The 57,203-nt window shown below is 69.5% G+C and carries 51 protein-coding genes and 1 pseudogene (2 of these 52 running past the window's edge); 20 read left to right on the top strand and 32 right to left on the bottom strand.

Translation table 11 applies throughout. The features are described 5' to 3' along the window. Positions 1-1,706, top strand: the 3' portion of a protein-coding gene (locus ACWDOP_RS20280) for a penicillin-binding transpeptidase domain-containing protein (protein WP_456346321.1). 31 nt of this gene lie to the left of the window's left edge; the window shows 1,706 of its 1,737 coding nt (coding positions 32-1,737); the start codon falls outside the window, past its left edge; its stop codon occupies positions 1,704-1,706. Positions 1,707-1,718: 12 nt separating this feature from the next. On the opposite strand, the gene ACWDOP_RS20275 is transcribed toward ACWDOP_RS20280, so the two are convergent. The 8 genes and pseudogenes from ACWDOP_RS20275 to rpsF form a co-directional block, all read right to left on the bottom strand. Further along, positions 1,719-2,828, bottom strand: coding sequence for a serine hydrolase domain-containing protein (locus ACWDOP_RS20275; protein WP_456346320.1), 1,110 nt, complete (start codon positions 2,826-2,828; stop codon positions 1,719-1,721). A 94-nt stretch (positions 2,829-2,922) separates the two neighbouring features. After that, the gene (locus ACWDOP_RS20270; RefSeq protein ID WP_456346319.1) at positions 2,923-4,311 is read right to left on the bottom strand and encodes an MFS transporter; all 1,389 of its coding nucleotides are present in this window, start codon (positions 4,309-4,311) and stop codon (positions 2,923-2,925) included. Positions 4,312-4,499: 188 nt separating this feature from the next. Next, positions 4,500-5,780 (bottom strand): annotated as a pseudogene (locus ACWDOP_RS20265) (LAGLIDADG family homing endonuclease); the annotation flags it as partial. Between the two features lie 87 nt (positions 5,781-5,867). Continuing rightward, positions 5,868-7,262 (bottom strand): replicative DNA helicase, encoded by a 1,395-nt coding sequence (gene dnaB, locus ACWDOP_RS20260; RefSeq protein WP_354984950.1) that lies wholly within the window; start codon positions 7,260-7,262, stop codon positions 5,868-5,870. A 463-nt stretch (positions 7,263-7,725) separates the two neighbouring features. Beyond that, positions 7,726-8,181: a 50S ribosomal protein L9 gene (gene rplI / locus ACWDOP_RS20255; RefSeq protein ID WP_454200924.1), complete on the bottom strand. Its 456-nt coding sequence runs from the start codon at positions 8,179-8,181 to the stop codon at positions 7,726-7,728. Positions 8,182-8,197: 16 nt separating this feature from the next. Further along, on the bottom strand, positions 8,198-8,449 hold the full coding sequence (gene rpsR / locus ACWDOP_RS20250) for a 30S ribosomal protein S18 (RefSeq protein WP_454200925.1): 252 nt from the start codon (positions 8,447-8,449) through the stop codon (positions 8,198-8,200). A gap of 61 nt (positions 8,450-8,510) precedes the next feature. After that, positions 8,511-9,074 carry a single-stranded DNA-binding protein gene (locus tag ACWDOP_RS20245; protein ID WP_456346318.1) on the bottom strand — a complete coding sequence of 188 codons (564 nt, stop codon included), beginning with the start codon at positions 9,072-9,074 and terminating at the stop codon, positions 8,511-8,513. 104 nt (positions 9,075-9,178) lie between these two features. Beyond that, positions 9,179-9,469: a 30S ribosomal protein S6 gene (rpsF, locus tag ACWDOP_RS20240; RefSeq protein ID WP_454200927.1), complete on the bottom strand. Its 291-nt coding sequence runs from the start codon at positions 9,467-9,469 to the stop codon at positions 9,179-9,181. Between the two features lie 171 nt (positions 9,470-9,640). Here rpsF and ACWDOP_RS20235 point away from each other — a divergent pair, with 171 nt between their 5' ends. Then, positions 9,641-11,044 carry a hypothetical protein gene (locus ACWDOP_RS20235; protein WP_456346317.1) on the top strand — a complete coding sequence of 468 codons (1,404 nt, stop codon included), beginning with the start codon at positions 9,641-9,643 and terminating at the stop codon, positions 11,042-11,044. Positions 11,045-11,106: 62 nt separating this feature from the next. Next, positions 11,107-12,069 (top strand): DUF389 domain-containing protein, encoded by a 963-nt coding sequence (locus ACWDOP_RS20230; RefSeq protein WP_456346316.1) that lies wholly within the window; start codon positions 11,107-11,109, stop codon positions 12,067-12,069. An 82-nt stretch (positions 12,070-12,151) separates the two neighbouring features. Here ACWDOP_RS20230 and ACWDOP_RS20225 read toward each other — a convergent pair whose 3' ends face one another. Together ACWDOP_RS20225 and ACWDOP_RS20220 are read right to left on the bottom strand one after the other, a co-directional pair. Then, positions 12,152-13,261, bottom strand: coding sequence for a DUF475 domain-containing protein (locus tag ACWDOP_RS20225; RefSeq protein ID WP_456346315.1), 1,110 nt, complete (start codon positions 13,259-13,261; stop codon positions 12,152-12,154). A 138-nt stretch (positions 13,262-13,399) separates the two neighbouring features. Continuing rightward, positions 13,400-13,975, bottom strand: coding sequence for a TerD family protein (locus ACWDOP_RS20220; RefSeq protein ID WP_354984943.1), 576 nt, complete (start codon positions 13,973-13,975; stop codon positions 13,400-13,402). Positions 13,976-14,186: 211 nt separating this feature from the next. Here ACWDOP_RS20220 and ACWDOP_RS20215 point away from each other — a divergent pair, with 211 nt between their 5' ends. From ACWDOP_RS20215 to ACWDOP_RS20195, 5 genes are all read left to right on the top strand, one after another. Further along, positions 14,187-15,395 carry a hypothetical protein gene (locus ACWDOP_RS20215; RefSeq protein WP_456346314.1) on the top strand — a complete coding sequence of 403 codons (1,209 nt, stop codon included), beginning with the start codon at positions 14,187-14,189 and terminating at the stop codon, positions 15,393-15,395. Positions 15,396-15,489: 94 nt separating this feature from the next. Further along, positions 15,490-16,647, top strand: coding sequence for an HpcH/HpaI aldolase/citrate lyase family protein (locus ACWDOP_RS20210; RefSeq protein WP_456346356.1), 1,158 nt, complete (start codon positions 15,490-15,492; stop codon positions 16,645-16,647). After that, on the top strand, positions 16,644-18,164 hold the full coding sequence (locus ACWDOP_RS20205) for a phosphoribosyltransferase family protein (protein ID WP_456346313.1): 1,521 nt from the start codon (positions 16,644-16,646) through the stop codon (positions 18,162-18,164). Before ACWDOP_RS20210 ends, ACWDOP_RS20205 begins: the two co-directional genes overlap by 4 nt. A gap of 55 nt (positions 18,165-18,219) precedes the next feature. After that, a complete protein-coding gene (locus ACWDOP_RS20200) occupies positions 18,220-19,335 on the top strand; it encodes a cysteine protease StiP family protein (RefSeq protein WP_454201029.1) in 1,116 nt (371 codons plus the stop codon). A gap of 2 nt (positions 19,336-19,337) precedes the next feature. After that, complete coding sequence (locus tag ACWDOP_RS20195) at positions 19,338-20,186, top strand: HAD family hydrolase (RefSeq protein WP_456346312.1); 849 nt, start codon at positions 19,338-19,340, stop codon at positions 20,184-20,186. Between the two features lie 66 nt (positions 20,187-20,252). On the opposite strand, the gene ACWDOP_RS20190 is transcribed toward ACWDOP_RS20195, so the two are convergent. The 3 genes from ACWDOP_RS20190 to ACWDOP_RS20180 all read right to left on the bottom strand — a co-directional run bounded on the left by ACWDOP_RS20190 (position 20,253) and on the right by ACWDOP_RS20180 (position 23,388). Continuing rightward, complete coding sequence (locus ACWDOP_RS20190) at positions 20,253-21,440, bottom strand: NAD(P)/FAD-dependent oxidoreductase (RefSeq protein WP_456346311.1); 1,188 nt, start codon at positions 21,438-21,440, stop codon at positions 20,253-20,255. An 80-nt stretch (positions 21,441-21,520) separates the two neighbouring features. Then, positions 21,521-22,465 carry an RNA polymerase sigma factor SigJ gene (sigJ, locus tag ACWDOP_RS20185; protein ID WP_456346310.1) on the bottom strand — a complete coding sequence of 315 codons (945 nt, stop codon included), beginning with the start codon at positions 22,463-22,465 and terminating at the stop codon, positions 21,521-21,523. 170 nt (positions 22,466-22,635) lie between these two features. Continuing rightward, complete coding sequence (locus ACWDOP_RS20180) at positions 22,636-23,388, bottom strand: isocitrate lyase/PEP mutase family protein (protein ID WP_456346309.1); 753 nt, start codon at positions 23,386-23,388, stop codon at positions 22,636-22,638. 369 nt (positions 23,389-23,757) lie between these two features. Between ACWDOP_RS20180 and ACWDOP_RS20175 the strand changes: the two genes are divergently transcribed. Further along, positions 23,758-23,985: a hypothetical protein gene (locus tag ACWDOP_RS20175; RefSeq protein WP_456346308.1), complete on the top strand. Its 228-nt coding sequence runs from the start codon at positions 23,758-23,760 to the stop codon at positions 23,983-23,985. A gap of 158 nt (positions 23,986-24,143) precedes the next feature. Here ACWDOP_RS20175 and dhaM read toward each other — a convergent pair whose 3' ends face one another. The 7 genes from dhaM to ACWDOP_RS20140 all read right to left on the bottom strand — a co-directional run bounded on the left by dhaM (position 24,144) and on the right by ACWDOP_RS20140 (position 29,755). Beyond that, positions 24,144-24,875, bottom strand: a complete 732-nt coding sequence (dhaM, locus tag ACWDOP_RS20170) for a dihydroxyacetone kinase phosphoryl donor subunit DhaM (protein ID WP_456346307.1) — start codon at positions 24,873-24,875, stop codon at positions 24,144-24,146. Continuing rightward, positions 24,872-25,681 (bottom strand): DAK2 domain-containing protein, encoded by an 810-nt coding sequence (locus tag ACWDOP_RS20165; RefSeq protein WP_456346306.1) that lies wholly within the window; start codon positions 25,679-25,681, stop codon positions 24,872-24,874. Before ACWDOP_RS20165 ends, dhaM begins: the two co-directional genes overlap by 4 nt. Next, positions 25,681-26,682 (bottom strand): dihydroxyacetone kinase subunit DhaK, encoded by a 1,002-nt coding sequence (gene dhaK / locus ACWDOP_RS20160; RefSeq protein ID WP_454200939.1) that lies wholly within the window; start codon positions 26,680-26,682, stop codon positions 25,681-25,683. Before dhaK ends, ACWDOP_RS20165 begins: the two co-directional genes overlap by 1 nt. Positions 26,683-26,808: 126 nt before the next feature. Next, entirely contained in the window at positions 26,809-27,555 is a 747-nt protein-coding gene (locus ACWDOP_RS20155; RefSeq protein WP_456346305.1) for a hypothetical protein, read from the bottom strand. Between the two features lie 80 nt (positions 27,556-27,635). After that, positions 27,636-28,397: an AIM24 family protein gene (locus ACWDOP_RS20150; protein WP_456346304.1), complete on the bottom strand. Its 762-nt coding sequence runs from the start codon at positions 28,395-28,397 to the stop codon at positions 27,636-27,638. Positions 28,398-28,410: 13 nt separating this feature from the next. After that, positions 28,411-29,121, bottom strand: coding sequence for an AIM24 family protein (locus ACWDOP_RS20145; protein ID WP_456346303.1), 711 nt, complete (start codon positions 29,119-29,121; stop codon positions 28,411-28,413). A 10-nt stretch (positions 29,122-29,131) separates the two neighbouring features. Beyond that, positions 29,132-29,755 carry an AIM24 family protein gene (locus ACWDOP_RS20140; protein WP_354984930.1) on the bottom strand — a complete coding sequence of 208 codons (624 nt, stop codon included), beginning with the start codon at positions 29,753-29,755 and terminating at the stop codon, positions 29,132-29,134. Between the two features lie 111 nt (positions 29,756-29,866). On the opposite strand from ACWDOP_RS20140, the gene ACWDOP_RS20135 reads away from it, so the two are divergent. Further along, positions 29,867-31,210, top strand: coding sequence for a TerD family protein (locus ACWDOP_RS20135; RefSeq protein ID WP_456346302.1), 1,344 nt, complete (start codon positions 29,867-29,869; stop codon positions 31,208-31,210). A gap of 99 nt (positions 31,211-31,309) precedes the next feature. Here the strand turns inward: ACWDOP_RS20135 and ACWDOP_RS20130 are convergent, their stop codons facing one another. From ACWDOP_RS20130 to ACWDOP_RS20120, 3 genes are all read right to left on the bottom strand, one after another. Beyond that, a complete protein-coding gene (locus ACWDOP_RS20130) occupies positions 31,310-32,890 on the bottom strand; it encodes a glycosyltransferase family 87 protein (protein ID WP_456346355.1) in 1,581 nt (526 codons plus the stop codon). A 204-nt stretch (positions 32,891-33,094) separates the two neighbouring features. After that, positions 33,095-35,278 (bottom strand): transglycosylase domain-containing protein, encoded by a 2,184-nt coding sequence (locus ACWDOP_RS20125; RefSeq protein ID WP_456346354.1) that lies wholly within the window; start codon positions 35,276-35,278, stop codon positions 33,095-33,097. Between the two features lie 786 nt (positions 35,279-36,064). After that, positions 36,065-36,472: a DUF5318 domain-containing protein gene (locus ACWDOP_RS20120; protein ID WP_454200944.1), complete on the bottom strand. Its 408-nt coding sequence runs from the start codon at positions 36,470-36,472 to the stop codon at positions 36,065-36,067. A gap of 217 nt (positions 36,473-36,689) precedes the next feature. On the opposite strand from ACWDOP_RS20120, the gene ACWDOP_RS20115 reads away from it, so the two are divergent. Further along, complete coding sequence (locus tag ACWDOP_RS20115; RefSeq protein ID WP_454200945.1) at positions 36,690-37,247, top strand: PadR family transcriptional regulator; 558 nt, start codon at positions 36,690-36,692, stop codon at positions 37,245-37,247. Next, on the top strand, positions 37,240-38,337 hold the full coding sequence (locus ACWDOP_RS20110; RefSeq protein ID WP_454200946.1) for an inositol-3-phosphate synthase: 1,098 nt from the start codon (positions 37,240-37,242) through the stop codon (positions 38,335-38,337). Before ACWDOP_RS20115 ends, ACWDOP_RS20110 begins: the two co-directional genes overlap by 8 nt. Before the next feature lie 190 nt (positions 38,338-38,527). Here the strand turns inward: ACWDOP_RS20110 and ACWDOP_RS20105 are convergent, their stop codons facing one another. The 6 genes from ACWDOP_RS20105 to ACWDOP_RS20080 all read right to left on the bottom strand — a co-directional run bounded on the left by ACWDOP_RS20105 (position 38,528) and on the right by ACWDOP_RS20080 (position 45,313). Then, positions 38,528-38,953 (bottom strand): GyrI-like domain-containing protein, encoded by a 426-nt coding sequence (locus tag ACWDOP_RS20105; RefSeq protein ID WP_454200947.1) that lies wholly within the window; start codon positions 38,951-38,953, stop codon positions 38,528-38,530. Between the two features lie 5 nt (positions 38,954-38,958). Next, positions 38,959-39,414, bottom strand: a complete 456-nt coding sequence (locus ACWDOP_RS20100) for a GyrI-like domain-containing protein (RefSeq protein ID WP_454201032.1) — start codon at positions 39,412-39,414, stop codon at positions 38,959-38,961. A gap of 183 nt (positions 39,415-39,597) precedes the next feature. Continuing rightward, the gene (locus tag ACWDOP_RS20095) at positions 39,598-41,751 is read right to left on the bottom strand and encodes a transglycosylase domain-containing protein (RefSeq protein ID WP_456346301.1); all 2,154 of its coding nucleotides are present in this window, start codon (positions 41,749-41,751) and stop codon (positions 39,598-39,600) included. Between the two features lie 264 nt (positions 41,752-42,015). After that, a complete protein-coding gene (locus ACWDOP_RS20090; protein ID WP_456346300.1) occupies positions 42,016-42,924 on the bottom strand; it encodes a carbohydrate ABC transporter permease in 909 nt (302 codons plus the stop codon). Positions 42,925-42,935: 11 nt separating this feature from the next. Further along, positions 42,936-43,907, bottom strand: a complete 972-nt coding sequence (locus ACWDOP_RS20085) for a carbohydrate ABC transporter permease (RefSeq protein ID WP_456346353.1) — start codon at positions 43,905-43,907, stop codon at positions 42,936-42,938. A 104-nt stretch (positions 43,908-44,011) separates the two neighbouring features. Continuing rightward, positions 44,012-45,313, bottom strand: coding sequence for an ABC transporter substrate-binding protein (locus tag ACWDOP_RS20080; protein WP_456346299.1), 1,302 nt, complete (start codon positions 45,311-45,313; stop codon positions 44,012-44,014). A 147-nt stretch (positions 45,314-45,460) separates the two neighbouring features. Between ACWDOP_RS20080 and ACWDOP_RS20075 the strand changes: the two genes are divergently transcribed. Next, a complete protein-coding gene (locus tag ACWDOP_RS20075) occupies positions 45,461-46,315 on the top strand; it encodes a DUF2786 domain-containing protein (protein ID WP_456346298.1) in 855 nt (284 codons plus the stop codon). Positions 46,316-46,326: 11 nt separating this feature from the next. Further along, complete coding sequence (locus ACWDOP_RS20070; RefSeq protein WP_456346297.1) at positions 46,327-46,854, top strand: TIGR04338 family metallohydrolase; 528 nt, start codon at positions 46,327-46,329, stop codon at positions 46,852-46,854. Positions 46,855-46,882: 28 nt separating this feature from the next. Here ACWDOP_RS20070 and ACWDOP_RS20065 read toward each other — a convergent pair whose 3' ends face one another. After that, positions 46,883-47,872, bottom strand: a complete 990-nt coding sequence (locus ACWDOP_RS20065) for an o-succinylbenzoate synthase (RefSeq protein ID WP_456346296.1) — start codon at positions 47,870-47,872, stop codon at positions 46,883-46,885. Positions 47,873-49,175: 1,303 nt separating this feature from the next. Here ACWDOP_RS20065 and ACWDOP_RS20060 point away from each other — a divergent pair. Beyond that, positions 49,176-49,940 carry a hypothetical protein gene (locus ACWDOP_RS20060; protein ID WP_456346295.1) on the top strand — a complete coding sequence of 255 codons (765 nt, stop codon included), beginning with the start codon at positions 49,176-49,178 and terminating at the stop codon, positions 49,938-49,940. A gap of 355 nt (positions 49,941-50,295) precedes the next feature. Further along, complete coding sequence (locus ACWDOP_RS20055) at positions 50,296-50,631, top strand: hypothetical protein (RefSeq protein ID WP_454200956.1); 336 nt, start codon at positions 50,296-50,298, stop codon at positions 50,629-50,631. A 145-nt stretch (positions 50,632-50,776) separates the two neighbouring features. On the opposite strand, the gene ACWDOP_RS20050 is transcribed toward ACWDOP_RS20055, so the two are convergent. Next, positions 50,777-51,946 carry a thiolase family protein gene (locus tag ACWDOP_RS20050; protein WP_456346294.1) on the bottom strand — a complete coding sequence of 390 codons (1,170 nt, stop codon included), beginning with the start codon at positions 51,944-51,946 and terminating at the stop codon, positions 50,777-50,779. Between the two features lie 107 nt (positions 51,947-52,053). Between ACWDOP_RS20050 and ACWDOP_RS20045 the strand changes: the two genes are divergently transcribed. Next, on the top strand, positions 52,054-52,545 hold the full coding sequence (locus tag ACWDOP_RS20045; RefSeq protein ID WP_456346293.1) for a winged helix-turn-helix transcriptional regulator: 492 nt from the start codon (positions 52,054-52,056) through the stop codon (positions 52,543-52,545). A gap of 46 nt (positions 52,546-52,591) precedes the next feature. On the opposite strand, the gene ACWDOP_RS20040 is transcribed toward ACWDOP_RS20045, so the two are convergent. Continuing rightward, positions 52,592-53,671, bottom strand: a complete 1,080-nt coding sequence (locus ACWDOP_RS20040) for an ABC transporter ATP-binding protein (RefSeq protein WP_454200959.1) — start codon at positions 53,669-53,671, stop codon at positions 52,592-52,594. Between the two features lie 161 nt (positions 53,672-53,832). Between ACWDOP_RS20040 and ACWDOP_RS20035 the strand changes: the two genes are divergently transcribed. From ACWDOP_RS20035 to ACWDOP_RS20025, 3 genes are all read left to right on the top strand, one after another. Further along, positions 53,833-54,627: an LLM class F420-dependent oxidoreductase gene (locus ACWDOP_RS20035; protein ID WP_456346292.1), complete on the top strand. Its 795-nt coding sequence runs from the start codon at positions 53,833-53,835 to the stop codon at positions 54,625-54,627. Between the two features lie 118 nt (positions 54,628-54,745). Beyond that, positions 54,746-56,581, top strand: coding sequence for an ABC transporter substrate-binding protein/permease (locus ACWDOP_RS20030; protein ID WP_456346291.1), 1,836 nt, complete (start codon positions 54,746-54,748; stop codon positions 56,579-56,581). Next, on the top strand, positions 56,578-57,203 hold the 5' portion of the coding sequence (locus ACWDOP_RS20025; protein ID WP_456346290.1) for an amino acid ABC transporter ATP-binding protein. Its footprint extends 100 nt past the window's final position; only the first 626 of its 726 coding nucleotides appear in the window; its start codon is at positions 56,578-56,580; the stop codon falls past the right edge of the window. The genes ACWDOP_RS20030 and ACWDOP_RS20025 overlap by 4 nt, the downstream gene beginning before the upstream one ends.

Genomic DNA, 57,203 nt, shown 5'->3' with positions numbered 1-57,203 from the left:
TGTGCTCCTGCGGCGACTCCACCGCCGACCGCATGCGCGACGCGGCCGCCACCTTCACCGACGCACTCGACGCCGACGACCTCGGGGCCGCCGCCCGCGCCACCACCGACGAGAAACAGGCCACCGCCACCCTCGGCCAGCTCTACGACGCCCTCGGCAAGGACGTCGACTTCACCCTCGGCGACATCACCGACGACGGCGCCTTCACCCTCGACGCCACCTGGAAACTCGGCGACGGCGGCGAGAACCAGTGGACCTACCGCACCACCGGCGACCTCGACGACACCGACGACGGCTGGCGCGTGCGCTGGAACCCGGCCACCCTCGCACCCGGCCTCGACATCGGGCCACTGTCCTACAGCCGCGTCGACCCCAGCCCCGCACCCCGCGTACTCGACAGCGCCGGCGGCGATTTCTTGACCCAGCAGACCGTCACCCTGGTCAACCTCGCCCCCGGCGCGGACACCGCCGCCGTCGCCGCCCTGCTGCGCACCGCCGCCCCCACCATCACCGCCGCGTCCCTGGACGCCGAACTCGCGGGGGCACAGGGCAAACCGATCACCGCGGTCCTGCTGCGCGAATCCGACATCGCACCCATCCGCGACGCCCTCGCCGCCCTGCCGAACGTCACACTCGCACCGCAGAATCGGCTCCTGGTCACCGACCGCGCCCTGTCCTCCCCGATCTGGTCCGGCCTGGCCGAACAGTGGCAGAACGACGTGGACGCCGCCGCCGGCTGGGCCGTGCGCGCCCGCGGCGCCGACGGCACCCAGCGCGTCGGCGGACCGGACGCCAAGCCCGCCACCGACATTCGCACCACCCTCGACCCGGCGCTGCAGCGCGCCGCCGAAAACGCGCTGACCCCCATCGACCGGCCCGCGGTCATCGTCGCCATGCAACCCTCCACCGGGAACCTGCTCGCCATCGCACAGAACGCCGCCGCCGACGCCCAGGGCCCCATCGCGCTCACCGGCCTCTACCCGCCCGGCTCCACCTTCAAGACCGTCACCGTCTCCGCCGCCCTGCAGGCCGGAGCCGTCACCCCCGACACCGTCCTGCCCTGCCCCGGCACCGAGAACATCGAGGGACGGCAGATCCCCAACGACAACAACTTCGACCTCGGCAGCGTCCCGCTGCACACCGCCTTCGCGCGCTCCTGCAACACCACCATGGGACGACTCGCGGTCAACCTCCCACCGGACGCCCTCACCCACGCCGCCGCCCAGCTCGGCCTCGGCCTGGACTACCTCACCCCCGCCCTGACCACCGTCACCGGCAAGGTCCCCACCGCCGACACCCCCGCGCTGCGCGTCGAGGAAGGCATCGGCCAGGGCAAGGTCACCGCCACCCCCTTCGGCATGGCCCTCATGGCCGCCGCCCTCGCCCACGGCACACCCCCCGAACCCGTACTGGTGCAGGGCAAACCCGGCACCCCCGACCGCCCCGCCGAACCCCTGCCCGCCGGCATCGCCGACCAGATCCGCACCATGATGCGCGAAACCGTCACCGGTGGCACCGCCACCCAGCTCGCCGACATCCCCGGCCTCCTCGGCAAGACCGGCACCGCCGAGTTCATCGACGACACCCACGCCCACGGCTGGTTCGTCGGCATCGCCGGCGACCTCGCCTTCGCCGTCTTCATCGACGACGCCGGCAGCTCGGGACCCGCCGTCGACGCCGCCGGCCGCATGCTCCGCGGCCGCTGAACGGCGCCGGCCTCACCCGCACAGCGCGCGCGTCAGCACACCCGGAATATCGTTCGACGCCGCCGTACCGGTGAACGCGACCGTCACCGACCGGCCGGCCGCCGTCGTGCCCGAGAACGTGGTGAACCCCCGCACGCCACCGACATTGCCCACGAAGTCCGTTCCGCAGGGCAGGCGCAGGGTGGACACGCCCAGCCCGTAGCGAAAACCGCTGTCGCCACCCATATCCACCCCGTCGAGCATCTCCCGCAGCCGCGACTCCGGCACCACCCGGCCGGCCAGCAGCGCGGCGAAGAACCGATTCAGATCCGCGCCGGTGCTGACCATCGCCCCCGACGCCCACGGCAGCGACGGCTCGATCCGCGTCGTATCGGTCACCGTGCCATCGAGGGTCGTGTACCCCGTCGGATGCGGCGCCCGCAGACCGGTCTCACCCGTATCGGGCAGATACGTGCCGGACAAACCGAGGGGGACCAGGATCCGATCACGCAACTCCTCGGTGAAGCGACGGCCCGTCACCGCCTCGACCAGCATCCCGGCCACGAGATAGTTGATATTGGCGTACTCGAACCGTGCGCCCGGAGCCAGCCCCGTCGGCTCCCGGACCACCCACGCGACCGCCTGCCCGGGCGTGATCGTGCGGCCGGCGCGCGCCGCCTCGTACTCGTCCACCTCCGGCGACATCGCCGGATCCAGCAACCCGCTGCGATGACCCAGCAACTGACGCACCGTGATCTCGCCACCGGCCGCACCCGCCCCGGACAGCAACCCCGGCAGGTAAGCCTCGACCGGCCTGTCGAGATCCACCCGTCCCTCGGCGGCCAACCCCAGGATCAGCGCCGCCGTGAACGTCTTGGTGATACTCCCGATCCGCACATGCTGCGCCGGATCGACCGGAATCGGCGCTCCCACAGTTCGATCCGCGACGCCCGCGGTCAGCACGGTGGTCGTGTCGCCCGCCGTCACCGTGGCGATCGCGCCCACCGCCCCGTCCCGCACCAAACCCGCCAGATCCTCCCGGACCACCTCGGCCCCGGCCGGTGCCTCGCCGTCCCCGGCCGCACACCCCACCAGCAGCATCGACGTCACACAGATCGACATACCAACAGCCCGCAATCGCATGGCCCGACACTAGAAATCGTTCTCGCACAGACACATCGGACCGCGGTACCACCCCGCCTCACCCCGTGGTACCGGTCCGCCGGGCGGCGAATCGCTAGTGCACCCGGGCTTTCGGACGCTGCGGGCGGGAACCGCCGAAGCGGGGAAGCAGGGAATGGCCGCGGTAACTGAGCACCGACTGCAGCAGCGCGACCCCGATGATCACCGCCACGACGGTGAAACCGGTGCGGTAGACCGTGGGCAGCAGCACACCCAGCGCGCCACCGAGCACCCACGCCAACTGCAGGACGGTCTCGGTCCGGCCGAAACCCGACGCGATGGACTCCGGGGGCAGATCGTCCTGGATCGAGGCGTCCAGCGACACCTTCGCCAGCGCGGTGGACGCCGACGCGACCAGGGTCGCCAGCACCGCACCCACCAGGCCGTTCTGAATCGCCGCGACGATGGTGATCGCCAGGCAGGCGCCCGTGCAGGACAGGATGATCGCGGCCGGCCGGCCCAGCCGCAACCGCGCGCCGGTGAAGTTGCCGCCGAAGTTGCCGACGCCCGCCGCCGCACCGGCGGCCGCCAGCATGAGCGCCTGCCGCATCGCCGACTCGTCACTCGACTTGGCCACGAAGGCGATATAGAACGTCAGGAAACCGGTCAGGACACGGATCGCGCAGTTCGCCCACAGGGCCGCGATCACCGTGCGGCCCAAGGGTTGCCGGGCGCGCAGCGACAGGCGGGCGGGATCCCCCTGCTCCGGTGCGGTCCCCTGGTACCCCAGGGTCGCCGGCACCTCGCCCTCGGTGACCTCCACCCACGGTGGGATCCGCAGGCTCAGATACGCGCCCGTCGCCGCGAGCAGCGCCGCGACCACCAGCGCGCCCGTGGAATGGAAGACGAACGCGGCCGCCGCCGCGATCCCGCCCGCCACGATCGACCCGCCCACCAGACCGAACACCGTCAACCGCGAGTTGGTGCGCACCAGATCAATCCCCGGTGGCAGCACCCGCGGCGTCACCGCGCTCTTCAGCACCGAGAACGACTTGCTCAGCACCATCGACCCCAGCGCCAGCGGATACAGCGCCCAGCCGTTCAGACTGAAGATCAACCCGACCGCGATCAGCACCCGCAACGCGAACGTCGCCGCCAGCGCGATCCGCCTGCCGTGCTGCAGCCGGTCCAGCAGCGGCCCGATCACCGGCGCGATGACCGCGAACGGCGCGACCGTCATCAACAGATACAGCGCGACGTTGACCCGCGACTGCGTCGCCGGACTCGCGAAGAACAACGTATTGGCCAGCGCCACCGCGATAGCCGCGTCGGTGGCGAAGTTCGCGACCGTGGCCCGCATCAACGCTGTCAACCCGGACTCGTAGGCCCCGTCCGCCCGCGCGGCCCGCCGCACCATCTCGACCCCGCGCCGGGTCAGCCGCTCACCCCGCTCGACCGCCGCCCGCCCCGCCCCGCCGGGCGCGGCCCGATCACCCGCCGACATAGCGCTCCCCAATCGGATGAAACGACCGAACGGCACGAGCCCACACACCTGCTCCGGACTCTAACCAGGCCGGTCCCCGATCCACCGAACGTTCCCCATCCCGGGCGATTCGCCCTCCCGGGCCACCCGCGCCCCGGGTTTCAGACCGCTACGGGCTCCGGCCCCGCGCCGCGGACCCACCGAAACGGGTTGTGCACCGAGATCCCCTGCGCCACAAAGTTGTAGGTGTTCGGCACCAGGCCGCCGTACACGTCTTGTTCGCCCTGGCTCGTGATCTCGACGACCCGATCCCAGAAGATGTCGCTGGTCGCGAGCATCGCGAGGCCCGGGTCGTCCAGTATCTCGGCCACCCGGGCCAGCCGTCCCCGGCTCGGGGCGTGCTTCCACATCGTGGACCCGCAGAAGCGGGTGCCCATCGCGGCTTGGAAATCCCGGTGCGACATCCCTTTTGCCGTCAGCGACGCGCGGACCTTCGTCCACACTTCCGTGGGGACCGTGTCGACGTTGGTGTTCCGTGGCATCGATTCGAGGTGTGCCAGGGCTGCCGTCGCGGAAACGCCGCGCGCCCCGTGCACGCCGATCTGCTCGAGGAAGGTCGTCTGATCCTCGCCGCCGTTGATTATCAGATGCCAGCAGTCGCGGTAACCGGCCTTGGGCACCAGCCTGATCCGGCTGTGAATGCCGTGCCGCAGCAGTGCCTGGCCGACATCGTCTATGAGTCTGCGACTCGTCGACGTGTAGTAGATGCGCGCCTGATTGCCCTTCGAGTCCCAGCGCACCGATCCATCGGTCGCCCACAGGTGCCGCAGGAACAGTCCGAGCTTGTCGTTCGGTAACCCGAAAACCCGTTCCGGAATGAACTTCTCATAGCTGCGGAGGCCGAACAGGCCCAGACCGTCGAGCCACAGGGCGATGGGGTTCCGCTTGCCGCGAGCAAGTCGATACGGTGCGGGCAGCCGCAGCGTCGTCACCTTCGCTGCCGCGTATTCGTCGCGGATGGCGGTGATTCCGAAGTGTGTCGCGGCGGCGGTCACGACCGCGAGATTCTCCTCGTCGACACTCGCGTACCGGATGGGTTGCCGCCGGACGAACGATCCGTCCCCGATCAGGTGCGCCAGCATGATGATCTCGGCATCCGGCATGCTCCCCGTCCGCACGGGCGCGGGGATGCGGCGCGGGATGGCGATCCGGGAGTCGACCGTGAGGGATGCCAACGGGACCCAGCCGTCGAGCGTGAGAAATGGGTGGTTCGCGGTCGCGTCGACCTCACGTCCGGATGCCAGCCGCAGCCGGAACACCTCCCTGCTTCCGCTGTGAAAGACGTGCAACAGCGGGCTCGCGACCATCCGCATGTCGGCGTCCATCGACCACACGGGCGGTGGGTCGTCGTCCGCCAGCAACGCGGCGAACGAGATCTCGCCCCCGGTGTCGGCGCGTAGCAGCCGCGTGGACCCGGTAAAGCACCCCGACGCCGAAACGTCGATGGCGCCGGATATTTCGCAATTTCGACTTTCCGGCCGGTGCGAATTCATTCGGCAAGAATATCTCGCCGAGAATCAGCCGCGGGCCATATCGACGAACCGGCTCAGATGCAGCTGGTGAGCGACGGTAATAGTCGCCGTCGGACCATTACGGTGCTTGCCGACAATAAGGTCCGCTTCGCCGCCGCGAGGGTCGTCTCGCTCGAATGCATCGGGGCGATGCAAAAGGATGACCATGTCCGCATCCTGTTCTAGGCTGCCCGATTCACGAAGATCTGACACCATCGGTCGTTTGTCTGTTCGTTGTTCCGGACCACGGTTGAGCTGCGAAATCGCGATAACCGGAACCTCGAGCTCCTTGGCCATCAGCTTGAGACTACGAGAAAAGTCCGAAACTTCCTGCTGACGAGATTCGACCTTTTTGCCCGAACTCATAAGCTGCAGGTAGTCCACGACAATAAGCCGCAAGTCATGCCGCTGCTTGAGCCGCCGGGCTTTGGCCCGAATTTCCATCATGGTCAGGTTGGGCGAATCATCCACGAACAAAGGAGCTTCACTGATCTCACTCATCCGCCGGGCCAGTCGAGTCCAGTCGTCGTCACTCATCCGCCCCGACCGCATGTCCCCGAGCTTGATCTTCGCCTCGGCCGAGAGCAGACGCATGACGATTTCCGTGCGGCTCATTTCCAGTGAGAAGATAACGCTCGCCATTCCATGCTTGATGGAGCAGCTGCGCATGAAATCCATTCCCAAAGTGGATTTACCAACGCCGGGCCGCGCCGCGACGATGATCATCTGGCCCGCGTGCAGGCCGTTGGTCAGCTCGTCGAGCTCGGTGAAACCCGTTGGTACGCCGAGGGAGATGCCGCCGCGGCTCGCGATCGAGTCGATCTCGTCCATCGTGGGCTGCAGGAGCTCCTCCAGGGGGAGGAAGTCCTCGCTCGAGCGGCGTTCGGTGACCTCGTAGAGCTCGGCTTGGGCGCGGTCGACCACCTCGGCCACGTCCTGGCCGTCGGCGCCGGCGTAGCCGTACTGGACGATCCGGGTGCCGGCCTCGACCAGGCGGCGCAGGATCGCCTTCTCGGCGACGATCTCGGCGTAGTAGCCGGCGTTGGCGGCGGTGGGGACCGTTTGGGTCAGGGTCACCAGGTACGGGGGGCCGCCGATGCGTTTGAGCTCGCCGCGGCGGTCGAGGGTCGCGGAGACAGTGACGGGGTCGGCGGGTTCGCCGCGGCCGTAGAGGTCCAGGATGGCGTCGTAGACGGCCTGGTGCGCGGGGCGGTAGAAGTCGCCGGGGCGAATGACCTCGATGACGTCGGCGATGGCGTCCTTGGACAGCAGCATGCCGCCCAGTACCGATTGCTCGGCGGCCATGTCGTGCGGGGGCTGGCGGCCGAAGTCCTCGCCGGGCGCCTCGCGATACTCCGACGGTCCCTGATCGTCGTGGCCGCGATCATCGATGACTGCCATCCGGCTCGACCGTCCTCTCTCCTGCGGCACGGATCGGACATCCCTGTTCTACGCCTGCGCACCGACAGGTTCCGAACGCGTGATCCACGACAATGATGCGAACCTAAGCGAAGCTACCGGCTCCACCAAACGGATCTGTGCATACAGCTGTGGATAAAGTGGGTGTTGTTCACCAACCGTTGTGCACCCCCTGTGGATGAACTGGGGACAACAATCGGTGTGGTGGGTGAATCCCCAGGTAGCGTCCGATTTCTCGATGTTCGCAACTGTGGATCAAACCGGTGCGGCGTGTCGCTGGACGGCAACCTTCGGGCGTGTTGGGTGAACAGTGTTTCCCCGGCGGGTGACATGTCGCACAACAAGGCCGGTCGGTATCCCGATTACTCCACAGCCCGGGACCGCGGGCCCCGGACAAACAGAATCGGAGGCCATCCCCGGGGGATGGCCTCCGACAGCGCCGAACTTATTCGGCGGCGTTGACCTGCAGGTCGAACTTGGCAGCCACGTCCGGGTGCAGGTGCACCTTGACGCCGTGCTTGCCGGTGCTCTTGATGTGAGCCTTCGGCAGCTCGATGCTGCGCTTGTCGACCACCGGGCCGCCCGCGGCCTTGATGGCGGCGGCGACGTCGGCGGCGGTGACCGAACCGAACAGCTTGCCGGTGCCGGCGGTCTTGACCGACAGCGCCACACCGGTCAGGCCCTCGATGGCCTGCTTCAGCTCGTTGGCGTGATCCAGATCGCGCACCTTGCGCGCGTCCTGGGCACGACGGATGCCGGCGACCTGCTTCTCGGCGCCGCGGGTGGCGACGATCGCCAGGCCACGGGGCAGCAGGAAGTTACGGCCGTAACCGTCCTTGACCTCCACGGTGTCGCCAGGCGCACCGAGGTGATCCACATCAGCAGTCAGAATCAACTTCATTGCTGTGGTTTCCCTTCTAGCGAGCGGTGGACACGTAAGGCAGCAGCGCCACCTCACGGGAGTTCTTGACGGCCACGGCAACGTCGCGCTGGTGCTGCACGCAGTTGCCGGTCACACGACGAGCGCGGATCTTGCCGCGATCGGACACGTACTTGCGCAGCAGCGCGGTGTCCTTGTAGTCGATGTTGACGGCGCCGGACTTAGCTTCCTTGCAGAATGCGCAAGCCTTCTTCTTCAGCACCTTCTCGCGTGCCGGTGCTTTGCCCATGGTCTTTCTCCAGTACTTTCGGGGAGCGGCTGACGCAGCTCAACTCCCTACGCGGGCCGTCCTAGAACGGCGGTTCATCGTCCATCTGCTGCCCGCCCCCGAAGGAGCCGGCCGCGGGCGCACTGCCCCACGGGTCGTCGCCGGCACTCTGGCCGCCACGACCTCCGCCACTGCCTCCACCGGAATAGCCGCCCTGGCTCTGGCCGCCACCGCCGCCCTGATTGCCACCGCCGGAGAATCCGCCGCCGCCACCACCGCGGGTGGTCTTGGCGATCTTCGCGGTCGCGTACTTCAGGGAGGGGCCGACCTCTTCGACCTCGAGCTCGACGACCGTGCGCTTCTCACCCTCGCGGGTTTCGTAGGAGCGCTGCTTGAGTCGTCCGCTCACGATCACTCGAGAGCCGCGGGTCAGGCTCTCGGCGACATTCTCCGCAGCTTCGCGCCAGATGTTGCAGCGCATGAAGAGCGCTTCGCCGTCTTTCCATTCATTGGTATTACGGTCGAACACACGGGGAGTCGACGCGACCGTGAAGTTCGCGACGGCCGCACCCGCGGGCGTGAATCGAAGCTCGGGGTCAGCCGTCAAGTTTCCGATGACGGTGATGACCGTGTCGCCTGCTGCCATGATTCCTCCTGCTATCCGGTGCAGTCCGCAGTGCACTCGCTTTTTGCCGTCAGCCTAGAGACAGGCACCGACGGTTTACGAGCGCACATGCGGGAGGACAGGACCTACTTCTTGCCGAGCCGCAGCACCTTGGTGCGCAGCACCGACTCGTTCAGGCCCAGCTGGCGATCGAGCTCGCTCACGGTGGCCGGTTCGGCGGTCAGCTTGACGACGGCGTAAATGCCCTCGGCCTGCTTGTTGATCTCGTAGGCGAGACGGCGCTTGCCCCAGATGTCGACGTTGTCGACCTTGCCGCCCTCTGTACCAACCACGCCGAGCATGGTGTTCAGGTTCGGGCCTACGGTGCGCTCGTCCTGACTCGGATCGAGAATAACCATCACTTCATAATGACGCACGGACCTCATCACCTCCTGTGGACTGTAAACGGCCACGGACGTTCCGTGGCAGGAGGGTTCGTTGCGTCAGCAACCCGGCAAGGTTACATGAGGGGGATCTGAGCTGCGAAATCGGGTTCCCGCCGAACTTCACCCGGTCGCGACCGGCGTGAGCGGCCTAGGGTGGTGGCCATGTCGAACCGACCCGTCGCCGGTGAGCCGGTCGCCGCGCGTCGCGCCGGTGCGGTGGGCGCGCCCGCGGTGCTGTGGACACTGTTCGCCTGTGCGCTGACCCTGCTGCTCGGTTACCTCAACAAGGCCCGGTGCGCGGCGGCGCCTTTCGACGGCGCGGGCCGGAGCACCATTTTCGACAGCGTCAAGGATTCGGATGTCTGCTACTCCGACATCCAGTTCCTGTGGCTGGGCCGCGACATCGATCTGCACGTGTTCCCGTATCTGAGCGGCGGAATCACCCCGGACGGCGTACTCACCGGCGGCGCGGTGGAGTATCCGGTGCTGAGCGGGCTGTTCATGTGGCTCGGCGCGCTGGGCGCCGACGACGATGCCGCGTTCCTGCGCACTTCGGCGCTGCTGCTGGCGCCGTTCGCACTGCTGACCGCGTATCTGCTGGTGCGCCTGGCCGGGCGCGCGGCGCTGCTGTGGGCGGCCGGGCCGCCGCTGGTGCTGTACGCCTTCCACAACTGGGAGCTGCCGGTGGTGTGCACGGCGGTGGGGGCGGTGTACGTGGTCGCGACCCTGACCCGGTATTCGCTGCGCACCCGCGGCGTGATCGCGGCGGTGCTGCTGGGAATCGGCTTCTGCCTGAAGCTGTATCCGGGGATCTTCGTGCTGCCGCTGCTGCTGTACGTGCTGGTGGGCGAGCCGGCCGCGGGGGAGAATCCGCGCGCCCCACGGCCTTTCGACGTGCGGGGCGCGTTCGCGGTGGCGGGTGCGGCGGTGGCGACGGTGGTGGCGGTCAATCTGCCGTTCGCGCTGGGCGGGTACGAGGGCTGGCGGGCCTCGATCACCTTCCAGCAGTTGCGGCAGGCCGACATCACCACCAATTCCATCTGGTACTGGGGGCTGCGGCCGCTGTTCGGCAGCGCCGCCGATGCCGAGTCCACCTTCCAGGACGTGGTGTCGGTGGCCTCGCCGCTGCTGGTGCTGGCGGCGTTCGCGCTGGCGGCATGGCTGGGGTGGAAGCGGTATCTGCTCAACGGCTGGTATCCGTGGGTCGGTGTCAGCGGCGCCATGCTGTGCGGATTCCTGTTGCTGCACAAGGTGCATTCGCCGCAGTACACGCTGTGGCTGATTCCGTTCCTGGTGCTGCTGGAGGTGCCGTGGTCGCTGATCGCCGGGTACCTGCTCGCGGACGCGGCGATCGGCGTCGGGGTGTTCCGGTACTTCTACGCGCTGGGTTCGGGGCGGTCGGCGGACATGATGGAGAACGTGGTGCAGTTCGGCGTCTGGGGCCGGGCGGCGCTGCTGGTGGTGTTCTTCTTCATGTTCGTGTGGGCGAAAGAGCGTGGGCCGCTGGGTGTTCGGGGCCGGGTCGCCGAGGCGGAGCCGCGGGTGCTCACCCCGGCCGCGTTCTGACATCGAGTGCGGCGGCCCGCCGATGCACGGCGTCGGAGGTCCGTGCGCGGCACACTGTGCTGATGTTGCACCTACGAGTGATGGCGCCCGCCGCGCTGACCGACGATGTCCTCGCGGCGCTGGAGTGCGATGAAGCGGTGAGCGGTCTCGTGCTGCTGCGCGGGGCAGCCCTGCGGCCGCAGGGTGATCTGGTCATGGCGCAGATCGCCAGGGAGGCCGCCAACGACGTGGTCGAGCGCCTGCGGGTGCTCGGGGTGCATCAGGTCGGCAGTATCGAACTCGAGAATGTCGATACCTGGTTGTCGCGCAGCGGTTTCGAGGCCGAGATCCGCACGCCGGGCAGTTCCTCCGATGCCGTGGTGTGGGCGCAGGTGACCCAGCGTGCCTACGACGAGACCGAGTTGAACTGGACGTTTCTGAGTTTTCTGACCCTGGCCACGGTGATCGCGAGCATCGCCATCATCGTGGATTCCCAGATCCTGGTGGTCGGGGCGATGGTGCTCGGCCCGGAGTTCGGTCCCATCGCGGCGCTGGGGGTCGCGCTGGTGCGCAGGCGTTTCGTGCTGCTGCAGTTGGCGATTCGTACCCTGGTCGCCGGTTTCGTCGTCGCGATCGGCCTGACCATCGTGCTGGCGCTGATGGCGCGGGGCCTGGGGTGGGTGACGCTCGAGGACGTGGTCGGGCCGCGGCCGGGCACCGCGTTCATCTACACCCCGGACAAGTGGTCGTTCATCGTCGGGGTGATCGCGGGCGCGGCCGGGGTGCTGGCCATCACCTCGGCCAAATCCCTCGGATTGGCCGGGGTTTTCATCTCGGTCACCACGGTGCCCGCGGCTGGCAACATCGCCCTGGGTGTGGCCTTCGGTGACGGTTCGACGATCTGGGGCAGTGTGGCCCAGTTGCTGCTGAACATCGCGGGCATGGCGCTCGCGGGCTGGGCGACCCTGGCTTTCCAGCAGGCGGTGTGGTCGCGGATCTCGGTGCGCCGAGCCAAGCACATGCGGTTGCCGCGGCGCATGCTCTGACACCCGGCCGCGGTGGCGCGTGAACGACCGCGCCCGCCACGCGAATTCGCGTGACGGGCGCGGGGAGAGCGGTGGTGCGGGGTCAGCCGACCGGGGTGACTTCCTTGTCGTTCACCGCGTCCACCTCGTCGCCGTCCTCGCGGCGATTGCGCAGCACGCTGGTGATGAAGGCCGCGCCGATGAAGGCGATGCCGATCAGACCGGTGATCAGTTCGTTGACGTGCACGCCGATCGAGATGAACAGGATGGCGGCCAGGGCGCCGATGGCCCAGTGCGCGCCGTGCTCGAGGTACACGTACTCCGCGAGGGTGCCCTTGCGGACCAGGTACACGGTGATGGAACGCACGAACATGGCGCCGATGAGGCCGAGGCCCAGGGCGATGATGATCGGGTCCGAGGTGATGGCGAAGGCGCCGATGACGCCGTCGAAGGAGAAGGACGCGTCCAGGACCTCGAGGTAGAGGAACAGGAAGAAGCCGGCCTTACCGGTGGCCTTCGCCAGTTCCGAAGGCCCGCCGGACTTCGCGGCCGCTTCTTCGGCTTCCTCGGCCAGTTCCTCGGTGTGGAACATCGAGCCGAGGCCGTCGACGACGACGTAGACGACCAGGCCGAGCACACCGGCGAACAGCACGGTGGAGCGGTGGGCGTCGTCGGCGATGTATTCGGCGGTGAGCAGGATGGTGACCAGGGTCAGCACGACGGCGAGCATGTCCAGCTTGCCGAGCTTGGCCAGCGGGCGCTCGAGCCAGCCGAGCCAGGTGATCTCACGCTCTTCGAGGATGAAGTTCAGGAACAGCATCAGCAGGAACGCGCCGCCGAAGGAGGCGATCTGCGGATGCGCCGCGGTGAGCAGGGATTCGTAGGTGGGGCTGCCGTCGGTGGGCACGTTGAGTGCCAGGTCGAGGGCTTCCTTGGGGTTCAGGCCCGCGGTGATCCACACGATGGCGAGCGGGAAGACCAGGCGCATACCGAAGACGGCGATCAGGACGCCGATGGTAAGGAAGATCTTCTGCCAGAACTCGCTCATCCGTTGCAGGACGGTGGCGTTGATGACCGCGTTGTCGAACGACAGCGACACCTCGAGGATGCCCAGGATGGCGCACAGTGCCAGTGCTGTCGGTCCGCCATACACGAATGCCACCACGAGGGAGAGCACCGTTATGACGATGGAGAGGCCGAAAATACGCAACACTGGAGTGGGCCTTTCGTGAGCCGGATGCGTTCGGGTGGAGCTGATTTTACTGAGCGGGCGCTTGGCCGCACACCGCTGAATGCTCGCACGCGGGAGGCTCATGCGCCCGAGCCCCCCTGGCGCGACGGATCATTCGCCTCAGACGGTGACGCCGTAGTCGCGGGCGATACCGGCCAGGCCGGAGGCGTAGCCCTGGCCGATGGCGCGGAACTTCCACTCGGCGCCGTTGCGGTACAGCTCGCCGAAGACCATGGCGGTCTCGGTCGAGGCGTCCTCGCTCAGGTCGTAGCGGGCGAGCTCGGTGCCGTTGGCGCGGTCGACGACGCGGATGTAGGCGTTGCGGACCTGGCCGAAGCTCTGGCTGCGCTGGTCCGCCTCGTAGATGGAGACGGGGAAGAAGATCGACTCGATGGTCGGCGGCGTCGCGGCGAGGTCGATGTTGATGACCTCGTCGTCGCCCTCGCCCTCACCGGTGCGGTTGTCGCCGGCGTGCACGATGGCGCCCTCGGGGGAGGAGAGGTTGTTGAAGAAGACGAAGTGCTTGTCGGACACGACCTTCTTGTCGGCGCCGGTCGCGATGGCGCTCGCATCCAGGTCGAAGTCGGTCCCGGTGGTGGTCCGCAGATCCCAGCCGAGGCCGACCGACACGGCGGTCAGGTTCGGCGCCTGCTTGGTCAGCGAGACATTTCCGCCCTTGGACAAACTGACACCCATGCGGGATCCCTTCCGTTGGAAAGCGTTTTAGCGTTGTCGTATCGCGGCATGTCCGAATTGCCGGGTCCGCTAGCTAGACCCTAGTGGTTTCCGGTGGTGTTGTGCAGGAACAAGGCGAGGACATCCCCCGGCACAACCCTGTCTCGCGACATGTCACCCGCGTTGATCGTCATACTCGCCGCCGATGTGAACAGTTGCCTACCATCGGGGCGTGGCAGGCCGTAGGCGGGGATGGTTCGGAGGGCAGAGATCGGCCCGCAACGACGAATGGGTGCAGCAGGCCAGGCAGACGCTCACGGCGGCCTTCCTGGACATGGACCGCAGGCAGAGCATCGCCGAGGCGGCCGTGGCCGCGTCGGCGCAGGTTTTCCCCGAACGCGGGATGAGTGCGCGCTGGGAGCCGATCCGGGCGCGCTGCTACGACGCGGCGGGGGTCTATCTGGCCCTGACCGAGCGGCTGGACCAGGCCGAACGCGCGGGCGGGACGGTGCCGCAGCAGGAGATCGACGCCTCGATCCGGCGCCTGGGCGACGCCGCGCGCGGGGTGGACGAGTTCTATCGGGGCGAGCAGGCCCATCTCGAGCACGCGGTGGCGGTGTACGGGACGGTGCCGCAGCTGGTTGCCCAGGTGCGTGCTGCGGCGGTCGGCGCGCGCCAGGCGGCCGACGCGTCCGCGTACGCGGGATACCCCTCCGTGCGGCAATGCGCGCGGGCTGTGGATGAGGGTCTCGTCACACTCGAGGCCGCGGTGGCGGGTGCCGGCGCGGGGGTGGTGCGCGAGGCCGCGAGCAACCTCGAGGGGCGGACCAGGGAGCTGTCAAGGGCACTGGAAGACGCACCGGGCAAACAGCATTCGGCGACCACCGCGCTGGCGTCGGCGGGCACCCGGCTGGCGGCCGCGCGGCACCGGCTGGAGCGCCTGCCGCCCGCCCTGTCCGCCCTGCTCCGGGAGTTCAACGCTGCGAGTTCGGCGGATTTGGCCAACAATGAACGGGAAGCCCACCGAGAGATCGAAGCCGCAGCCGCGGAACTGACCCGGGCACGGGCCGCGTTGCAGCAGGACGACCCGGAGCAAACACTTGATCTGACCACATCCGCTCGCGGACATCTCGCCTCCGCAGAGGAACAGACCGACGCCGTCACCGACCGGCTCGCGCTGTTGCGGGAGGTCCGCGCGAACCCGCGGGACCAGGCCAAGGCCGTACGGTTCAAACTGCGCGACGCGCAGATGCTGGCGGTGAACCAGGGTCTGGTCGCCGAGTGGGGGTCGGTGCTGGATGCCCAGTCCGACCGGTTGGAACGGGTGTCCTCCGGTCTGGTGGGTCGGCATCCCGATTACTGGGCATACGTAACCGAGTTGGAAGCCATCACCGCGTTCATCGCCGGGGTGGTGGATCGCATGAGAAACACCGAGAAATAGACCGACCGACCAGAAGGAGGAACGGGGCACGATGACCGCGACTATCACCACCTATCCGGAAGTCGTCCCCGTCTCACTGCACAAGCGGCAGCCGATGCGGCACTTCCGGCAGGTCCCCGGACCCGAGTTACGCCTGCTGTTCCATCGCCTGCCCGAGCCCTTCGGTGACCGCCCCGACCGCGACACCCTGGCCATGGCGCTGGGCGCGACCCTGTACGTGCCCGCCACCCGCGCCGATCTGACCGCCACCATCGTGCGGCGCGCCGAGGGCGGGGTCTGCTCGATGGTCATCGACCTCGAGGACGCGGTCGCCGATCACGAGGTCGAGTTCGCCAAGGGCCAGGCCGCGGCGACGCTCAACGAGCTCGGCGCCGGTACCGACATGTATCCGCTGCTGTTCGTGCGGGTGCGCGACGCGGAGTCGATCGGCGAGATCGTGGACCGGCTCGGCACGGGGGCGCGGGTGCTCACCGGTTTCGTCTTCCCCAAGTTCGACAGCGGCAGCGGCGGCCGCTACCTGGACGCGCTCGCCGCGGCCTCGCAGCGGCTGGGCCACACCCTGTTCGGCATGCCCGTGCTGGAATCCCCCGCGCTGGTGCACCGCCAGACCCGCGACAGCGAACTGCACCGCATCCAGGATCTGCTGACCGACCGGCGCGATCAGGTGCTCGCGGTGCGCATCGGCGCCACCGACATGTGCTCGACGTTCGGCATCCGGCGCGACCGCGACCTGACCATCTACGACGTGCGCGTGGTCGCCGACGTCATCGCCGACATCGTGAACTACCTGGGCCGCACCGACGGCACCGGATTCACCATCACCGGGCCGGTGTGGGAGTACTTCGCCGATCACGAGCGCATGTTCCGCCCGCAGCTGCGCACCTCGCCGTTCCTCGAGCACGACGCGGTGCCCTTCCGGCAGTACCTGGTCAGCCGGGATCTGGACGGACTGCTGCGCGAGATCGCACTCGATCGCGCCAACGGCATCCAGGGCAAGACCGTCATCCACCCCTCGCACGTGGCCGTGGTGCACGCGCTGTCGGTGGTGACGCACGAGGAGTACTCCGACGCCCTGGACATCCTGCGCGAGGACGGCGGCGGCGTGGCCGCCTCGGAGTACCGCAACAAGATGAACGAGATGCGCCCGCATCGCAGCTGGGCGCACCAAACCCTGCTGCGCGCACGGGTATTCGGTGTGACCAACAAGGGAGTGTCCTTCGTGGATCTGCTCAAGGCGCTGGTGGCCTCGTGACCGGAGCGAGCGAGACCATCGGCGAACTGCCCTGGGCCACCCGCGAACTCGGGCTCGGCGTGCGGCACGGTGCGAGCGCCGCGCCCGCCGACCCCACCCTGGACGCCGTCGACTGGCTGGTCCCGGATCTCATCGAACCCGGTCTCAGACACAACAATCCGCGCCGGGCCCACCTGCTGATCTCCACGGTGCTCGGCAAGCACCTGCCCACCGATCCGCATCGCGTGATCGCCGCCGCGAACAGCCTGGGCGACCTGGTGCTCGAGGTGCTCGCCGCGACCGGAGCCGCCGCCGGCCCGGCCGTCGGGACCGGCACCGGCCCGGCTCCCGATGCCGCGATCGCCGTTGCGGCCCCCGACGCGAGAACCGGGGCGGCCGCCGAACCGGCTGCCGCACAGCTCGATTCGACCCCGACCGCCGCCGTCGTGCTGGGCTTCGCCGAGACCGCGACCGGCCTCGGCCACGGCGTCGCCGCCCGCATCGGCGCGGCCTGCTACCTGCACTCCACCCGGCGCGACGTGCCCACCGCGCGGACGCTGACCGGATTCGAGGAGGGGCACTCGCACGCCACCTCGCACCTGCTGCAGCCCGCGCCCGCCGAGATCTTCCTGAACAGCCTGCCCATGGTGCTGGTGGACGACGAGATCTCCACCGGCGCGACCGCCCTGGACGCGATCCGCTCGCTGCACGAGTTCACCCCGCGCACGCACTACGTGCTGGCCTCTCTGGTGGACATGCGCACCGCGGACGACAAGGTCGCCTTCGAGAAGGCCGCCGCCGACCTCGGCGCGCGAATCGACACCGTCTGCCTCGCGTCGGGGGAGACCCTGCTGCCCGAGCGTCTGGTGGAGTCGGTGGCCGCGCTGCCCGCGCCGGAGCTGAACCCGGTCGCCGAGATGCCCGGTCACGTCGCCCGCATCGAATTGCCGTGGCCCGCCGATGTTCCCGAAGGGGGACGGCACGGCATCCTCGATGCGGACACGCCCGCGTTCGACGCCGCGCTGACCGCGACCGCCGACATCCTCTGGCGGGAACTCGACGCCCTCGCGTGGGCGAGCGTGGACCCCGAGCGGGGCGGCAGCCCGCGCCCGGTCATCGTGCTCGGGCACGAGGAGTTCATGTATCTGCCGCTGCGCCTGGCGGCCGCGCTCGCCGACAGCGGCGTGCCCACCCGCTACCAGACCACGACCCGCTCCCCGGCGTACGTGCTGGACGAGCCCGGCTACCCGCTGCGCCGCGGCTTCCGCTTCACCGCGCCCGAACCCGACGACGTGCCGCGCTTCGTGTACAACGCGCGGTGGCCCGAACCCACCGCGGCCGACCCGATCCTGCTGGTCGTGGTCGACGAACCGGGCGACACCGACCGCCTGTACTCCGCCGGCGGCCTCATCGACGTGCTGACCGCCTCGGGCGCGGATGTCGTGGTCGCGGTGCTGCCCGCCGCCGATCCGCGCGCCCTCGCTGCCGCCCGCACCGCGTCGATCGCACCCGAAACCGATTCGCCGACCGGAGAATAGACAGCACCTCATGACCGCACCGGATCCCGACTTCACCCCGCAGGCCGCCCGCACCCTGCCCGAGCCGTTGCGCGGGCCCGAGTTCGGGTCCTACGCACCGGACGAGGTCACCTGGCTGCTCAAGGATCTGTCCGCGGTGAATCTGGAAGCCGATGTGGCGGAACGGGAGAGCCGGATCCAGGCGGGCGAGGCGCACTACGCGGAATCGCTGCCCGTGGAGTATCAGCCCGACGCGGCCTACCGCGAACTGTTCGACAAGGTGCTGGCCGAGAGCGCGGAGCGGCTGGCCCTCGCGGTGGCGACCGTCGCCGAGCTGGTGATCGCCGAACGCGGGGAGAACGTCGTCCTGGTGTCGCTGGCCCGCGCGGGCACGCCGATCGGCGTGCTCATGCGGCGCTGGCTGGCGCGGCGGTCGCCGAGCCTGGACGTGCCGCACTACGCGGTGTCGATCGTGCGCGATCGCGGCATCGACGCCGTGGCGCTGGATTACCTGGCCGCGCATCATGATCCGTCCGACATCGTGTTCGTGGACGGCTGGACCGGCAAGGGCGCGATCACCCACGAGCTGGCCGACGCCCTGGACGCCTACGCCGCCGCGGGCGGCGCGCGCTTCAACCCCGACCTGGCGGTGCTCGCCGATCCGGGCGCTTGCGTGCGCACCTACGGCACCCGTGATGATTTCCTCATCGCCTCGGCCTGCCTCAATTCCACCGTCTCGGGCCTGGTTTCACGCACCGTGCTCAACGACACCCTGATCGGCCCCGGCGATTTCCACGGCGCGAAGTTCTACGCCGAACTCGCCGGCGACGACGTGTCCGGCAAGCTGCTGGACGCGGTCACCGCGGCCTTCGACACGGTCGCGCCGCGCGTCGCCGGGCACGTGGCCGACCTGCGCGCCGCCGACCGCACCCCGACCTGGGCGGGCTGGGCGTCGGTGGAACAGGTGCGCGCGGCGTACGGCGTCGCCAGCGTGAATTTCGTGAAACCCGGTGTGGGCGAGACGACCCGGGTGCTGCTGCGGCGCGTGCCGTGGCGGGTGCTGGTGCGCGAGGCCGACGCGCCCGAGCACGCGCACATCCGGATGCTCGCCGCCGCCCGCGACGTTCCCGTCGAGGTGGTTCCGGACCTGGCCTACGCCTGTATGGGCTTGATCAAGGATGTGAAGAAGTAGCAATGGCGGACCGAAGACACCCGGTGCGTAGAAGCACGCTCATCGCGACCGATCTCGATCGCACCATGATCTACTCGCGCAACGCCTTCGGCGCGGAACCCGAGCTCAGCACGGTCTGCGTGGAGCATCTGGAGGGCGCGCCGCTGTCCTTCATGACCCTCGACGCCGCCGACCGCATGCGCTCGCTGACCACCCCGGCCGCGCTGATCCCGACCACCACGCGAACCATCAAGCAGTTCAACCGGATTCGACTACCCGGCGCCCCCTGGCGCTACGCCATCACCACCAACGGGGGCAACATCCTGCACAACGGCATCCCCGACATGCGCTGGCGGATAGACATCGACGCCGAGGTGCGCGCCACCAGCGCCACCCTCTCGCAGGTCAACGCCGAACTGCGGTCCCGGATCTCGGATTCCTTCGTCAAGAAGTTCCGGGTCGCCGATCACCTGTTCAACTACCTGGTGGTGGACGTGGCCACCCTGCCCGCGGACTTCCTGTCCGACTGGGACGCCTGGTGCCGGCCGCGCGGCTGGTCCGCCTCCCAGCAGGGCCGCAAGATCTACAGCATGCCGATCGCGGTCTGCAAGAGCCGCGCGGTCGCCGAAGTGCGCCGCCGCCTGATCGATTCGGGTGAACTGGATCCGGGCGCGCTGACCCTGGCCGCCGGTGACGGCGCACTGGACGCGGAAATGCTGCGCTCGGCCGACTCGGCCATCCGCCCCCGCCACGGCGAACTCGAACTGCTCGAGTTCACCCACCCGAACCTGACCGTCACCCGCGCCGCGGGCATCCGCGCGGGCGAAGAGATCCTGGACTGGTTCCTGGCGTCCGCTCCCGAGGCCGCCTGAGCGACAGGCGAAGGTTGTGACCGGCGGAAAGTCGCCGCCGGTCGTCGAGAGCCGACTCTGCCCGCATCACCCGGCGGCCGGTGCGGGCGCCGCGGCGGTGACCACGATCCGCCGGCGGCGGCTCGGCGCCATCAGCGTGGGATGCCGCACGCTCCACGCCGCGCCCGTGCAGATCAGCTCCTTGATCCGCGCACCCATACGGCCCGTGATCACCTTGGTCTTCGGCTCGTCCTCCGGCGTCACCTCCTGCACGACGGCGTCGCGGCGGCCCAGGCTGATGCACTGGCTGCGGTAACCGATCGGCGCCTCGGGCACCGGGCGCCCGGTCAGTCGCGCGGCGAGCGCGTCCGCGCCCTGCCAGGCCATGGGTGAGGCCGTGGCGCAACCCATTCGGAGCGCCTTGCCGCCGATCGCGATGGCGCGCGCGGCATCCCCGACCGCGTACACGTCCGGGTGCGACACCGAGCGCATGGTGCCGTCGACGACGATCTGCCCGCTCGCGGACACCTCGAGGGTGGTGGCGGCCGCGATGGGGTGCACGGCGAAACCCGCTGTCCAGATGGTCATCTCGGCGGGAAGGTGGCCGCCGGCGCCGGTGGTGACCCCGTCCTCCTGTACCGCGGTGACGGCGACGCCCTCGTGCAGGGTGATGCCGAACCGGTCGAACGCGGTGCGCAGGTGCCGCTGGGCCTTCTCGTCCAGCCAGTCGCCGACGCCGCCGCGCGCGACCATGGCGACCGCGAGATCAGGCCGGGCCTCGGCGATTTCGGTGGCGGCCTCGATGGCGGTCAGCCCGCCGCCGACGATCAGCACCCGCGCGCCCGCGCCCAGCTCGGCCAGGCGGTCCCGAACCCGCAGCGCCGCGTGCTTTCCGGCCACGTTGTGGGCGTATTCGGTCACGCCGGGAACGCCGAAGTCGGCGACGGCGCTGCCGAGGGCGTAGACCAGGGTGTCGTAGCCCAGGGTCGCCCCGCCCCGCTCATCGGTGACGGCGACGGTCTTGCGTTCGGCGTCGACCGCGGTGACCCGGGCCTGACGCACGTGCACGCCGGTGCCCTCGAAGATCGTGCGCAGCGGGCGGTTTCGCAGTTCCTGGCCGGTGGCGAGCTGGTGCATGCGCACCCGTTCCACGAAGTCGGCGTCGGCGTTGACCAGGGTGATCTCGACGTTGTCGCGATGCAGGCGCTTGGCCAGGCGGCCGGCGGTGATGGCTCCGGCGTATCCGGCGCCCAGGACGACGATGCGGTGCTTCATGGTGAGCTCCTTCGCTGTTGTGCTCACCTCCTGAACCGGACAGCCCCGGGATCCCTGACAACTTTCTTATGTGACCTGCGTCACCACTTCCCGACGGCGGCCGGGCGGGCGTCGGCGGCGGCCCACTGCCGCGCCACGCGGCCGAGTTTGTCCGGGTTGACCTGGATTTGCAGGCCGGTCACCTCGGCGCCGTTCGTCTCCAGGCTGATCAGCCCGTAGACCCGGCTGTCGACCTCGACCAGCACCGCCGGGGCGCCGTTGACCACCACGGCGTAGAAGTACGGGGTGTCGCCGGCGTAGGCGCGTTTGGCGGCGGTGGGCCGGAACAGGTGGCTCACGTAGCGCGCGACGGCGGCCGCGCCGAGCACCGGGGTGCGGCGCGCGGCGACCTTGCTGCCGCCGTCCGCGATGCTGACCGCGTCCGCGGCGAGCAGCCGGACGAGCGGCTCTGTGTTGCCGCTCAGGGCCGCCGCGAGGAACTCCTCGATCACCCGGCGGGCCGCGCCGGCGTCGACCTCGGTGCGGGCGCGTTCGGAGGCCGCGTGCTGTTTGGCGCGCCGATAGAGCTGCTGGCAATTGGATTCGGTCAGGTCCAGCAGCTCGGAGATCTCACGGTGCGAATACCCGAACGCTTCGCGCAGTACGTACACCACGCGCTCGTTGGGCGAGAGCCGTTCCATGACGGCGAGCATCGCCAGCGACACCGACTCGCGCTGTTCGGCGGTGTCGGCGGGACCGAGCATGCGGTCCCCGGCCAGCACCGGCTCGGGCAGCCACTGCCCCACGTAGGTTTCGCGCCGGGCCCGCGCCGAGGTGAGCTGATTGAGGCAGATGTTGGTGAGCACCTTGGTCAGCCACGCCTCGGGCGTCTCGATCCAGCTCCGATCGGCCGCGTGCCAGCGCAGATAGGTGTCCTGCACCGCGTCCTCGGCGTCACCGGCCGACCCGAGCAGCCGGTAGGCGATCGCCTCCAGGCGGCCCCGGCTGCTCTCGAACAGATCGGCTTCGGCGGTGCTGAGCGACATGCACCCATCGTCGGTCATTCGACCGGTTCGCGGCTACCCGCCCCGGCCGGGCGGGAACCCGCGTCAGTGGAGAAGCCCGGCGTCGATGGTGAACCCCGGGGCGGTGGCGGAAGTCCCGGGGCAGCGAGACACCGCCGGGGCGACGACCCCGGCACGGCGTGCCGGGTCGCTCAGCCCCAGCGCTCGAGCAGGCTCGTGGCCGCCGCGGTCAGCGACCGCTGCAGGAACGGCCCGAAACTGACCCGGGCCACACCCAATTCGGCGAAGTGCGCGCGATCGCCCTTGTCCGGCATGCCGATCGCGTTGACCGGCAGCGGCAGTTCCGCGCACAGGCGGCGCTGCACGTCGGGCTCGTGGAAGCCGACCGGGTACAGCACATCGGCGCCCGCGGCGGCGGCGAGGGTCATCCGCTCGATCGCGGCGGCGAACCGCTCGTCCGGGGTGCCGGTGTCGGGTCGCATGAATACATCGGTGCGGGCGTTGATGACCAGGTGCACCCCCGCGGCCTCGGCGGCCCGCCGGAGTTCGGCCACCAGGTCGGCGTGTTCCTGCGGCGAGCGCAGCCGCCCGCCCTCCCCGTGGACGGTGTCCTCGATGTTGAGCCCGATCGCCCCCGCCCCCAGCAGCCCCTCGACGAGTTCGTCCGCCTTCAGCCCGTACCCGGACTCGATGTCCACCGATACCGGCAGCTCGACCGCGGCGGTGATCTCCCGGATCCGCGCGGTCACGTCCCCGAAGCTCATACCCTCCTGGTCCGGCTTCCCCAGCGAGTCCGCCAGCGGGTGACTGCCGACCGTCAACCCCTTGAATCCGGCCTCCTGCACCAGCTTCGCCGACCAGGCGTCCCACACCGTCGGCAGGATCGCCGGGTCCCCCGGCGTGTGAAGTTCGAGAAATGTCGCGGCCTTCTGCTCCAAGCTCATACCCCGATCCTCCCCCCACCCGCCGTCCCGCGAAAGGCGTTGTAGGTCACCGCGCGTGGCGCCCGGCGCGTTCGCTTACAGCGCCCGCGTGGCCGGTCACGTCCGGGCCGGATGCAGTATTCCCCAGCGTCGCAAACCTGCGGGCGCATTCGCGGCGCTGGTCGCGGGTGGCGATCTCGCGGACGCGGTGGACGGCGACGGCGGCGTCGGGGGCGGTCACGGCCAGGTGGTGACCCGGAGGACGTCGAGGGTCGGGACATCGTGGTAGCCCCCGCTTTTCGGGGCGCACGGATTGATTGAATCGTCTGCATTTCACTGTTTTTCCCGGCTAGCCTCCCGCGCAACGGATCGCAACCTTCGGAGGCAACCATGCGACGTGGAATCAGCGGAATCATCCTGGCGGGTGCGGTGATCGGCACGGTCCTGGCGGGACCGGCGAGCAGTGCGAGCGCCGACAGCGGCAGCTCCTCGGGAAGTCAGGGACTCGATCTCGGCAGCGCGATCCTGGATTGGGCGACGAGCGGCAGCCATCTCCATCCGGGCTGCACGGGTGACGCGAACGGTCCCTGTACATCGGGGACGGGTCCGGTCGATTGATTGCCCGCGGGCGCTGCCGAAGCGCCGCCCGGTTCCGCGAATCGTTCCCACCGCGGTGTGCCGACTCCGCGGTGCCATCGCGACCGAACGCCGATGGCGGCGCGGGAACACCACGGCCGGGTGGTCGACCGATCGGACCGGGCCGGCATCCCGCGCGGCTAGTCGCGGGTGGCGACCTCGCGGACGCGGTGGACGGCGACGGCGGCGTCGGGGCCGGTGGCGGTCACGGCCAGGTGGTGGCCCCGGCGGACGTCGAGGGTCAGGAGCTGGGTCAGGCTGGTGGCGGGGACCGGGCCCGCGCCGGTGGTGGCGTTGTGCAGGCGCACCTCGGCGTTCAGATCGCGCAGGGCGGCAACCAGTTCGGCGGCGGGGCGGGCGTGCAGGCCGTGGGCGCCGGTGACCGGGAAGACCGCCGCGGCTTGCGATTGCAACGTGGTGATGCTCGATTCGTGGGCGGCGGTGGCTTCTCGCGGATCCGTGGGCTCGGTGTTGTTCGCGAGCTGAACGCGTTTGGCGTCCAGGGCGTGTTCGGCCGCGTACGCCACCTCCTCCAGGGACGCGCCGCCGCCGGCCTCGGCCAAGGCCGCGACCAGGCCCTCGACCAAGGGCGCGGCGGAAAGCCGGACCCGAACGGGGGATTCGAGGAGTTCCAGGGCGGTATCGGCGGACAGGACCGCGCTGCCCAGGTCCATCAGCACCAGTACACCGTCGCCGGAGTCGGCGGCCGCGATGGCCTGGGCGACGGACTCGGCGTCGGTGCCCAGTTGGTTCTCGTACGAGCCCGCCGCCATCTCGATCCGAATCGACTGGGCGGGCAGCAGTTCGACCGCCAGATCCACCGCGGCCCGGGCCAGCGGGCGACTGTGCGAGACCACCACCAGCCCGATCACCGCAGCGCTCCACGAGCCGCCCGCACCAGCAGGACCGCGCTCGTCGCGCCCGGATCCTGATGTCCCGCACTGCGCTCCCCCAGATAGGAAGCCCGCCCCTTGCGCGCGACCATGGGAATTGTTGCCGCGCAGCCTGATTCGGCCGCCACGGTCGCCGCCGTCAGCGCCTCGGCCTCGGTCGATCCCGCCTCGGCCTGCTCCTCCAGTGCCGCGGCGGCCGGCAGCAGCGCGTCGAGCATGGTCTTGTCCCCTGCCTGCGCCTTTCCGCGCGCGATCACCCCCTCGACCCCGGCCCGGAATGCCCGCGCGAACCACGCGGTCTCCGACCCCGCCCGGCCGGGCGCGATGGCGTCCGAGCCACCGGTCCCTCGTTCGGCGGCACGTGGCCTCGCCGTCCCGTGCCGGGTGTCGCCCAGCGCCTCGGCGGTGGGAACGGGGGCGCCGGAACCGGCAGGGCCGTTGCCGGCCGCACCCATGTCCGTGCTTTCCGCGCTGGAAATCGTTGCCGCGTAGAGGGTTTCGCTGTCCGCCACCGCCGCCCCCAGGCGCAGGAAGAAGGTCCCGTACAGGGGCCCGGCGGCACCGCCCACCGCGCGGATCAGGGTCAGGGCCGTCTGCTTGTACACCCCGGCGGCGGAGTCGGGGGTGCCCTCATCGAGTCCGGCCACCACGGCCTCCAGCCCGCGCCGCAGATTCGTCCCGTGGTCGGCGTCCCCGATCGCCGCGTCGAGGTCGGTCAGTTCCGCCTCGTGCGCCAGGACCAGGCGGGCGAACTCGCGCACCCAGGCCGCCGCGTCGACCGCCATCACATACCCCAGCGCAGCGCGGGGGTGCGGACGGGGTAGTCCCACAGCGCCGTCAGTTCGTCGTCGAGCCTGGTCAGCGTGACCGAGCAGCCCGCCATGTCCAGGGAGGTGATGTACGGGCCGACCAGCGAGCGCGCGATCTCGATGCCGTGCCCGCGCAGGATGCGCGACACCTCGTCGAACATGAGGTACAGCTCCAGCAGCGGCGTCCCGCCCATGCCGTTGAGCAGGCACAGCACCCGATCCCCGCGCCGGAAGGGCAGATCCGCCAGCAGCGGTTCCACCAGCAGCCCGGCGACCTCGCGCGCGGGGGCCAGCGGCAGCCGCTGCCGCCCCGGCTCGCCGTGGATGCCGATCCCCAGTTCCATCTCGTCGTCGCCGAGCTCGAAGGTCGGCCGCCCGACCGCCGGAACCGTGCACGAGGTCAGCGCCACGCCCATGCTGCGCGAGTCCGCGCTCACCCGCGTCGCGATCCCGGCCACCTCGGCGAGTGTGCGTCGCTGCTCGGCCGCCGCCCCGGCGATCTTCTCCAGCACGACCGTCGCGCCCACCCCGCGCCGCCCGGCGGTGTAGAGGCTGTCCTGCACCGCCACATCGTCATTGACCACCACGGCCAGCACCTCGATACCGGTCTCGGCGGCCGCCAGTTCGGCCGCCATCTCGAAGTTCATGACGTCGCCGGTGTAGTTCTTGACGATGTGCAGCACCCCCGCGCCGCCGTCGACCGCGGCGGTGGCCGTCAGAATCTGATCGGGGACGGGCGAGGTGAAGATCTCCCCGGCGCAGGCGGCGTCGAGCATGCCCGGCCCGACGAATCCGGCGTGCAGCGGTTCGTGCCCGGAACCGCCGCCGGACACCAGCCCGACCTTGCCCGGCACCGGCGCGTCGGCGCGCACCACCACCCGCGCTTTCGCGTCGACCCGCAGTTCCGGATGCGCCGCGGCCATCCCCGCCAGGGCCGCGTCGACCACCTCGGCCGGATCGTTGATGAGCTTCTTCACCGAATTCTCCCTCCGCGGGGACGGTTCGAATCCTCTGCAGCCAGACTCGCACCCGGCCTCGTCCGGGATGGGCGTTTCGGCCGATATCCGGTTGGCCGGCCCGGCATCCCGCATCCGTCCCGGGAGCTAGTCCGCCCGGTCGGGCGCCAGATCGTCTTCCAGCGACCGTGCCAACTCGATATCGGTCACCAGCTGCACCATCAGATCCCGCAACTCGCAATCGGGCAGGTGGTGCGCGGCGAATTCGAAGGGTTCGGAGACGTCCAGCCCGCCGCGGGTCGCCTCCAGGATCACCCACGGTATGCCCACGTCGGCGACCCCCAACCGGTCCCGGACCAGATCGGCGGTGTCGTCTATCAATCCGGTGCGCCGCGCGACGGCGGCGGTCATCTGATCGTCGAGCTCGGCCCGCCGATGTTCCAGCGCCCCCAGGTCCGCGTCGATCTCCTGCGCCACCGTGGTGCGCACGCTGCCGTCGTCGAACACCTGGAAGCCCTCGTTCACCGCCGTGGTGCCCAGCGCGATCTCCGATTCGGCGAGGGTGGGCAGGGTCCGCAGGCAGTCGAGCACCGCGTCCAGCGCCACCACCAGCCGATCGCGAATGTCGCGGCGGTGCACCAGCTCTCTCTCGGCTTTCTCGCGCTCGCTCAGCACCTGTTCCACGGCCCGGCCGATCTGGAAGGCCATGGCCGTGGACTCCGGAGCCCAGCCGCCCTCGGGCACGTACTCGCCCTCGCCGGGGGTGATCGAGTCGAGGAAGGCGTTCACCGCGTCGAGCAGGTCCTCGAGCTGGGCGCGGGACACGGCCGAGTGCCGGAAGGCACGCAGATACTGTTCGTGCGCCTGCCCGGGATCGACCTCTCCGTCGCTCACGAATCCGATACTGCCATGCGCGAGTGACGGACCGGCGCAATGGCAGCAAACATCTGGCGTGCCCTATCGGACGGGGGTGCTCAGTACCCCTGCTGCTGTCCGAGCTGCTGCATGATCGTGCTCTGGATCTGCTGCAGCCCGCCGGGGGTGACACCGCTCTGCAGCTGACCCTCGATGGATCGCACCAGATGCGTGTCGTCCATGACCTTCTCGCTCGACTGGATCAGTACGGTCCCCGCGCCGGTGAAGTCGAACTGCCGCTCCTCGCCGGAATTCACGCCGAATCGCGCCGCGCCCGCGGCCAGGAAACTGGACACCCAGCGCTGGTCGTAGTGATGGCTCGGGGAGGGGCAGTCCGCCCAGCCCACCAGCGATTCCGGGTCGACCCGCAGCGGCGGTTCGGCGAACATGACCGGCCCGTTGGAGGAGGCGAGGAACTTGCCGGTGCCGATCAGGGTGAGGAACCCGGGCACGATCGACTGGTTCAGCGACAGCTCCGGTTCGAACGCCAGCAAATTCGCGGCACGAACCGTGAGGTTGCCGTTGTCGAGGTCGTAGGAGTTGATGTCGTAGCCGCGGTCGCCGATGATCAGCTTGCCCTGACCCTCGGCCACCACGTAGTCACTGGTGAACAGCGGCGCCGAGAACTGCTGCGACACCATGTGCAGCAGCCCGCCCTGCAGCCCGTGCGTGAGCGCCCGGAACTCCATCTGCCCGTAGTACGCGATCATCGCGCCCCGGCGCATGAACCACGGCTTGCGCAGATCGATGGAGTACGCGTAGCTGTTGCCCGGAATATTGTCGCTGTCACCGAGATTCATCGGGTTCAGGATCTGGCTCATGGCTCTTGCAACCTCACAACTTCTGCTCGGACGCCTGCACGTACACCACGCCCTGGCCGACGCAGTGCAGCTGCATGGCCTCGCCGGACCCCTTGCCGACCGCGTCGCGCCAGCTCAGCGCCGACTTCAACTCGGTCTGCACGTTGCCGTAGGCCGCCACGAACGCCTGCGGATCGACGACCACCGGATACTGTCCGCCGACGGGCAATTCGATGAAACCGCCGTGGCCGAGCAGCACCGCGCTGCCCTGACCGGAGATCTGCGTCGTGAACATGCCCGCGCCGGTGAGCACCCCGGCCGCCGCGCCGCGGATCGCGCCCATCAGGCCGCCGCCGCGCCCACCGCCGCCGCCGGAGCCGCCGGAACTGGCCACCGACACGATCGAGGTCTGCAGCGACGCCGAATTGGCGAGCAGCCGTGAGGCTTCCACCCGCAGCACCGCGCCCGGCTGCATGTGCACGACCTGGGTCTCGAGGCCCGCGAAGCCGTAGTGCACCTCGCCGTGACCCTGCGCGAGCATGGTGCGCTCGTGCTCGCCGGCCATCATGCGACCGGCCATGCCCGCGATACCGCCGAGCCCGCCCATGCCGCTGGCGCCGGGTATCTGATGCGGGGAGAAGGACACGTCACCGGTGTAGAAGAGCATCGACCCGGTGCGTGCGACCACGCCGCCGGCCTGGCCCACGTTGACCTTGACGACCTTCGCGTTCACCTGTTCGAACATGGCGTTCCCCTCACCGCTCGGCAGGCTGGATCAAGACCAGTCCCTGCCCGTCCCAGCGCAGCGAGAACGCCTCGCCGCTGCCCTGTCCCATGACGCCGCGCCACGAAACATCGGTCACGAACGACTGATTCAGGTTGCCGCGGGCCGCGACGAACGCGTCCGGATCCACCACGAGGGGATACTGCGGCGACACTTCCAGGTGGATGAGCGGCCCGCCCGCGGACAGCAGCGCCACCTGCCCGACCCCGCTCACCTTGGTGGTGAACAGGCCGGCGCCGGTCGACGCGCCGCGTAGTCCCGCGAAGGACACGTCGGTGCGCAGATTGCCGGCGAACGCCAGCAGCTGCTGCGACTCCACCTGCAGCGTCTCGTTGTTGAGATCCACCACGGTGACGTGCTGACCGTTGACCGCGAAGAAGACCCGGCCGTTGCCGGTGCATTCCATGAGCGAGAGTTGCTCGCCGGTCGCGCGGCGCTTCATGCCGGCCAGAATGCCGTCGCCGCCGCCGAACCCGGCGCTCTTGAACTGGACATTGCCTTCATAGGCGACCATGGACCCCGAAATCGCCCGGATGCTTGTCCCGGCGAGATGGGCCTCGATCACCTTCTTTGACTTCTCGAAAAGCTGTGCCATCCATGCCCCGTACTAGAACTGTGCAGCAACCCTAACCGATCATGTCGGCGGCTGGGGTGCCCGATTTCTCGTAGAGTGGCACCGACAGCACCGGCAAGCGAAGGGTCGACCTTGTCTGCAGCTTTGGTGAAGGGCCAGAACGGCCCTTTGAATACGAACGACGTGGTGATCAGCGTACAGATCGCCGCACCCGCGGACCTCTCCGCACTGCTGGTCACCGAAAGCGGGAAGGTCCGTTCGGACGCCGATTTCGTCTTCTTCAACCAGCCCACCGGCCCCGGGGTGAACCTGCAGCCCGGCCCGGGCGGGCAACCCGCGGCCCTGGTGATCTCGCTGGCCGCCGTGCCCGCGGACATCGACCAGATTCGCGCGGTCATCACCCTGGACGATCCGGGCAACAACTTCGGCCGGATCACCGCCCCGGTCGCCCTGGTCTCGGACACCGCCGGGAACCCGCTGTTCGAGTACCGGGTCGAGGGCCTGAACACCGAATCCATCGTCATCGCGCTCGAGGTGTACCGGCGCCAAGGCGCGTGGAAGGTCCGCGCGGTCGGGCAGGGCTACGCGGGCGGATTCGCCGCGCTGGTCACCGATCACGGCGTCCAGGTGAACGCGCCGCAGCAGCCCGCGGCCCCGCAGCAGGCCCCGCAGGACTACGCCCCGACCGGTGGATATCCGCCGCCCGCCGATCAGTACGGGCAGGCCGGGGGCTACCCGCCGCCTGCGGGCCAGTACGGCCAGGCCGGTGGATATCCGCCGCCCACAGAGCAATTCGCGCCGGCCGGGGGTTACCCGCCGCCGCAGGGCGGGGGCTACGCGCCGCCGCCGCCGCCCGCGCAGGCGCCCTCGATGTCCAAGGACCTGCCGCGCGATCACGCGGTGAGCCTGGTCAAGGGCCAGAGCGTCAACCTCCGCAAGGAGGGCGGCGCGGCGCTGACCTACGTGAAGATGGGCCTGGGCTGGGATCCGGTCAAGCGTGGCGGGATCTTCGGAAACCGCGCCGTGGACATCGATCTCGACGCCTCGGTGGTGCTGTTCTCCGACACCGCGCCGGTCGACGTCGTCTACTACGGCAGCCTCGCCTCCAAGGACGGCTCGGTGCGCCACCAGGGCGACAACCTCACCGGCGAGGGCGCGGGCGACGACGAGGTCATCCTGGTCGACCTCACCCGCATCCCCTCCCAGGTCAACTCCCTGCTGTTCGTGGTCACCTCGTACAAGGGCCACACCTTCGAACAGGTGGCGAACGCGTTCTGCCGCTTGATCGACGGCGGCAACAACGCCGAACTGGCGCGCTACACCCTGGCGGGCGGCATGCCGTTCACCGCGATGGTCATGGCCAAGGTGTACCGCAACGGCAACGGCGTCGATTGGAAGATGGAGGCCCTCGGCGAGGGTTTCCAGGCCAAGCATCCGGGCGAGGCGGTTCCGCAGCTGGCCCGGTTCCTGGGCTGACCGGGCCCGGGTCCGGAAGTCCGGCCGGAAACAGACAAGACCCCGCGCTCGAAAGGAGCGCGGGGTCTTGATGTTCGAAGGGGGAAGCGGGGATACCCGCTAAGTCGCCGGCGCCGCCGCGCGCGGCCGCAGCAGCGCGGGCAGGCGGGGCCGATCGGGATCGGGCGCGTGGTTCAGCACCCCGCCGATGGGATCGTCCACCCCGTCCCGGCGCACCGGGTCCTCTTCCGGCCGGTAGATCTGGCGAATCACCAGGGCGCACAGGATGACCACGGCGACATCGCGGATCGCGACGGTGCCCGTGAACCACTGTTCGGGCAGACCCTTCTTGTCGGTGCCCAGGTAGTAGTACATGCGCGGCGCCCAGACCAGGGCGTCGATAGTCATCCAGGCCAGCAGCACCCGGCGGTGCGGCAGCGCCAGCACCGCGAGCGGGATCAGCCACAGCGAATACTGCGGGCTCCACACCTTGTTGGTGAGCAGGAACGCCGCCACGACCAGAAAGGCCAACTGCGCCAGGCGCGGTCGCCGCGCGGCGGTCAGCGCTATCCACCCGATGCCCGCGCACACGGCCAGGAACAGCACCAGCGACACCGCGTTCAGCACCGACGGCGTCTCGCGCGCGGCGAGCACACCGTCGAAACCGGTCCAGCCGGTGAAGGAGCCGATCACGTTGTAGATGGAGTCGGGGTCCGCGTGCCGTTCGGTGTTGAGCCGGAAGAACTCCCACCAGCCCTTGGGGTACAGCACGGCGATGGGCGCGTTCACGGTCAGCCACGTGATCGCGGCCGCCGCGATGGCCGCCCCGGCCGCGCGCAGCGGCCGCAGTCCGCCCCACAGCGGATCGTCGTCGTCGCCGAATCGCGCGGTGCGCAGGCACAGCACCAGGATCGGGCCGAGCAGCAGCAGCGGATACAGTTTGGCCGCCCCGCCCAGGCCGAGCAGCACACCCGCGAGCACGGGCCGCCGCCGCGCCCAGGCCAGCAGTCCGCCGGCCGCGAAAGCCGTTGCGAGGGTGTCGAAATTGGTGAACGCGTGCACCAGGATCAGCGGTGAGAGCGCCATCAGCGCCACGTCCCACACCCGCCGGCCCGCCAGCTGCGCCGATGCCCAGATGGTCACCAGCCACGCGATGGCGAGCCCGAAGGCGACGACGTTGAAATAGATGACCACCTCGAGCGCGCCCGGCAGCGGAGACTGCTTCCACGCCTTGGCGATTCCCATGGCCGCGTACTGGTACAGGCCCGAGACCACCGGGTATTCCATGTACCGGACCTGGGGCATGCCGTCGCCGCCGAAGTCCATCCACTGCTTCTTGTACGGGAACGCGCCCTGATCCAGGCGTTCGGCCCCGTACAGCGGCACCGTGTCCGAGTAGCACATGGCCACGTACTGGCGTCCGTTGTTCCAGTCCAGGCCGAGCACGCCGTTCTCGTCCGGCGCCTGCTGGATACAGGCCGCCTTCCCGAACCAGCTCAGCGCCAGGAAGACCAGCGTGAACGCGAACAGCACCCGCATGGGCGTCCAGAACCGCACCCGGCCGATGACCGCGTGGTCGCCGACCGGTCCGCCGATGAGATCGCACAGCTGGGCGGTGAGAGTGTCGGTGCGACTGGGCTTGTCGCGATCGTCCACCGACCGCAGATCCGCGGCGAGCGGCGCCGGGGATTCGTAGAGCACCGCGCCCGGCTCGGCCGCCGCGCCGCCGAAGGACGCGGCGTCCGCCGGGCCGCCGGGCCGTGCCGCACCCGCCGCGGCGCGCTCGTCACGTCCGTTCCCCGTCGCACCCGAATCCGCGTTCCGGTCGGATTCGGGTGCGTGACCGGCCGACTCGCTGTCCGCTGCCCGCCGGTGCCCCACTCCCTGCTCGATCACGACCCGAGGCTACCGACTCCGGGTCGGTGCGCCGCCGTTGCCGTTCCCATTCCCGTTGCCGTTGCCGCCGTTGCTGTTCCCGGCGGCGCCGGGCGTCGTCGTCACCGGTGAACCGTCCGACGGTGCGACCGGCTGTCCGGGCAGCGGCCCGTCCCCGGAATCCTCCGAGGTGGTCGGCGCCGCGCGCTGCTGGTTCTGCGGGTTGGGCGCCAGCCCGGGAACCGGGATGGTGATGCCGGGCAGGATCTCGACCTGGCTCTGGGTGATGACCGGCGGCAGGACCGGGGAATCCTCGGTCGAGGGCGCGGTGTACGGCGCGGACCAGGACGGGACGCCCGCCTGGCCGCCGATGGCCGCCGGCTTGGGGAAGGACTCGTTCTGCGTGCCCTTGAGCGCGCCGTCCATCGTCTTCTTCCAGATGTCCGACGGCAGGCCGGAGCCGTAGACCGAACCGCCGTTGGCGTTGACCAGCTTGTCGCCCTGTTCGGTGCCCACCCAGACCGCGGTGGACAGCGACGGGGTGTAGCCGACCATCCAGGCGTCACGGTTCGCGCCGGTGTCGCCGAGCTGGTGGGTGCCGGTCTTGGCCGCGGAGTCCCGGTTGCCGGAGAGGTTGTGGTTGCGCGACCAGGCGGCGATCGGCTTCATCGCGGCGGTGACGTTGTCCGCGACGGCGGCCGAGACGCGCTGCTCGCCCGCGGTTTCACCGCGATCGAGCAGGACGGTGCCGTCCGAGGTGGTGACCTTCTGTACGAAATGCGGTGCGCGGTAGACGCCCGAGGCCGCCAGGGTGGCGTACGCGGAGGCCATGTCCAGCGGCCGCACCTGGTACTGGCCGAGCACGACGCCGTTGTTGGGGCCGTTGCCGTCCGGTTCGGTCAGCGTCTTCTCCACGCCCGGAATCGATTCCGGGATGCCGAGCTTGTGCGCCATGTCGGCGATCTTCTGCGGGCCGTCGCCGGGCATGTCCAGCATCATGCGGTAGAAGCTGGTGTTCAGCGAGCGCTTGAGGGCCTCGGCGATGGTGCACATGCCGCACTGCTCGCCCTCGACGTTCGTGATCTTGATGCCGTTCACGGTGACCGGCGAGGAGTCGTACAGCGTGGACAGCGGCTTGCCCAGCTCCAGGTTCTCGGCCAGGCCGAACACCTTGAAGGACGAACCGGCGGGCAGGCCGGCGTTGGCGAAGTCGAAGCCCTGACCGTCGTTGCCGCCGTAGTAGGCGACCACGGCGCCGGTCTTGGGATCCACCGAGACCACCGCGGTGCGCAGGTTCTCGGGTTCACCGTCCATGACGTTGGTGACCGCGTCGAGGGCGGCCTGCTGCGCCTGCGGGTTCAGCGTGGTGGTGATCGACAGGCCCTCGGTGTTCAGCTCGCGCTGGGTGATGCCCGCGGCCTCGAGTTCGGCGAGCACCTGGGTCTTGATCAGGCCCTCCGGACCGGAGTCCAGGTCCTCGTTCTGCGCGGACTGCGCGGCCGGAACCACCTCCGGGAACACGACTCCCGCGCGTTCGGCCGAGGGGAGATTGCCGCCGCTGACCATGCCGTCGAGCACGTAGTTCCAGCGGGTCTCGACGCCCTTGCGGTTCTTCTCCGGGTCCAGGTTGGACGGCTGCTGGATGACGCCCGCCAGCACCGCGCCCTCGGACACGGTGAGTTCGGTGACCGGCTTGCCGAAGTACGCCTTGGCGGCGGCGTCGATGCCGTACGCGCCGCGGCCGAAGTAGATGGTGTTCAGGTACGCGGTGAGGATGTCGTCCTTGGACCACTGCCGCGCCATCTTGGCCGAGATCACCAGCTCGCGCAGCTTACGGGTCAGCGAGCGCTCGTTGCCGACCATGGCGTTCTTCACGTACTGCTGGGTGATCGTGGAACCACCACCGGCGCTTTCCTTGCCGGTCAGGTTGTCCCAGAACGCCCGGCCGAAGCCCTTCATGGAGAAGCCGGGGTTGGTGTAGAAGTCCCGGTCCTCGGCCGCGATCACCGCGTTGCGTACGTGCGGCGGGATCTGGTCGATGCTCACGTCGGTGCGGTTGCCCTCGGGCGGAACCACTTTCGACAGCACGGTGGTGCCGTCGGAGAGGTAGATGGTCGCCACCTGATTGGTCTTGAGGTCGCCCGGGCGCGGCACGTTCACGCCCGAGTACGCCACCAGGAACGCGGTGCTCGGCACCAGGATCGCGACGGCCATCAGGACATAACAGACTCGCCGAACGGTCCGCCAGACCGACTTCTGCTTGGGGCGGCGGCCCTTTCCGCCGGCGCCGCCCGAACCCTCGCCGCCGGGACGCCGCGGCGGCGGACCGCCCGGGGTGTCACCGCGCCTGCCGGTCGCGGGAATCGCGCCCGACGGCGGCCGGGTGCGATCGTCGGCGGGACGCGGGCGGGTGGCGGTACCGGCGCCGGCCGCACCGGCCGCGCGCGGTCCGCGATCTCCGGCCCGGGGGTTGCGTTCGGCCGCGCGGTCGGCGCGATCGGACTGCGCGGCGCGCTGCAGATGCGGCGGCACCGCTTGGCGCTGACCGGTATTCACCCGCTGGGTGGCGTCGGGTGCGGGAAGTTTGCGCGTGGCATCGGGATTCGCGGGCCGCTGCGGCTGATTCGGCGCGGGCCGGCGGGCCTGCCCGCCCGGCGGCGGTACGGGACCGCGCGGCGGCTGGCCGTTCGGCCCGCGCGGCGGCACACCGCCCGGCGCGGGGCGGCCCTGTCCGCCCGGACCCGGTCCGGGCCGGCCCATACCGGGCTGCTGCTGTCGCGGCGCCCCTGGCGGGGGACCTGCCGGTCGCGGCGGCGGATAACCGCCGGGGCCCGGTTGCGAACCGCCACGCTGGGGGCGGCCGCCGTGCGGTCCGTCGTCATAGGGCGAATTCACAGCCTGGATCTCCAATAACTACTCGATACGGTCCTGTAGCTCGATGCGGTCACGTGCCACCGCGGCGGGCAGGTCTGCCCGCTGATCAGCAGTCGACGTGGCCTTTCACTCGGCGCGGGTGCCGGTGCGGCGGCGGCGTCCGGTCGGTGCCGGAGCCTGGCCCACCACGTAGGACTGCACCAGATGGTTCCAACTGCAGGTCCGGCAGACCTCGACGACGTGCACCGAGAACTCCTCGCGAGATTCGGCCATCCGAATCAATTCCTCCGGCGTACGCGCCGACCCCGCTGCCTGACCCAAGCCGTCACCGTAGACCCACGATACGAGTGTGAGCTGTTCTTTTCGGCAGATAGGGCATGTGACCTCGCTCCCGCGCCCGTGGAACTTCGCCGCGCGCAACAGATAGGGATTCGCGTCGCATACCTCGGATACAGCTACTCGCCCCGCGTAGACATCGGCGAGCAGCGACCGGCGCCGAAGCGCATAGTCCACTACCTGCCGCTGTATTCGCACGCGACCCAGAGTACTTGCGGGTGTCCTCCCCCCGCACGCCCCGGATCCACTCTCGAGCCCGCGGGCGGGCCGCTACGAGGTAACTCCGCCCGCCGGGCCGGGTGATCGTGATGCGGGTCGCAGCCAGAAGTCGCCTCCGGTATATCGGCGCGATATAGTTTCGTACTGCATCCATCGGTTAGATCTGTAGACAACAGTCAGGAGGGGGTGAGGCCCGGTGCTCGAGTTGGCAATCCTCGGGCTGCTCCTGGAATCTCCGATGCACGGTTACGAGCTGCGCAAGCGGCTCACCGGGCTGCTCGGCCCCTTCCGGGCCTTCTCCTACGGGTCGCTCTATCCGACCCTGCGGCGCATGCAGTCCGACGGCCTCATCGCGGAAGAGATTCCACCGGGGTTGACCACGCGGCGTGCGCGGCGGGTTTACCAACTGACTGATTTCGGCCGGGAGCGGTTCGCCGAGCTGCTGGCCGATACGGGACCACAGAACTACACCGACGACGGCTTCGGCGTTCATCTGGCTTTCTTCACCCGTACCCCCGCGGAAGCGCGGATGCGGATTCTGGAGGGTCGGCGGAGGCAGGTCGAGGAGCGCCGAGAGGGCTTGCGGGAGGCGATCAAACGAGCCAGCGGGCAGCTGGATCGCTACACCCGCCAACTCCATCAACTCGGTCTCGAATCAAGCGAGCGCGAAGTGCGCTGGCTCAACGAGTTGATTGCTGCGGAGCAATCGACGAAGGCGGCACCACAGAAAGAGGGAAATATCGGCCATGAGTGACATCAACACCGAAGTACGGGTGGCCATTGTCGGCGTCGGTAACTGCGCTTCTTCCCTGGTCCAGGGCGTGCAGTACTACCGGGACGCCGATGCCGACTCGACCGTGCCGGGTCTCATGCACGTCAAGTTCGGCCCCTACCACGTCCGCGACGTCAAGTTCGTCGCCGCGTTCGACGTCGACGCCAAGAAGGTCGGATTCGACCTGGCCGACGCGATCTTCGCCAGCGAGAACAACACCATCAAGATCTCCGACGTGCCGCCGTCGGGCATTTCCGTGCAGCGTGGTCCGACGCTGGACGGCATCGGCAAGTACTACGCGGAGACCATCGAGCTCTCCGACGCCGAGCCGGTCGATGTGGTCAAGGTCCTGAAGGACGCCAAGGTCGACGTGCTCGTGTCCTACCTGCCGGTGGGCTCGGAGGAGGCCGACAAGTTCTACGCGCAGTGCGCGATCGACGCGGGCGTGGCCTTCGTCAACGCGCTGCCGGTGTTCATCGCCTCGGATCCGGTGTGGGCCAAGAAGTTCGCCGACGCCGGTGTGCCGATCGTCGGCGACGACATCAAGTCGCAGGTCGGCGCGACCATCACGCACCGCGTCATGGCCAAGCTGTTCGAGGACCGCGGCGTCACGCTGGATCGCACCTACCAGCTGAACGTCGGCGGCAACATGGACTTCAAGAACATGCTCGAGCGTGATCGCCTGGAGTCCAAGAAGGTCTCCAAGACCCAGGCCGTGACCTCGAACCTCGAGGGTCCGCTCGCCGGCAAGGTGCACGACCGCAACGTGCACATCGGCCCGTCGGACTACGTCGAGTGGCTCGACGACCGCAAGTGGGCCTACGTCCGCCTCGAGGGTCGCGCCTTCGGTGACGTGCCGCTGAACCTGGAGTACAAGCTCGAGGTGTGGGACTCCCCGAACTCGGCCGGCATCATCATCGACGCCGTGCGCGCGGCGAAGATCGCCAAGGACCGCGGCATCGGCGGACCGGTCATCCCGGCCTCGGCGTACCTGATGAAGTCCCCGCCGAAGCAGATCGCCGACGACGTCGCCCGCGCTCAGCTCGAGGCGTTCATCATCGACGCGGAGTAGATCGCCCATCGAGGAAACTCGGCACAGGTGAGGGAGCCCCGGCCGGAAGATTCCGGCCGGGGCTTTGCCGTGCCGGGGGCAGGTGAGCCCCGCCCCCGAATCTCCGATCGGCCGCGGCGTCTCGATCCTCGTCACGAACGCAGCCGCCGCCCGCGATCGCAATCGCGGGCGGCGGCTTGGCTTTTCGGCCTCAGTCGAGCGAGATGTACACCTCGACCGAGGTCGGTCCGGTGTAGCGCTCGATCTCGGCGCGGTGCGAGCGGGTGATCGTGCCCGCGCTCTCGGCCTTGGCGACCTTGGCCCACGCGGTGCGCAGCAGGTCGTAGGGCTTGTCCGACACGACGAACTTGGCGTAGCGGCCGGTCGGGACGCGGGTCACCACATCGCCGGTGTCCAGGTGATCCAGGCCGGGCACCTCGTAGCCGAGGATGGCCACGGCGTGATCGTTCTGGCCGATGTAGGCCGCCACGCGCTCGACCTTCTTCTCGCGGGCGAGGTACCTGTCCCAGGTGAAGTTGACCAGGTCCAGGTCCCGGGCGGTGACCTCGCGCCCGGCCAGGGGGATCGTGAGCCCGCCGACCAGGAACGCGTCCATGGTGATGATCTCGAAATCCACGGCCCCTACCCCTCCGCGCCGGTGTCGAGCGCGACGAAAACCTCAACGGTCCGGGAATCCGGATACCGTTCGTAATCCCCGGTGTACGCGCGGGTCAGCGTGCCCGAGGCTTCCAGATCCCAGACCGTGCGCCAGATCGAGGCGATGACGTCGCCCAGATTGTCGCCGCTGCGGCTGAACCGGGCGAACGTGCCCGCGGGGATGCGCGCGAGCACATCACCGGGCTGTAGGTCCTCCAGCGTCCGGCACCGGTAGCCGACGATATGGGTCAGGTACGAACCGATTTCGGGCGCGTGATCGACATACGCGGTCGCGGGTGGACCGGGCAGGCTGCGCGCGAGGTTCTGTTTCCAGGCCTCCTCGACCTTGGCGCGGCGCGGTCCCTCGACCGCCAGCGCCGGGCTGCGTAGCACCGTTCCGGCCACCAGCGTTTCGTGGCGTTCAACGACATTGAAATCCACCGGCGTCGCCCCTAAGTCTCGTGCTGTCTCCGACCCCACCCTGCTCCTGACCCGCATCCTGCCACCGATCTCCGGAGTCGATGGCACCGGTGGCCGATTCCACAATATCCGCGGCCGGGGGCAGATGGGTCGGGTCGTCGTGATTCATGATCAACAACGATGGGGAAGTCATCTGCGCCGACCTTAACCCGGAACCGGGATGGACAGGCCCGGGAAGATCTCGACCTGCCGGGGTTCGGGCGCCGGCGGGATGATGACCACGGGTTCCTGCTGCGGTCCGGGCCCCGGATTGAGGATGTCGTAGTTCGGATCGGCCGGTGCGGAGCCGGCGATCGGGACCGGATTGGGGAACTGTTCGACCGGCGCGCCCGCCAGCGCGCCGTCCATGGTCTGCTTCCAGATATCGGCGGGCAAACCGGAACCGTAGATCGCCCCGCCGCGCGCGGTCCGAATCGGCTGGGACTGTTCGGTTCCCACCCACACCGCGGTGGACAGCGACGGCGTGAAGCCGACCATCCAGGCGTCCTTGTTGTATCCGGTGTCGCCGAGCTGGGTGGTTCCGGTCTTGGCCGCGGACGGGCGGCCCGCCAGATCGTGCCCGTTGGAGTAGCCCGCGATGGGCAGCATGGCCTGGGCGACGCTGTCGGCGACGGTGGTCTGGATGCGCTGTTCGGTGCGCTGCGGATCGGCGTCGCGGTCCAGCAGCACCCGCCCGTCGCCGGTCAGCACCTTCTGCACGAAATACGGTGCGCGGTAAGCCCCGGAGGCGGCCAGGGTGGCGTAAGCCGAGGCCATGTCGATGGGCCGCACCGAGTACGCGCCGAGCACGATGGCCGGCAGCGGCGGCCCGCCGTCCTCGGTCAGGGTGCGACCGGCGACGCCCGGGATCTGCTCCGGGATGCCGGCCTGGTGCGCGGCGTTCGCGATGGCCTTCGGTCCCTCGAACAGCGCCTGGCTGAGCCGGTAGAAGCTGGTGTTGAGCGAGCGTTTGAACGCCTCGCTCAGCGGGCAGGTGCCGCAGGTCTCGTCCTGCACGTTGGTGATCTTCTCCCCGTTCACGGTGAGCGGGGCGCTGTCGAGCCGATAGGAGAGCGGGATGCCCTGCTCCAGCGCGGCCAGGACCGCGAAAGTCTTGAAGGCGGAACCGGTTTGCAGCGGGGCCTGCGCGAAGTCGAAGCCGATGCCGTCGGGTCCGCCGTAGTAGGCGCGCACCGCGCCCGTGCGCGGATCGATCGACACCACGGCGGTGCGCAGCTCGCCCGGCTGACCGCCCAGGACATCGCCCACCGAGTTCAGCGCCGCCTGCTGGGCGCGGGCGTCGATGGTGGTGATGATCTGCAGCGCACCGGTATTGATCTCCTGCTCGCTGATCCCGGAGGCGCGCAACTCGCGCAGCACCTGGGCGCGGATGAGCCCCTCGGGTCCGCGCGGGATGCTGTCGTCGAGTTCGGTGATCGGCAGGATGTCGGGAAACACGGTGGCGGCCCGCTCGTCCCGGGTGAGCTTGCCCATCTCGATCATGCCGTCCAGCACGTAGGCCCAGCGCGCCCGCAGCGGCTCCAGATGGGTTTCGGGGTCGAGCAGGGAGGGGGTGCGCACCACGGCGGCGAGCACCGCGCCCTCGGCGAGGGTCAGTTCCGGTACGGGTTTGCCGAAGTACGCCTTGGCCGCGGCGGAGATGCCGTACGCGCCGCGGCCGTAGTAGATGGTGTTGAGGTAGGCGGCGAGGATGTCGTCCTTGCTCCACTGCCGCGCCATCTTGGCCGAGATGATGAGTTCGCGCATCTTGCGGCTCAGGGTGCGTTCCGAACTCAGGAAGGCGTTCTTCACGTACTGCTGGGTGATGGTGGAACCGCCGCCGGCGTCCTCGCGGCCCAGGACGTTGTCGCGCGCCGCGCGCACGAAGGCCGAGGTGGAGTAGCCGGGGTTGGTGTAGAAGTTGCGGTCCTCGGCCGAGAGCACGGCGAGGCGGACCGGTTCGGGCACGTCGCGCAGCGGCACCGGGATCCGATTGCCCTCGGGCGGAACGACCTTGGCGATGACGCCCTGGCCGTCGGAGGTCAGGATGGTGGCGATCTGGTTGGTCTGCACCGACTCCGGATCCGGGATCTCCGCGCTCCAGTACGCGAGGGTCAGCACCAGCGACGGCAGCGCGATGAAGATCAGGAACAGGGACAGCGCGAGCCTGCGCAGGCGCTGCGCGCGAGTACGCACCGGCCGCCGGGCCCGGCCGGGTTCGGACGGGCCGGGTGCGGCGGGGGGTTTTCTGCGGCGCTGCGGCCTGCTGTGCCCGGGTTGTCTGGGCAATTCGGTCGTGATCTCGTTCCAGCCTGCCATGCTGGCGTACGGTGCCGGTTCCGGTCGGCGCCGTTTGCGGGACGAGCTCACGAGCATCTCCTTTGGGAGCGTTCGACGAAGCTTGCGTACTAGCGCGCCGCGGGCGCGGCGCGACCCATGCTAGTGGACGCATCCTTTCCCGCTGTTCAATTGCGCGTGGTCGGTTCGCTTGCCCCGGGGCGCGAACGAGACAGGGGTTCCGGCGGTCGATGACCGCCGAAACCCCTGCTGTTTCGCGAAGTTTCGAATGCTCCCCGCGCGGGCTCAGCTCTTGACGCCGCCCGCGGTGAGGCCGGAGATGATCCGGCGCTGGAACAGCAGCACCATGATGACCAGCGGAATGGTCACGATCGTGCCCGCCGCCATGATCGCGGTGTACGGCTCGACCTGCGGGTTGTTACCCGAGAAGCGGGCGATGGCGACGGTCACCGGCTCGGTGGAGTCCACCGAGAGCAGGCGCGCCAGCAGGTACTCGTTGACCGAGGCGATGAAGGCCAGGATCGCGGTGGTGAACACCGCGGGCGCGGCCAGCGGCAGCATGATCAGCCGGAACGCCTGGAAGCGCGAGGCGCCGTCGATCCGCGCCGCCTCCTCCAGCTCCCAGGGCAATTCGGTGAAGAACGACGCCAGGATGTAGACCGTCATCGGCAGCACGAACGAGATGTTCGGGATGATCATCGCCTGGTAGTGCCCGATCCAGCCGATATCGGTGAACAGCTGGAACAGCGGGGTCACCAGCACCACCGCGGGGAACATCGACGCGCTCAGGATGACGCCGGAGACCAGGTACTGGCCCTTGAAGGTCAGCCGGGCCAGCGCGTAGGCGGCCATCACGCCGATGACCAGCGCGACCGCCGTGGTCGCCGCGCCGATCGCGACGCTGTTCACCAGCGCGCGCCCGAAATCGTTGCCGCGGCTGGTGTCGAAGGCGTCGCGGAAGTTCTCCAGCGTCACGTGGGTGGGCCACGGGGTGTTGTCGAAGGTGTAGTCCGGATCGCGCAGCGCGGTGACGACCATCCAGTAGAACGGTCCCAGGCCCCAGACCAGCACGATCAGCGCGCCCAGGTACACCCGCGCGGAGGCCAGTCGCTTGGTCCACGGAACCGCCTGCGGGGCGGGCGCTTTCGGGGAGGCGGCGGCCCGCACCTCGTCCACGGCGGGAGATTTCGACATGCTCACGTTCATCAGTGGGCCTTCCGCTGCTCTTCCTGAGTGCGAACCGCGTTGGCGCCCAGCACCTTCACCAGCATGAACGCGACCGCGAATATCAGGAAGAAGGTGATCACGGACAGCGCCGAGGCGCTGTTCGGACCCTGGCGCACCTGATCGACCACCAGCATCGAGATGGTCCGGGTGTGCGGATTGTCCTGGGTCAGGATCGCGGGCAGGTCGTACATGCGCAGCGCGTCCATGGTGCGGAACAGCACGGCCACCAGCAGCGCGGGCTTGAGCAGCGGCAGCGTGATGTGCACGAAACGCTGCCACGCCGACGCGCCGTCGACCCGGGCGGCCTCGTACACGTCGTTCGGAATGACCTGCAGTCCCGCCAGAATCAGCAGCGCCATGAACGGGGTGGTCTTCCACACGTCGGCGGCGATGACCGCGAAGCGCGCGGCCCACGGATCGGCCGTCCACAGGATCTCGGTGCCGAGCACCCGGTTGACCACGCCGTCGTACTGGAACATGAACTCCCACAGCCGCGCGGTGACGGCGGTGGGGATGGCCCACGGGATCAGCACCGCTGCGCGCAGCAGGGCGCGGCCCTTGAAGGTCTTGCCCATGATGACGGCCATGCCGAGGCCGATGGTGGCTTCGAGCGCGACGGTCACCACGGTGAACAGCAGGGTGATGCCGATCGCGGTCCAGAACTGCGAGCCGAGGTTGCCGGTGGGGCAGCTGACGGTCTCGCCGAGGCCGTTGGTGCACTGCTGCAGCAGCCAGTGCGTGTAGTTGTCGAAGCCGGCGGAGCCGCCCTCGACGAACATGCCGGTCGCGGGGTCGAGTCCCTGATCCTTCTGGAAGGACATCCACAGGGCGCTGGCCACCGGGTAGCCGATCACGACGGCCAGGGCCAGCAGCACCGGGCTGACGAACAGCCAGGCCTTGGCCGATCCGGGTAGGCCGGATCGGCGCTTCGACGGCGGTGCGGGTTTCACGGACTTGGTGGAGTCGGGGGACGCGACCTCGGTCGCTCCCGAAGGACGTGACACCTGTTCTCTTCTCCTACGCGACTGACTCGTCGGGGCAGCTCGTGCCGGGTCTACCGACCGGCGGTCTCGATGCCCTTCTGCATACCGTCGATCGCGGCGTCTACCGACTTCGTGCCGGTCAGGGCAGCATAGGCGTTGTCCTGGATGGCCTTGGACACTGCGGGGTAGAAGGGGGTCACCGGACGCGGCACGGCCGAGGCGATGGACTCCTTGAGCGCGGGCAGGTACGGCATCTTGGCGATGAGCGCCGGATCGTCGTACACCGAGGCGCGCACGGACGGCAGGGCGCCCGAGGCAACGATGTGCTGGGCGTCCTCGGAGATCAGGAAGCGCAGGAAGTCCAGTGCGGTGGCCTTGTTCTTGGAGAACGAGCTGATGGCCGCGTTGTAGCCACCGAGGGTGGAGGCGCCGACGCCGTCCTTGCCGGGCAGCGGGGCGACGCCGAACTTGTCCTTCACCGCGGAGGCGTCCGAGCCGGCGTCACCGAAGGTGGACGGCCAGCCGCGCATGAACATGAGCTTGCCGCTGACGAAGGCGTTCTGGCTCTCGGGCTCCTTGAAGGAGATGGCTTCCTTCGGGATCTCGCCGTTCTTGTACGCGTCGACCAGCACCTGCAGGCCGGCCTTGGCCTGCGGGCTGTTCACGGTGGGGGACTTGCCGTCCGGGCCGACGAAGCTGCCGCCGAAGGCGTTGATGACCTCGGCGGTGTTCACGGTCAGACCCTCGTAGGGCGCGAATTGCCCGGCGTAGCAGCCGATTCCGGCCTCGGCGGCCTTGGGGCAGGCGGCCAGCAGGTCGGTCCAGGTCTTGGGCGGCTCGGGGGCCAGGTCCTTGCGGTAGAACAGCAGGCCGCCGTTGGTGTTTCGCGGCGCGGCGTAGAGGGTGCCGTTGTAGGTGGCCGAGGCGACCGGCGGCGACAGCAGCGTGGAGGTGTCGATGCTGAACCCGTCCTTGAGCGGCTGGATCCAGCCCTGGGCGGCGAATTCGGCGGTCCACGGCACGTCGAGCGCGACCACGTCGTAGTCCGACTGCTTGGCCTTCATGTGCTGCACCAGGTCGTCGTACTGCTGGGAGGCGTCGTTCGACTGCTCCTTGAACGTCACCTTCTCGTCCGGGTGCGAGGCGTTCCAGCGGTCGATGAGCTGCTTGACCGCACCGGTTTCGGTGGTGTCCTTGCCCTCGACGTAGGTGATGGGCCCGCGGCCGGTGAGGTTCTGCGAGGTGGGGTTGCTACCACTGTCGCTGGAGCACGCGCTGGCGAACGTCACGGTCAGCAGCGCTGCTGAGGTGACCACCATCGCGGCACGCGGCACGAGCGACGATCGTAGGGACGACACCTTCTTCAAAACCATCGCGGATACTCCAGGGTCGAGACGTGAGCGGCAGCACACTCAGCCGGTTGCACAAGGGAAGATACATGGTGGGAACTCTGTGTGCCGGGACTACCTCGGGGTTCGCGCCCGCCACCGCAGACATCCGCCCAGCTAGGCTGAGTGCCGATGTCTGCACAGGACAAGTTACTCACCAGGATCGGTGGTCTGCTCCGGCAGGCCGAGTCCACCGACAACGAACACGAGGCCGAAGCCTTCCTCGCCGCAGCTCAGAAGCTCGCGACGCGGTCCGCGATCGATCTCACGGTCGCGCGCGCCCACGTGGCGAGTCGTGAGCGCAGGCCGACGCCGGTTCAGCGTGTCATTCCGATCGGCGAGTCCGGGAAGAAGGGACTGCGGACCTACGTCCAGTTGTTCGTGGCGATCGCCGCCGCGAACGATGTTCGCTGTGATGTCGCCCGCACCTCGACCACGGTCTACGCCTACGGTTTCGACACAGATATCGACACCTGCGCCGCGCTCTACGGGAGCCTGATCGTGCAGATGGTGCGGGCCTCGGACCACTACATCAAATCGGGTTCCTATCGCACGGCCACGACCGAGAAACTGGTGGTCGAGACCACGCGCTGGGGCAGGCAGGTGCAGCGCACGGTGCAGGCCCCGGTGGCGGCGGTGACGGCGCGGTTGAATTTCCAGATGGCGTTCGCGGCCCGGATCGGGCGGCGGCTGGCGGAGATCAAATCCGAGGTGGAGGCCGAGGCGGTGCGCGGTGACGCCGGGCCCGCGGCGCCGGGCGCGCCGCCCACCGGTACGGCAGTGGCGCTGCGCAACAAGGAGATCGAGCTCACGGATTTCTACCGGAGCACCTCCGAGGCGCGCGGGACGTGGCAGGGGCCGCAGGCTTCGGCGGCGTACTCCTCGGCCGCGCGGCGGGCCGGTGATCGCGCCGGGCGCGCGGCCCGGCTCGGGAACAACGCCGAACTGGACGGTCCCCGTGGGCAATTGCCGCGCGGGGAAGGATGATCGGTGATGCGTTGAGTGTGCGAGACGCCCAGCGCGCCCGTGTCTACGACGCGGAAATGCTGGTGCGCGGGGTGTTCGACCGCGCCGACGAGTTCGGCGCGCGTGGCATCGAGGTGTTCGGCTCGCAGGTGACGCTGCCGATCGAGCGGCGGTTCGCGTCGGTGGAGTCGGTGCAGACCTACGCGGATCGGGTGCTGGCGCTGAATTGGGTTCGGGCACAGTGGGAGCCCGCCGCCCGGCCGATCACCGTGCGGGCCCGTGCGGGCGCGAAGGCGGCCCACTACGAGGCGGGGAAGGCGGTCCTGGCCGTTCCGCTGCACGCCCACGGAACCGCTTGGGCGCTGCGGGAATTGGTGATCCTGCACGAAATAGCCCACCACCTGGACCCGTCCCCGGCGGATTCGGCCCCGCACGGTCCCGAGTTCTGCGATCGCTACCTCGACCTGCTGTCCGGGGTGATCGGTCCCGAGGCGGCACTTCTGATGCGCAGCACCATGTTCGACTGCGGCGTGCGCATCGGCGCGCGCTCGGGCGACTGAGCGCCCGCCCGAAGGCCGGGTAGCCGCGTCAGCTGTCCGGGAGCAGCTTCCGGACGCGGTCGAGCCGCTGCCGCCACCAGAGTTCGCGGGCGGGGTCGGGGTGGCGGTAGCGCTCGAGGAGGTCTGGGTCCGGGGCGGGCGGTGCGGGCGGGACGGTGAGGTAGCCGTCGACCGGGCGCAGGGAGTCGGTGACGGTGTCGCCGGTGAGCAGGGACAGGGTGTCCAGGCCGCAGGCGAGGTCGAGGTGGGGGAGGGTGGCGGCCAGGCGGATCTGGGCGGCGAGGCCGACGCTGGATTCCAGGGCGGAGGAGACGATGCAGGGGAGCCCGGCGGCCGCGGCGACGCGCAGGGCGCGCCGGACACCGCCCAGGGGCGTGCATTTGAGTACCGCGATGTCGGCGGCGCCGGCCACCGCCACGCGGAGCGGGTCCTCGGCGCGGCGAATGGATTCGTCGGCGGCGATGCGCACCGTGACCTTGCGGCGCACCTCGGCGAGCTCCTCGATGGTGCGGCAGGGCTGTTCGACGTACTCCAAACCGCCCGCGGCACGGTCGATTCGGGTGATGTGGTCGATGGCGGTGGCCACGTCCCAGACCGCGTTGGCGTCCACGCGGACCGCGCCGCCGGGGCCGAGGGCCTCGCGGGTCGCGGCGACCCGGTCCAGATCCTCGGGGAGGGAATCGGGATGGTCGGCGACCTTCACCTTGGCGGTGCGGCAGCCCGAGGCGGCGACGATCTCGCGCGCCCGGTCCGGTCCGACGGCCGGCACGATGCAGTTGACCGGCACCCGATCCCGCACCGGCGGGGGCCAGCCCGCGCTCACCTGCTCCACCGCGGTGGCCAGCCAGTTCGCGGCTTCGCGGTCGTCGTATTCGGGGAACGCGCAGAACTCGCCCCAGCCGAGCGGACCGGGAATCAGCATCCCCTCGCGCACGGTGATGCCGCGGAATCGCGTCCGCATGGGTATGGCGTACACGACCGCGGCATCGAAGTCCGGTCCACCGGGTTCGTCACTCATCATCGTGCAGCCTACCCAGCGCGTTCGCCCCGAATCCCCTTCGCCGGACCCGGGGTAGCGGTCGCCCCCGTATGCGGTCAGAATCGGGATGACGACGATCGACCGGGGGAGCCCACCAATCATGTTTCCGCCCAACGAACCGCGACGGCCGGGGGCGGACGACCCGCGCTCGCGCCCGGGCCACCCCCCTCCGGGTGCCGCACCGCCCGGGCCGCCGGTACCGGCCCCGTTCGCGAGTCAGCCCGGCGCGGGCTCCCCGCCTCTCCCCGGTCCCCCGACCAGCCATGGTGGACCGGGTGCGGAACCCCTCATCCCGGGCTCGCCGTCCGCTCCGAGCGGACCGTCGTTCCCGCCGCCGGGGCACCCTCGTACCGGCGACCTGCCACTGCCCGGCTACCCCCTTCCAGGTGTTGCGGGGCAATCGGTTCCGGGTGCCGCTGGACAGCCGCGAACCGGCGATTTGCCGGTGATGAGCGGGCCGAGTGGCCAGTCTTACCCACCCAATCCGGGTGGACATCGGCCGAGTCCCGGGCCTGCCACGGGTGACCTGCCCGCCTTCGGCGGTGCGGGCGGACAGAACTTTTCGCCGGGCGGGGGCGGACAGCTGCCCGGACCGGGTGAACGGAATCAGCCTCGCGGCCGGGCCTTCGGGGGCGCGGCGGAGGGTGCGGGACAACACATGTCGGGCGGGGCCGGGCATCCACGAACGGGAGATCTTCCAATGACGAACGGCGCGGGCGGGCCGGGTTACCCGGCGGGACCGAACAATCAGGGGCGGTCCGGTGATCCCGCGCAGCAGCGCAACCCTCAGGGGCCGGGTCAGCAGGCGCCGGGAGGGCCGGGGCCGCAGCGTAACCCGGGTCAGCCGCAGGGGCCGGGACGCCAGCAAGGTGTCGATAGCTATGGGCAGCCGCACGGCGCGGGTGGTCCGGGACAGCCGGGACACGGTCAGCCGCAGTGTCCGGGCGGGCCGGGGCGTCGGCCGGGATCCGACAACTACGGGCAGCCGCAGGGGCCCGGTGGGCCGGGACAACAGCAGGGTCCCGGCGGACAGGGGCAGGGATCCGGCGGGCCGGGACCACAGGGTCAGCCGCAGGGTCCGGGTGGGTACGGACAGCCGCACGGTCCGGGGCAGCCGGGTGGGTATGGCCAGCAGCCGCAGGGACCGGGCAGTCCGGGCCAGTCCCGGGGTGCGGGTGGTCCGGGTCAGCCGCCGAGTGGTGCACCGCCGCAGCGGAATTCGTGGGAGCCGGGGCCGCCGTCCGGTCCCGGCGGGCCGCAGCAGAGTCCGGAAGCGCCCGTGATGTCCAAGCCGCAGGGCGGGCCGAACCCGGCGCAGAGTCCGGCCGATTCGTCGCCGACGGTGCGCCGGGCGATTCCGCCCCAGGGTGGCGGCCCGCACACGGGCGCGAACCCCGCCGTGCCCGGCGGTCGCGGTGATGCCCGCCCGGGCGGTTTCGGCGGCCCCGACACCGGCGCGAATCCCGCGTTCGCCGGTCCGCGCGGCGACGCGCGACCCGCCGGGAAGTTCGGCCCGGACACCGGAGCGACCCCCGCCTTCTCCCCCTACGACGGCGCGACCCAGGCGTACGACATCCCGTCCGGCCCGAACGGCCCCGCCGGAAACCCCGGCGGCGCAGGCGATCCCGCCGGAGGCCCCGGCGGGCAGGGCGATCCGGCCCCGGACACCGGCGCATCCGCGAAGGCGGCCCCCACCCGCCGCAAGGATCTCCTCCTGGCGGGCGGGATCTACCTGGTGAATCTGGTGGTAGCCGCCCTGTGGTCCTACGACCTGTTCGGCAAGTTCTTCGACCTGGTCAAGAACCGCTGCTCGGCCAAGCGCGATTTCACCGTCGAGTGCATAGTGCAACGCCCACCCGCCCAGGGCCTCTGGGGCCTGCTGATCGGCGGCGGCGGCCTCTCCCTGACCCTGGTGGCCGCCCTGATCCTGACCGCCGTGGCCGCCATGACCGGCCGCCGCGCCTGGATCTACCCCGCCCTGGCCCTCCCGATCATCGCGATAACAGGCGCGATAGGCCACTTCCTGGTGGGCGGCGCCGTCAACTGACGCGACACCCCGCCCCGCCGGGGCATCCTGCCCGGCCGTCACCGCCCCGGCGCTCGATCGTGGCGCGCCGAAGGTGGTGCGCCGAGGTCGCCCACCCTGCGGCATCGGCCGAACCTCGATCTCCATGCCCCGCCGGGATTTCCGCTGTCGGCAGCCGTCGTCGCATCACGCCTCGATCTTCACCGGCTCGGTCACTATCGGTGCCGAGAGGTGCGGGTGTCGACGGAGGTGGCGCCCACCGACCCTTCGGCGGAATGAGCTTCCGGAGCGGGGACCGGACAGGGCGCGGACGCTTCGCATCGGGTGACGGGGGAAATGGGTGTTTCGGGGGTGGGGCGGGCGGGAAATCCGGGGTATGGCGGACTACTGGCGACCGCCGGTGCGGCGGGCGGATGTCGTTGTCGCGGTAGTGATCTACGTTCTCGCGGCGGCCTGCGCGTGGGTGGCGGTGGGGGTCGTGCCCAAGTACGAGGTGCTCGCGCGGGAGACGGGGGAGACCCGGTACCTGCCGTACGCCTACGCGGTGGGGTGGGCGGGGATCGCGGTCACGCTCATGGTGGTGCCGCTGTGGGTGTTGCGTGCCGTTCGGTTGCGTCAGCCCGCTTGGCGGACGGCCATATTGGCGTTTCCGCTCATGGCCGAGGCGCTGCTGCTGGGACTGCTGGCGGCCGTCGTCGCCGTATCGCTGTGAGGGTCGACCGAACCCGCCGTGCGCCGCGACCGCTCACCCGGCTGTGAACCAGGGACCGGTCCGCTCGCTCGTGAGCGTGTGACCCGCCGACTCGTGAAAGCCCGGCCGCCCGCCCCGGAACCCGGGGCGGGCGGTTGGGCGTGACTCAGAGGCGCTCGTAGATCGTGGCGTTCGCCAATCCGCCCGCCTCGCACATGGTTTGCAGGCCGTAGCGCGCGCCGCGCTCGTGCAGGGCGTGCACCAGGGTCGTGGCCAGGCGGGAGCCGGAGGCGCCGAGGGGGTGGCCCAGGGCGATGGCGCCGCCGTTCACGTTGACCTTGGACATATCCGCGCCGGTGTCGGCGGCCCAGGCCAGCACCACCGACGAGAACGCCTCGTTCACCTCGAACAGGTCGATGTCCGACAGCTCGAGACCGCTGCGCTGGAGCACCTTTCGCGTCGCGGGAATCACCGCGGTGAGCATGAGCAGCGGATCGTCGCCGGCCACGGCGAAGCTGTGCAGGCGGGCGAGCGGGCGCAGCCCGAGCTGGGCGGCGCGCTCGCTCGTCATGATCAGCACCGCGGAGCTGCCGTCGTTGATCTGGCTGGCGTTGGCGGCGGTGATGTTCCAGCCGATCTGCGGGAACCGGGCCGCCATCTCCGGGCTGTAGTACGCGGGCCGCAGCTTCCCCAGCGTTTCCGCCGTGCTGCCGACGCGGATGCCCTCGTCGGCGTCGAGCCCGCTCAGCGGCGCGAGCTGGCTCTCGAACAGCCCGTTCTTCGTCGCCCGTGCCGCCTTCTCGTGGCTGGCGAGCGCGAAGTCGTCCAGCTGCGCGCGGGTCAGCCCCCAGCGCGCGGCGATGAGTTCGGCGCTGATGCCCTGCGGCACGAGCCCTTCCGGGTAGCGCTCGGCGAACCCGGCGCCGCTCACGTCCTCGGCGCCGATCATGTTGGCGCCCATGGGAACCCGGCTCATGGATTCCACGCCGCCCGCCACGACGATGTCGTACGCCCCGGCGATCACGCCCTGCGCGGCGAAGTGAATGGCCTGCTGGCTCGACCCGCACTGCCGGTCCACGGTCGTCGCCGGCACGGATTCGGGATATCCGGCCGCCAGCGCGGCCCGGCGGGTGAGGTTGCTGCCCTGCTCGCCGACCGCGGTCACCACGCCGCCGATCACGTCGTCGATGAGCGCCGGGTCGATCTCGCTGCGCCGCACCACTTCCCGCAGGCTGTGCGCGAACAGGTCGGCCGGATGTACCCCGTGCAGGCCGCCGTCGGCCTTACCCCTGCCGATCGGAGTGCGTACCGCTTCGACGATGACTGCGTCTCTCATGGCATGTCCTTCTCGGAGCCCCTTGCGGGGTACCTGACTATATGTCGATAAAGTCAGATTACGAGCTGGCCATAGTAGAGGCAAGTCAGAGTTGTATGATGTGTGCCATGTCTGTCGTATTGGAAGGACCGCTCGCCGATCTGAGCGCGTGGCAGCCCGACGGCTGCTCCATCGCCAAGGCGATGGACATCATCGGCACCCGCTCGGCCATCCTGATCCTGCGTGAGGCCTACTACGGCACCCGCCGCTTCGACGGTTTCGCGAGCCGCGTCGGCATCACCGACGCCGCGGCCTCGACCGCCCTGCGCAAACTCGTCGACGCCGGCCTGCTGGAAAAACGCCCGTATCAGGAGGAGGGCAAACGCACGCGCAGCGAATACGTCCTCACCCGCATGGGCGCGGACCTGCTGCCCGCCGTCGTCGCGCTGTGGCAGTGGGGTGACCAGTACCTGCAGGACGGCACGCCCCCGCTGGAGCGGCTCGAGGACACCACCGGTGAACCGGTGCGCGCCGCGCTGATCACCGACTCGGGAACCGAAGTGCCCCTGGACAATCTGCGTGTCCGCGTCAACAAGAACTGGCGCCGTCCCCGGAAGTAGGGACGACGCCGTTCACGCTGCTCGCGTACGGAATCCGTGCCGTGGCTCAGTTCAGCCGCGCGCCGGTCTCGGGGTTGAAGAAGTAGATGTGCTCGGCCCCCGCGTTCAGCGTCAGCTGCGCCCCCTTGGGCGGCGGATTGCGCCAATCCGCGCGCGCCACAATGGTTTCCCCGGCGCCGATGCCGCCGATGGTGCGCCCGTAGATGTAGGCGTCCGAGCCGAGTTCCTCGACGACGTCGACCTCCATGGCCACGCCCCCGCCGTTGCCGGTGGGCTCGAAGTGCTCGGGCCGGATACCGACCACGACCGACCCCGAGGTGCCCTCGACGACCGAGCGCGGCACCCCGAACCGGTAGCCGCCGAGCGCGACCGCGCCCTGCTCGACCGGCAGCGTGAACAGGTTCATGGCCGGCGATCCCATGAACCCGGCCACGAAGAGGTTGGCGGGGTTGCGGTACAGGTCGCGCGGGGAGGCGCACTGCTGCAGCAGCCCGTCCTTGAGCACCGCGACGCGATCACCCATGGTCATGGCCTCGACCTGATCGTGGGTGACGTACACCGTGGTGGTGCCCAGCCGCCGCTGCAACTGCGCGATCTGGGTGCGGGTCTGCACGCGCAGCTTGGCGTCCAGGTTCGACAGCGGCTCGTCCATGAGGAACACCTGCGGCTGGCGCACGATGGCCCGGCCCATGGCCACGCGCTGGCGCTGACCACCCGAGAGCGCCTTGGGCTTGCGATCCAGGTACTGCTCGAGGTCGAGCAGCTTGGCCGCCTCGAGCACCCGCTCGGCGCGCTCGGCCTTGGAGACCTTGGCCATCTTCAGCGCGAAGCCCATGTTCTCGGCCACGCTCATGTGCGGGTAGAGCGCGTAGTTCTGGAACACCATGGCGATGTCGCGTTCCTTGGGCTCGGCGTGCGTGACGTCGTTGTCGCCGATGAGGATCCGCCCGGTGCTCACTTCCTCGAGTCCGGCGAGCATGCGCAGCGAGGTGGACTTGCCGCAGCCGGACGGCCCGACGAGCACCAGGAATTCGCCGTCGGCGATCTCCAGGTTCAGTGCGTCCACCGCGGGCTTGTCGCCGCCCGGATACAAACGCGTGGCCTGATCGAAAGTCACCGTTGCCACGGTGCACATCCCTTCACCGGCAGGAACGTGCCGGACGATCCGAGTAGAGGGGGTGGTTCCGGACCTCGAGGTCCGGGCCCGGGCACGATATCAAGGTAGCCTCGGATCCGGACATGGCCCGGCCGGTTCGGGCCAGGAGATTGCCGAGGCGAGGAGCGTTCATGAGCCGACCGGTTCGTATCGGAGTGCAATTGCAGCCGCAGCACGCGCCCAATTACGGGCTCATCCGCGATGCGGTGCGCCGGTCCGAAGACGCCGGGGTGGACATCGTCTTCAACTGGGATCACTTCTACCCGCTGTACGGCGATCCCGAGGGCGCGCACTTCGAGTGCTGGACCATGCTCGCCGCGGTCGCCGAGCAGACCGAGCGGGTGGAACTGGGCGCGCTGGTCACCGGCGGCGGCTACCGCAACCCGGACCTGCTGGCCGACATGGCCCGCACCGTCGACCACATCTCCGGCGGTCGCCTGGTGCTCGGCATCGGCGCGGGCTGGTTCCAGAAGGACTACGACGCCTACGGTTACGACTTCGGTACCGCCGGAAGCCGTTTGGCGCTGCTCAAGGATTACCTGGCCCGCATCACCGATCGCCTGGCCAAGCTGAATCCGCAACCCGTGCGCGAGATTCCGATCCTCATCGGCGGGGGCGGCGAGAAGAAGACGCTGCGCCTGGTCGCCCAATACGCGCACATCTGGCACAGCTTCGCCGAACTCGATGTGCTCGAGCGTAAGTCGGGCATCCTGGCCGAGCACTGTGCCGAGGTCGGCACCGATGTGAACGCCATCGAAAAGTCGGTCGACTGGCCGGGCGCGGACAAGGCGGCCGATTTCGTGAAGGCGGGCGCGACCCTGTTCACCGTCGGCACCGGTGGCCCGGACTACGACCTGAGCGTGGTGGAAGAGGCCGTGCGCTGGCGCAACGAGTTCAACCCGGAGTCCGTCGCCGGCATCGCCTGAGGTTTGCTGATCCGGGGACCCCGCGCGGGGGTACCCCGGATTCCCGGCCGATATTCATCTGGACTCCGCCGGACTGCAACTCTGGCTCGACGACCATGCGCCGCTAGGGTGGCTAGTCATGGTTCGCTTGCGCACAGCCGATCCCCGTCGCCCCGGGTGGCGATCTCGCGTGACTGCGGTCGCGGGGGTGTTGCTGGTCACTCTGGCGGGGGTCGCGACTATCGGTGTGGGCTCCGGCACCGCCGCCCCGGGCGGTGGTGATCTGTGTTCGCCGCCGGGCCTGTCGGCCGCCAGCGCCGCCCCCACGAATCTGGCCTCGGGGCAGCAGTCACCGGCCTCGGACAAGTACACGACGGCCACCACCGAACCGCTCGATCGCATCGATACGAGCACACTCGGCCTGCTGACACCCGGCAAGCTCAGCGTCGGCACGCTGTCCGACGCCCCGCCGAGCATCTGCGTGAACTCCGCCGGCGAGTTCACCGGTTTCGACAACGAGCTGCTGAAGGCGGTCGGCGCCAAGCTCGGCCTGCGGGTCGAGTTCACCGGCACCGACTTCTCGGGCCTGCTGGCCCAGGTGGCCAACGGCCGCTTCGACGCCGCGTCCTCGAGCATCACCAGCACCGACGCCCGCCGCGAGCTGGTCGGCTTCACCAACGGCTACGACTTCGGCTACTTCTCCCTCGTCGTACCGAAAACCAGTGGTATCGAGGCATTCTCGGACCTGAACAAGAGCACGCGGATCGGCGTCGTGCAGGGCACCGTGCAGGACGAGTACGTGGTCAACGAACTCGGCCTGGACCCGGTGAAGTTCCCGGACTACAACACCGCCTACGCCAATCTCAAGACCGGGCAGATCGACGCCTGGGTCGCGCCGTCGCAGCAGGCCATCGGCGCGATCAAGCCGGGCGATCCGGCCACCATCGCGCAGAACACCTTCAGCCTCAACAACTACACCGGCTGGGCGGTGCGCAAGGACAACCGCCCGCTCACCGACGCGCTCAACGCCGGGCTGGACGCGGTCATCGCCGACGGCACCTACGCGCGCCTGTATCAGGACTGGGTGCCGCGCGAGATCCCGCCGGGCTGGAAGCCCGGTTCCAAAGCCGTTGCCGCGCCGCAGCTCCCGGACTTCGCGAAGATCGCTGCCGAACGCGGGGACGGCGGTGGGGACTACGAGCCCGCGCAACCCAAATCCACCCTGGAACAGCTGAAGGACACCTTCTTCGACTGGTCGCTGTACCGCAAGGCGTTCCCGGATCTGATCAAGACCGGCCTGCCCAACACCCTGATCCTGGCGCTGGTCTCGGGTGCGCTGGGCACCGTCATCGGCATGCTGCTGGCCGTGGCGGGCATCTCCCGCACCCGCTGGCTGCGCTGGCCCGCCCGCGTCTACACCGACGTGTTCCGCGGCCTGCCCGCCGTGGTCATCATCCTGATCATCGGCCTGGGCGTCGGCCCGCTGGTCAAGAACATCACCGGCAACAACCCGTACTGGCTGGGCGTGGTGGCGCTGGCGCTGCTGGCCTCGGCCTACATCGGCGAGATCTTCCGCTCCGGCATCCAATCGGTGGAACCGGGCCAGCTCGAGGCCGCGCGCGCCATCGGCTTCGGCTACCGCCAGGCCATGACGCTGGTGGTCATCCCGCAGGGCGTGCGCCGGGTGCTACCCGCGCTCATGAACCAGTTCATCGCCCTGATCAAGGATTCCTCGCTCATCTACTTCCTGGGTCTGCTCGCCACCCAGCGCGAGTTGTTCGCCGTCGGCCGGGATCTCAACGCGCAGACCGGAAATCTCTCCCCGCTGGTGGCCGCGGGCCTGATGTACCTGGTGCTGACGGTCCCCCTGACCCACCTGGTGAACTACATCGACCGGCGGTTGCGCACCGGCCGCCGGGTGGATCCGACCGAGCCGGTCGAACAGGCCGTGATCACCGAAGGACGTGGAGCATGAGTGCCTCGCTCACCGGAACCGGCTTGCGTTTGACGCTGGGCGGCAACGAGATTCTGCGCGGCGTGGACATCCACGTCGACGCCGGCAAGACGACCACGGTCATCGGACCGTCGGGCTCGGGCAAGTCCACGCTGCTGCGGGTGCTGAACCGGCTGCACGAGCCGACCGCGGGCGACATCGCGCTGGACGGGAAGTCGGTGCTGGCCGAGAGCCCGGACGCGCTGCGCCAGCGCATCGGCATGGTGTTCCAGCACTTCAACCTGTTCCCGCACCTGAGCGTGGCCGACAACATCGCGCTCGGCCCGCGCAAGCTGCGCGGTCTGGACAAGGATCAGGCCCGCGAGCTGGCGCTGGAACAGCTGGCGGCGGTGGGACTTTCGGGCAAGGCCGACGTGCGCCCGGCGCAGCTGTCCGGCGGCCAGCAGCAGCGCGTGGCCATCGCCCGGGCGCTGGCCATGAAACCCGAGCTCATGTTCTTCGACGAGGCGACCTCGGCGCTGGATCCCGAGCTCGTCAAGGGCGTGCTCGCGCTCATGACCGACCTGGCCGCCGGCGGTATGTCGATGATCGTGGTGACCCACGAGATGGGTTTCGCCCGTTCGGTATCGGATCGGGTGGTGTT

The organism is Nocardia sp. NPDC003693, from assembly GCF_053981095.1.
The sequence above is the reverse complement of the archived record's forward strand: the minus strand, read 5'-3'. Positions and strand labels throughout refer to the sequence as shown.

What these genes read in the sequence shown, in the direction of transcription:
- ACWDOP_RS20275 (WP_456346320.1), bottom strand. Translation starts at nt 2,828, where the DNA reads ATGCGATTGCGGGCTGTTGGTATGTCGATCTGTGTGACGTCGATGCTG.
- ACWDOP_RS20270 (WP_456346319.1), bottom strand. Translation starts at nt 4,311, where the DNA reads ATGTCGGCGGGTGATCGGGCCGCGCCCGGCGGGGCGGGGCGGGCGGCG.
- dnaB (WP_354984950.1), bottom strand. Translation starts at nt 7,262, where the DNA reads ATGGCAGTCATCGATGATCGCGGCCACGACGATCAGGGACCGTCGGAG.
- rplI (WP_454200924.1), bottom strand. Translation starts at nt 8,181, where the DNA reads ATGAAGTTGATTCTGACTGCTGATGTGGATCACCTCGGTGCGCCTGGC.
- rpsR (WP_454200925.1), bottom strand. Translation starts at nt 8,449, where the DNA reads ATGGGCAAAGCACCGGCACGCGAGAAGGTGCTGAAGAAGAAGGCTTGC.
- ACWDOP_RS20245 (WP_456346318.1), bottom strand. Translation starts at nt 9,074, where the DNA reads ATGGCAGCAGGCGACACGGTCATCACCGTCATCGGAAACTTGACGGCT.
- ACWDOP_RS20235 (WP_456346317.1), top strand. Translation starts at nt 9,641, where the DNA reads ATGTCGAACCGACCCGTCGCCGGTGAGCCGGTCGCCGCGCGTCGCGCC.
- ACWDOP_RS20230 (WP_456346316.1), top strand. Translation starts at nt 11,107, where the DNA reads ATGTTGCACCTACGAGTGATGGCGCCCGCCGCGCTGACCGACGATGTC.
- ACWDOP_RS20220 (WP_354984943.1), bottom strand. Translation starts at nt 13,975, where the DNA reads ATGGGTGTCAGTTTGTCCAAGGGCGGAAATGTCTCGCTGACCAAGCAG.
- ACWDOP_RS20210 (WP_456346356.1), top strand. Translation starts at nt 15,490, where the DNA reads ATGCGGCACTTCCGGCAGGTCCCCGGACCCGAGTTACGCCTGCTGTTC.
- ACWDOP_RS20195 (WP_456346312.1), top strand. Translation starts at nt 19,338, where the DNA reads ATGGCGGACCGAAGACACCCGGTGCGTAGAAGCACGCTCATCGCGACC.
- ACWDOP_RS20190 (WP_456346311.1), bottom strand. Translation starts at nt 21,440, where the DNA reads ATGAAGCACCGCATCGTCGTCCTGGGCGCCGGATACGCCGGAGCCATC.
- sigJ (WP_456346310.1), bottom strand. Translation starts at nt 22,465, where the DNA reads ATGTCGCTCAGCACCGCCGAAGCCGATCTGTTCGAGAGCAGCCGGGGC.
- ACWDOP_RS20180 (WP_456346309.1), bottom strand. Translation starts at nt 23,388, where the DNA reads ATGAGCTTGGAGCAGAAGGCCGCGACATTTCTCGAACTTCACACGCCG.
- ACWDOP_RS20175 (WP_456346308.1), top strand. Translation starts at nt 23,758, where the DNA reads ATGCGACGTGGAATCAGCGGAATCATCCTGGCGGGTGCGGTGATCGGC.
- ACWDOP_RS20165 (WP_456346306.1), bottom strand. Translation starts at nt 25,681, where the DNA reads ATGGCGGTCGACGCGGCGGCCTGGGTGCGCGAGTTCGCCCGCCTGGTC.
- ACWDOP_RS20150 (WP_456346304.1), bottom strand. Translation starts at nt 28,397, where the DNA reads ATGAGCCAGATCCTGAACCCGATGAATCTCGGTGACAGCGACAATATT.
- ACWDOP_RS20145 (WP_456346303.1), bottom strand. Translation starts at nt 29,121, where the DNA reads ATGTTCGAACAGGTGAACGCGAAGGTCGTCAAGGTCAACGTGGGCCAG.
- ACWDOP_RS20140 (WP_354984930.1), bottom strand. Translation starts at nt 29,755, where the DNA reads ATGGCACAGCTTTTCGAGAAGTCAAAGAAGGTGATCGAGGCCCATCTC.
- ACWDOP_RS20125 (WP_456346354.1), bottom strand. Translation starts at nt 35,278, where the DNA reads ATGGCCGTCGCGATCCTGGTGCCGAGCACCGCGTTCCTGGTGGCGTAC.
- ACWDOP_RS20110 (WP_454200946.1), top strand. Translation starts at nt 37,240, where the DNA reads ATGAGTGACATCAACACCGAAGTACGGGTGGCCATTGTCGGCGTCGGT.
- ACWDOP_RS20095 (WP_456346301.1), bottom strand. Translation starts at nt 41,751, where the DNA reads ATGGCAGGCTGGAACGAGATCACGACCGAATTGCCCAGACAACCCGGG.
- ACWDOP_RS20090 (WP_456346300.1), bottom strand. Translation starts at nt 42,924, where the DNA reads ATGTCGAAATCTCCCGCCGTGGACGAGGTGCGGGCCGCCGCCTCCCCG.
- ACWDOP_RS20080 (WP_456346299.1), bottom strand. Translation starts at nt 45,313, where the DNA reads ATGGTTTTGAAGAAGGTGTCGTCCCTACGATCGTCGCTCGTGCCGCGT.
- ACWDOP_RS20075 (WP_456346298.1), top strand. Translation starts at nt 45,461, where the DNA reads ATGTCTGCACAGGACAAGTTACTCACCAGGATCGGTGGTCTGCTCCGG.
- ACWDOP_RS20065 (WP_456346296.1), bottom strand. Translation starts at nt 47,872, where the DNA reads ATGAGTGACGAACCCGGTGGACCGGACTTCGATGCCGCGGTCGTGTAC.
- ACWDOP_RS20060 (WP_456346295.1), top strand. Translation starts at nt 49,176, where the DNA reads ATGTCCAAGCCGCAGGGCGGGCCGAACCCGGCGCAGAGTCCGGCCGAT.
- ACWDOP_RS20055 (WP_454200956.1), top strand. Translation starts at nt 50,296, where the DNA reads ATGGCGGACTACTGGCGACCGCCGGTGCGGCGGGCGGATGTCGTTGTC.
- ACWDOP_RS20050 (WP_456346294.1), bottom strand. Translation starts at nt 51,946, where the DNA reads ATGAGAGACGCAGTCATCGTCGAAGCGGTACGCACTCCGATCGGCAGG.
- ACWDOP_RS20045 (WP_456346293.1), top strand. Translation starts at nt 52,054, where the DNA reads ATGTCTGTCGTATTGGAAGGACCGCTCGCCGATCTGAGCGCGTGGCAG.
- ACWDOP_RS20035 (WP_456346292.1), top strand. Translation starts at nt 53,833, where the DNA reads ATGAGCCGACCGGTTCGTATCGGAGTGCAATTGCAGCCGCAGCACGCG.
- ACWDOP_RS20030 (WP_456346291.1), top strand. Translation starts at nt 54,746, where the DNA reads ATGGTTCGCTTGCGCACAGCCGATCCCCGTCGCCCCGGGTGGCGATCT.